This window comes from Paenibacillus paeoniae (genome assembly GCF_003388735.1).
Lineage (GTDB): Bacteria > Bacillota > Bacilli > Paenibacillales > Paenibacillaceae > Pristimantibacillus > Pristimantibacillus paeoniae.
On record NZ_QUBQ01000001.1, the window covers coordinates 2,593,040 to 2,650,710 of the forward strand.

51 protein-coding genes (1 of these 51 cut by a window edge) are annotated in these 57,671 nt (G+C 47.3%); 15 read left to right on the top strand and 36 right to left on the bottom strand.

Annotation, left to right across the window (positions count from 1 at the left end; all coding sequences use genetic code 11):
• Positions 1-621: 621 nt before the first annotated feature.
• The 8 genes from DX130_RS12015 to DX130_RS12050 form a co-directional block, all read right to left on the bottom strand.
• Complete coding sequence (locus DX130_RS12015) at positions 622-1,236, bottom strand: RNA polymerase sigma factor (protein ID WP_116045464.1); 615 nt, start codon at positions 1,234-1,236, stop codon at positions 622-624.
• Positions 1,237-1,251: 15 nt separating this feature from the next.
• Positions 1,252-2,109, bottom strand: a complete 858-nt coding sequence (locus DX130_RS12020) for an ABC transporter ATP-binding protein (protein WP_116045466.1) — start codon at positions 2,107-2,109, stop codon at positions 1,252-1,254.
• Positions 2,110-2,116: 7 nt separating this feature from the next.
• Positions 2,117-4,924, bottom strand: a complete 2,808-nt coding sequence (locus DX130_RS12025) for an ABC transporter permease (protein WP_116045468.1) — start codon at positions 4,922-4,924, stop codon at positions 2,117-2,119.
• Positions 4,921-5,961, bottom strand: a complete 1,041-nt coding sequence (locus tag DX130_RS12030) for an efflux RND transporter periplasmic adaptor subunit (protein WP_116045469.1) — start codon at positions 5,959-5,961, stop codon at positions 4,921-4,923. Before DX130_RS12030 ends, DX130_RS12025 begins: the two co-directional genes overlap by 4 nt.
• On the bottom strand, positions 5,927-6,676 hold the full coding sequence (locus DX130_RS12035; RefSeq protein ID WP_116045471.1) for an ABC transporter ATP-binding protein: 750 nt from the start codon (positions 6,674-6,676) through the stop codon (positions 5,927-5,929). Before DX130_RS12035 ends, DX130_RS12030 begins: the two co-directional genes overlap by 35 nt.
• A complete protein-coding gene (locus DX130_RS12040; RefSeq protein WP_116045473.1) occupies positions 6,639-8,087 on the bottom strand; it encodes an ABC transporter substrate-binding protein in 1,449 nt (482 codons plus the stop codon). Before DX130_RS12040 ends, DX130_RS12035 begins: the two co-directional genes overlap by 38 nt.
• Before the next feature lie 368 nt (positions 8,088-8,455).
• Positions 8,456-9,766 (bottom strand): sensor histidine kinase, encoded by a 1,311-nt coding sequence (locus DX130_RS12045; RefSeq protein ID WP_116045474.1) that lies wholly within the window; start codon positions 9,764-9,766, stop codon positions 8,456-8,458.
• On the bottom strand, positions 9,744-10,442 hold the full coding sequence (locus tag DX130_RS12050) for a response regulator transcription factor (protein WP_116045476.1): 699 nt from the start codon (positions 10,440-10,442) through the stop codon (positions 9,744-9,746). The genes DX130_RS12045 and DX130_RS12050 overlap by 23 nt, the downstream gene beginning before the upstream one ends.
• Before the next feature lie 211 nt (positions 10,443-10,653).
• Here DX130_RS12050 and DX130_RS12055 point away from each other — a divergent pair, with 211 nt between their 5' ends.
• Both DX130_RS12055 and DX130_RS12060 read left to right on the top strand, forming a co-directional pair.
• The gene (locus DX130_RS12055; protein WP_116045478.1) at positions 10,654-11,460 is read left to right on the top strand and encodes an alpha/beta fold hydrolase; all 807 of its coding nucleotides are present in this window, start codon (positions 10,654-10,656) and stop codon (positions 11,458-11,460) included.
• A 28-nt stretch (positions 11,461-11,488) separates the two neighbouring features.
• Positions 11,489-12,472: a sensor domain-containing diguanylate cyclase gene (locus DX130_RS12060; RefSeq protein WP_116045479.1), complete on the top strand. Its 984-nt coding sequence runs from the start codon at positions 11,489-11,491 to the stop codon at positions 12,470-12,472.
• A gap of 129 nt (positions 12,473-12,601) precedes the next feature.
• Here the strand turns inward: DX130_RS12060 and DX130_RS12065 are convergent, their stop codons facing one another.
• The 6 genes from DX130_RS12065 to DX130_RS12090 all read right to left on the bottom strand — a co-directional run bounded on the left by DX130_RS12065 (position 12,602) and on the right by DX130_RS12090 (position 21,786).
• On the bottom strand, positions 12,602-13,795 hold the full coding sequence (locus DX130_RS12065; RefSeq protein WP_116045481.1) for an MFS transporter: 1,194 nt from the start codon (positions 13,793-13,795) through the stop codon (positions 12,602-12,604).
• 24 nt (positions 13,796-13,819) lie between these two features.
• The gene (locus DX130_RS12070; RefSeq protein ID WP_116045929.1) at positions 13,820-14,365 is read right to left on the bottom strand and encodes an NADPH-dependent FMN reductase; all 546 of its coding nucleotides are present in this window, start codon (positions 14,363-14,365) and stop codon (positions 13,820-13,822) included.
• A 16-nt stretch (positions 14,366-14,381) separates the two neighbouring features.
• Complete coding sequence (locus DX130_RS12075) at positions 14,382-15,203, bottom strand: NmrA family NAD(P)-binding protein (protein WP_116045483.1); 822 nt, start codon at positions 15,201-15,203, stop codon at positions 14,382-14,384.
• A 149-nt stretch (positions 15,204-15,352) separates the two neighbouring features.
• Complete coding sequence (locus DX130_RS12080; RefSeq protein WP_116045484.1) at positions 15,353-15,994, bottom strand: response regulator; 642 nt, start codon at positions 15,992-15,994, stop codon at positions 15,353-15,355.
• Position 15,995: 1 nt separating this feature from the next.
• Complete coding sequence (locus DX130_RS12085) at positions 15,996-17,675, bottom strand: sensor histidine kinase (RefSeq protein ID WP_116045486.1); 1,680 nt, start codon at positions 17,673-17,675, stop codon at positions 15,996-15,998.
• Between the two features lie 205 nt (positions 17,676-17,880).
• On the bottom strand, positions 17,881-21,786 hold the full coding sequence (locus DX130_RS12090) for a cadherin-like beta sandwich domain-containing protein (RefSeq protein WP_165861238.1): 3,906 nt from the start codon (positions 21,784-21,786) through the stop codon (positions 17,881-17,883).
• 236 nt (positions 21,787-22,022) lie between these two features.
• On the opposite strand from DX130_RS12090, the gene DX130_RS12095 reads away from it, so the two are divergent.
• Both DX130_RS12095 and DX130_RS12100 read left to right on the top strand, forming a co-directional pair.
• Complete coding sequence (locus DX130_RS12095; protein WP_116045489.1) at positions 22,023-22,598, top strand: LysE family translocator; 576 nt, start codon at positions 22,023-22,025, stop codon at positions 22,596-22,598.
• 33 nt (positions 22,599-22,631) lie between these two features.
• A complete protein-coding gene (locus DX130_RS12100) occupies positions 22,632-23,405 on the top strand; it encodes an AraC family transcriptional regulator (protein WP_116045931.1) in 774 nt (257 codons plus the stop codon).
• 47 nt (positions 23,406-23,452) lie between these two features.
• On the opposite strand, the gene DX130_RS12105 is transcribed toward DX130_RS12100, so the two are convergent.
• From DX130_RS12105 to DX130_RS12130, 6 genes are all read right to left on the bottom strand, one after another.
• Complete coding sequence (locus tag DX130_RS12105) at positions 23,453-24,754, bottom strand: S-layer homology domain-containing protein (protein ID WP_116045491.1); 1,302 nt, start codon at positions 24,752-24,754, stop codon at positions 23,453-23,455.
• A gap of 203 nt (positions 24,755-24,957) precedes the next feature.
• Positions 24,958-25,362: a RidA family protein gene (locus tag DX130_RS12110; protein ID WP_116045492.1), complete on the bottom strand. Its 405-nt coding sequence runs from the start codon at positions 25,360-25,362 to the stop codon at positions 24,958-24,960.
• A gap of 320 nt (positions 25,363-25,682) precedes the next feature.
• Entirely contained in the window at positions 25,683-26,618 is a 936-nt protein-coding gene (locus DX130_RS12115) for an alpha/beta hydrolase (RefSeq protein WP_116045494.1), read from the bottom strand.
• A 142-nt stretch (positions 26,619-26,760) separates the two neighbouring features.
• On the bottom strand, positions 26,761-28,116 hold the full coding sequence (locus tag DX130_RS12120) for a sensor histidine kinase (protein WP_116045496.1): 1,356 nt from the start codon (positions 28,114-28,116) through the stop codon (positions 26,761-26,763).
• Positions 28,113-28,787 (bottom strand): response regulator transcription factor, encoded by a 675-nt coding sequence (locus DX130_RS12125; RefSeq protein WP_116045498.1) that lies wholly within the window; start codon positions 28,785-28,787, stop codon positions 28,113-28,115. Before DX130_RS12125 ends, DX130_RS12120 begins: the two co-directional genes overlap by 4 nt.
• 154 nt (positions 28,788-28,941) lie before the next feature.
• On the bottom strand, positions 28,942-29,169 hold the full coding sequence (locus DX130_RS12130; protein WP_116045500.1) for a helix-turn-helix domain-containing protein: 228 nt from the start codon (positions 29,167-29,169) through the stop codon (positions 28,942-28,944).
• Positions 29,170-29,287: 118 nt separating this feature from the next.
• Here DX130_RS12130 and DX130_RS12135 point away from each other — a divergent pair, with 118 nt between their 5' ends.
• Positions 29,288-29,542, top strand: coding sequence for a hypothetical protein (locus DX130_RS12135; RefSeq protein ID WP_116045502.1), 255 nt, complete (start codon positions 29,288-29,290; stop codon positions 29,540-29,542).
• A 104-nt stretch (positions 29,543-29,646) separates the two neighbouring features.
• Here the strand turns inward: DX130_RS12135 and DX130_RS12140 are convergent, their stop codons facing one another.
• Entirely contained in the window at positions 29,647-30,999 is a 1,353-nt protein-coding gene (locus DX130_RS12140) for an FAD-binding oxidoreductase (RefSeq protein ID WP_165861260.1), read from the bottom strand.
• Between the two features lie 228 nt (positions 31,000-31,227).
• Here DX130_RS12140 and DX130_RS12145 point away from each other — a divergent pair, with 228 nt between their 5' ends.
• Positions 31,228-33,216 carry an S-layer homology domain-containing protein gene (locus DX130_RS12145; RefSeq protein WP_116045505.1) on the top strand — a complete coding sequence of 663 codons (1,989 nt, stop codon included), beginning with the start codon at positions 31,228-31,230 and terminating at the stop codon, positions 33,214-33,216.
• 95 nt (positions 33,217-33,311) lie between these two features.
• Here DX130_RS12145 and DX130_RS12150 read toward each other — a convergent pair whose 3' ends face one another.
• The 7 genes from DX130_RS12150 to DX130_RS12180 form a co-directional block, all read right to left on the bottom strand.
• A complete protein-coding gene (locus tag DX130_RS12150; RefSeq protein WP_116045507.1) occupies positions 33,312-34,937 on the bottom strand; it encodes a helix-turn-helix domain-containing protein in 1,626 nt (541 codons plus the stop codon).
• 18 nt (positions 34,938-34,955) lie between these two features.
• Complete coding sequence (locus tag DX130_RS12155; protein ID WP_116045509.1) at positions 34,956-35,963, bottom strand: FecCD family ABC transporter permease; 1,008 nt, start codon at positions 35,961-35,963, stop codon at positions 34,956-34,958.
• On the bottom strand, positions 35,960-36,961 hold the full coding sequence (locus DX130_RS12160) for a FecCD family ABC transporter permease (protein ID WP_116045511.1): 1,002 nt from the start codon (positions 36,959-36,961) through the stop codon (positions 35,960-35,962). Before DX130_RS12160 ends, DX130_RS12155 begins: the two co-directional genes overlap by 4 nt.
• Before the next feature lie 87 nt (positions 36,962-37,048).
• Positions 37,049-38,053, bottom strand: coding sequence for an ABC transporter substrate-binding protein (locus DX130_RS12165; RefSeq protein ID WP_116045512.1), 1,005 nt, complete (start codon positions 38,051-38,053; stop codon positions 37,049-37,051).
• A 239-nt stretch (positions 38,054-38,292) separates the two neighbouring features.
• Positions 38,293-38,772 carry a nucleoside deaminase gene (locus tag DX130_RS12170; protein WP_116045514.1) on the bottom strand — a complete coding sequence of 160 codons (480 nt, stop codon included), beginning with the start codon at positions 38,770-38,772 and terminating at the stop codon, positions 38,293-38,295.
• A gap of 32 nt (positions 38,773-38,804) precedes the next feature.
• On the bottom strand, positions 38,805-40,028 hold the full coding sequence (locus tag DX130_RS12175) for an ABC transporter substrate-binding protein (protein WP_116045516.1): 1,224 nt from the start codon (positions 40,026-40,028) through the stop codon (positions 38,805-38,807).
• Positions 40,025-41,395, bottom strand: coding sequence for an ABC transporter substrate-binding protein (locus DX130_RS12180; RefSeq protein WP_165861239.1), 1,371 nt, complete (start codon positions 41,393-41,395; stop codon positions 40,025-40,027). Before DX130_RS12180 ends, DX130_RS12175 begins: the two co-directional genes overlap by 4 nt.
• Before the next feature lie 190 nt (positions 41,396-41,585).
• Here DX130_RS12180 and DX130_RS26200 point away from each other — a divergent pair, with 190 nt between their 5' ends.
• The 5 genes from DX130_RS26200 to DX130_RS12205 all read left to right on the top strand — a co-directional run bounded on the left by DX130_RS26200 (position 41,586) and on the right by DX130_RS12205 (position 46,542).
• Positions 41,586-42,059 carry a hypothetical protein gene (locus tag DX130_RS26200; RefSeq protein WP_133297920.1) on the top strand — a complete coding sequence of 158 codons (474 nt, stop codon included), beginning with the start codon at positions 41,586-41,588 and terminating at the stop codon, positions 42,057-42,059.
• Positions 42,049-43,860, top strand: coding sequence for an ATP-binding cassette domain-containing protein (locus DX130_RS12185; RefSeq protein WP_165861240.1), 1,812 nt, complete (start codon positions 42,049-42,051; stop codon positions 43,858-43,860). The genes DX130_RS26200 and DX130_RS12185 overlap by 11 nt, the downstream gene beginning before the upstream one ends.
• Positions 43,861-44,673: 813 nt before the next feature.
• On the top strand, positions 44,674-45,531 hold the full coding sequence (locus DX130_RS12195) for an ABC transporter ATP-binding protein (RefSeq protein ID WP_116045523.1): 858 nt from the start codon (positions 44,674-44,676) through the stop codon (positions 45,529-45,531).
• Entirely contained in the window at positions 45,524-46,177 is a 654-nt protein-coding gene (locus DX130_RS12200) for an ABC-2 transporter permease (RefSeq protein ID WP_116045524.1), read from the top strand. Before DX130_RS12195 ends, DX130_RS12200 begins: the two co-directional genes overlap by 8 nt.
• A complete protein-coding gene (locus DX130_RS12205; RefSeq protein WP_116045526.1) occupies positions 46,177-46,542 on the top strand; it encodes a GntR family transcriptional regulator in 366 nt (121 codons plus the stop codon). Before DX130_RS12200 ends, DX130_RS12205 begins: the two co-directional genes overlap by 1 nt.
• Positions 46,543-46,640: 98 nt before the next feature.
• On the opposite strand, the gene DX130_RS12210 is transcribed toward DX130_RS12205, so the two are convergent.
• Both DX130_RS12210 and DX130_RS12215 read right to left on the bottom strand, forming a co-directional pair.
• Positions 46,641-46,967 carry a hypothetical protein gene (locus DX130_RS12210; protein WP_116045528.1) on the bottom strand — a complete coding sequence of 109 codons (327 nt, stop codon included), beginning with the start codon at positions 46,965-46,967 and terminating at the stop codon, positions 46,641-46,643.
• Positions 46,960-47,196 carry a helix-turn-helix transcriptional regulator gene (locus DX130_RS12215; protein WP_420818520.1) on the bottom strand — a complete coding sequence of 79 codons (237 nt, stop codon included), beginning with the start codon at positions 47,194-47,196 and terminating at the stop codon, positions 46,960-46,962. Before DX130_RS12215 ends, DX130_RS12210 begins: the two co-directional genes overlap by 8 nt.
• Positions 47,197-47,864: 668 nt before the next feature.
• Here DX130_RS12215 and DX130_RS12220 point away from each other — a divergent pair.
• The 3 genes from DX130_RS12220 to DX130_RS12230 are packed head-to-tail and all read left to right on the top strand — an operon-like array spanning position 47,865 to position 50,836.
• On the top strand, positions 47,865-48,251 hold the full coding sequence (locus DX130_RS12220; RefSeq protein WP_240644447.1) for a MarR family winged helix-turn-helix transcriptional regulator: 387 nt from the start codon (positions 47,865-47,867) through the stop codon (positions 48,249-48,251).
• Positions 48,252-48,308: 57 nt separating this feature from the next.
• The gene (locus DX130_RS12225; protein ID WP_206098795.1) at positions 48,309-49,736 is read left to right on the top strand and encodes an MFS transporter; all 1,428 of its coding nucleotides are present in this window, start codon (positions 48,309-48,311) and stop codon (positions 49,734-49,736) included.
• Positions 49,733-50,836: a saccharopine dehydrogenase family protein gene (locus tag DX130_RS12230; RefSeq protein WP_116045532.1), complete on the top strand. Its 1,104-nt coding sequence runs from the start codon at positions 49,733-49,735 to the stop codon at positions 50,834-50,836. Before DX130_RS12225 ends, DX130_RS12230 begins: the two co-directional genes overlap by 4 nt.
• Before the next feature lie 191 nt (positions 50,837-51,027).
• Here DX130_RS12230 and DX130_RS12235 read toward each other — a convergent pair whose 3' ends face one another.
• Positions 51,028-51,645 (bottom strand): acetate uptake transporter, encoded by a 618-nt coding sequence (locus DX130_RS12235; RefSeq protein WP_116045533.1) that lies wholly within the window; start codon positions 51,643-51,645, stop codon positions 51,028-51,030.
• Between the two features lie 261 nt (positions 51,646-51,906).
• Here DX130_RS12235 and DX130_RS12240 point away from each other — a divergent pair, with 261 nt between their 5' ends.
• The gene (locus DX130_RS12240) at positions 51,907-52,383 is read left to right on the top strand and encodes a hypothetical protein (RefSeq protein ID WP_116045535.1); all 477 of its coding nucleotides are present in this window, start codon (positions 51,907-51,909) and stop codon (positions 52,381-52,383) included.
• Positions 52,384-52,548: 165 nt separating this feature from the next.
• On the opposite strand, the gene rbsK is transcribed toward DX130_RS12240, so the two are convergent.
• The 5 genes in view from rbsK to DX130_RS12265 are tightly spaced (at most 49 nt apart) and all read right to left on the bottom strand, a layout consistent with a single transcriptional unit that may run on beyond the window.
• Positions 52,549-53,466, bottom strand: coding sequence for a ribokinase (rbsK, locus tag DX130_RS12245; protein WP_116045537.1), 918 nt, complete (start codon positions 53,464-53,466; stop codon positions 52,549-52,551).
• 49 nt (positions 53,467-53,515) lie between these two features.
• Positions 53,516-54,466 (bottom strand): nucleoside hydrolase, encoded by a 951-nt coding sequence (locus DX130_RS12250; protein ID WP_116045539.1) that lies wholly within the window; start codon positions 54,464-54,466, stop codon positions 53,516-53,518.
• On the bottom strand, positions 54,467-55,375 hold the full coding sequence (locus tag DX130_RS12255; protein WP_116045541.1) for a carbohydrate kinase family protein: 909 nt from the start codon (positions 55,373-55,375) through the stop codon (positions 54,467-54,469).
• Between the two features lie 34 nt (positions 55,376-55,409).
• Positions 55,410-57,515: an ADP-ribosylglycohydrolase family protein gene (locus DX130_RS12260; RefSeq protein WP_116045543.1), complete on the bottom strand. Its 2,106-nt coding sequence runs from the start codon at positions 57,513-57,515 to the stop codon at positions 55,410-55,412.
• A 23-nt stretch (positions 57,516-57,538) separates the two neighbouring features.
• A protein-coding gene (locus DX130_RS12265) for an ADP-ribosylglycohydrolase family protein (RefSeq protein WP_116045545.1) crosses the window boundary here: on the bottom strand, positions 57,539-57,671 show its 3' portion. Its footprint extends 2,003 nt past the window's final position; only the last 133 of its 2,136 coding nucleotides appear in the window; its start codon lies beyond the right edge, outside the window — the gene reads right to left on this strand; its stop codon occupies positions 57,539-57,541.

Genomic DNA, 57,671 nt, shown 5'->3' on the forward strand with positions numbered 1-57,671 from the left:
ATATTTTACATTCTCCCAATGGTATCTTCCAAATTTACCTCATATAAAACAAAATAGCCAGGCGCCGATCCATGATCGACGACTGGCTGGACTAGATAAGCAAACTGAATGAATTCTCTCTCTGCGATGCGATCAGTCCTACTATGAGGACGGGTAGCTTACGAGTTGGAGCGCAGCTTGCGTCTCCTCTTATTCCCGAATTTGATCCATACCTCTTTATCATCATCCCTAAACAAGCGAATGCCAACATATTTAAAGGGCGTCCAGATTTCATTAAAAAAATAATTAGGCATGTATATCCTTCCTTTCTGAGCTAAACCAAAGAGGACTGTGAACCCGATTTCCTTCTACAAACATAGCACTCTTTCTATTTCTCTATACCTAATTATAAGACTATTTTCCCAAAAAGTAACCCCATATTCGATAATAAATAGGAAAATAGTATCTTTTTTATATTATTAACGTGTATACATATACCTAAATCTCTACTTGCATACAAAAGAAGCCGCCGAGCAATAGCCTCAGCAGCTTCCCATTCTATTAACCTATCATTCCGCTTTATCATCTTGCTGCACACTTACTTCCCATATCCTAACACTATTCCGTATGAATTGAATAGTCTTACTCTGGACGAACTCTCAATCCTCTGCTTGGCAGAAACAAAGGCTCGGGATTGTCTCGAATGACGCAATATACTAACTTCTCAATTGGAGGGGAGGACCCTTTCACTGTACGATTGTCTGATGCAAGGGCAGCATCTGGCTGAGCTGCATGACATTCACGCAGCCTTAATCTAGCACGGAACAAGACGGAGCGAACCGCTGACATGGTCGTGCGCAGACCGCTGGCAATTTCTTTCATGGTATAACCGAAATAATCAGCCAGCAGCCATACAATCATTTGGCGGAGCGGCATACAACGGGCCACCCACTCCATCCAGCCCTGTACCTCTGCATAATCAACATCCGCGACAGTACCCGCCTCTGTCGTATCCAACACCTGCCTCCCTCGTCCGCCTCGCCGGAATTCATCATGCCACCGATTTTTGGCTACGCGGTACAAGAACGGCTTTACCTCCTTGATCTCGCCTTTTCTTGAATAATAGCTGAATGACTTGACCAGCGTCTCCTGATACAGGTCCTCGCCATCCCATTGGGAGCCTGACAAGTAGCGGCAGTACCTGCGCAATTCCGGCAAATGCGATTGTACGAGCGATTCAAAATGGGAGGAGGACATAAACAAGTCTCCTTTCTACTTCGTATTTGGCACTTCCAGCATTAATTTGGCATGCTCAACGGACAGCTTCACTTTGTTCTGAATACCCAGCTTCTGCCTCAGCTCTTCAGGAATCTGCAGCCTCCCGAATCGGTCTACAACGGCATATTCCTCATGCTCCTCCTGCGTCCTCGCGGACTGTTCCGACTCCGATGCAGACCGCTTGATCATCTCCGAGCTAGTCATCCCATCCCGGATCGCAACGACCCGGTCAACCTTGCGCGCCAAGGACAGATCATGTGTGACGATGACAATCGTCGCTCCTGTCTCTTGGTTCAAGCTGCGGAAAATATTCATAATCTGATCGGAAGTCTGAACGTCTACGGAGCCTGTCGGCTCATCTGCAAGCAGCAGAGATGGGCGATTGGCAAGCGAGATGGCAATCGCGGTTCGCTGCTGCTCTCCACCGGACAGCTGAACCAGCTTATTGTGGATGCGATGAGACAAGCCCACCCACTCGATCAATTGCTTGGCGTATGCAGAATCCACTTTCCCGGCTACCATCATCGCCGTCTCCACGTTCTCCAGTACGGTCAAATAAGGAAGCAGATTGCGCGAATTGTTCTGCCATATAAACCCGACGGTATTCCGTTTGTAAGCGACCCGCTCCTTCTCATTGATCTGCAGCAAATCCCATTCTCCTACGATTGCTTTGCCTGCAGAAGGGCGATCCAGGCCGCCCAATATATTAAGCAGCGTCGACTTGCCGCTGCCGCTGTTGCCTATAATGGCAATCATCTCTTTATGCTCAACCTTCAAATTCAGCCCTTGCAGGGCAACGACTTCCACATCGTCCGACTTGTAGATCTTCACCAATCCTTCGCAGTCGATCATGCGATCCCTACCTTTCCTCTCCCAGCTTCACGGCCTGATGTACACGGAGACGCCATATCTGTACGGTCAGTACACAAGCTCCGATGGACAGCATGGCAAGCACAATGACAAGCAGCTGCACCGTGTCTCTGACCTCGAATATGATCGTGAACGGCGGCACCTGTGTCCCCCCGCTTGTCTGTAGTAGCGGCAAGAACAGCTTGCTGACCAAGCGGCCAATCCCAAGCCCAAGACCAATGGCGAGTCCCGTTGTAAGCAACTGCTCCAGCAACAGAATGAACGTGAGCTGATCGCGCGCCAAACCCGTAGCGCGCAATATACCCATCTGCACCGTTCTTCTCGCGAGACTGTAGATCCAGAAGAGCAAGTAACCAATGAAAGACACGGCAACGGAAACGATGAAGCCTAATGTCAGAATGCCGTAAGTCCCCTCCCTCGAAGGAAGCAGCTTCTGCAAAATCCGTTCATTCCGGGCATCCCGCAGGCTGGATGTCTCAATCCCATTCTCGCGCAAATGGCCCACGACCGGCATCACTTTAGCGCCATCCTCCATATCCAACCAGAGCGCATACGGAGTAAGCGGAATATGATCATATACATAATCGAGATTAGCGATGACAAATGGCTGCTGCGGAGACAGTGACGGCCAATATTCCGTTATGCCCACAACAACAAATTCAATCGGAACCTTCTGAACCGTCATCTGAATCAAGTCGCCTTGCTTCAAGCTGTTCCGCTCGGCAAAGGATTGCGATATAATAACCCCTTGTTCATAATCGCCAAGCCACCGCAGCAGTTGAAAGGCATGTGCCGACTTGTACAGATCATGCCGCCACCAGGCACTATTGGCAAAGTCGACATTGTCAATGCCCATCAGCTGACCTTTTCCAAGCGACTTGCCAGCTACAGCAATGTCCCCTTCAGTCTGGAGTACACGTACATGCGACTTCACCCCCGGCATCTCCTGGAATGGAGCGAGGGGAGGCTCGGTGTAGATCGTATCCCTGGGTTGATCTTCCGGAATATAGTTGCCGTCCTCGTCATACAGCTGGATTTTCCCTTCCCATACAGGCTGAAGCACAACATCGGTTCCATTGCTATACATGATTCTCTCGCCTTCATTCCTATCGATCGTTCGCGCCGCCGAAGCGTGATAGATGCCTAGTCCCATCGTCATGACAAGCAGTAGCATCAAGGGGAAATAGCTCTTTTGCGAACGGGACAATTGAACGAGCGCAAGATGAAACGTAATTGGAAGCCACCTTCGCAGCATACGGTGAAGCAGCTTAAGCAGCAGCGGGAATAATCGTAGACTGACAAGTCCAGCAGAGAAAACAGCGACAGCCGGAACAAAGAAAAACGCCGGATGAATCTGCAGGCTGCCGGACTGGGATTGCTGCCCTGCATTCAACTGGCCGCTTTGAAAGAGATACCAGCCCGCACCGGAAGCAAGCAACAATACAACATCGATGTACCATCGCTGCCACAATGGCTTCCGGTCAGCTCTTGCAAGCTCTTGCTTATGTCCGACGATCGACTGCTTGCCATAACCCGCAAGAGGCAGCAATCCGGCAAGAATAGCAATCGCAACGGCAGCCAGCCCATACAAGCCGGCAGCATTGCTCCACCCGATAGCCGAATCCTTGCCAAGCGCGAACTGCATGAATCCGTCTGTAGTCACCATCAGCCGCGCCATTCCTGCTGCGCCTAACATGCCAAGCAGCCATGCAGCCGTACCTAGCAATGCTCCCTCCAGCAGGAAGATGGCATAGATTAGCCGCATCTCGGCCCCGCGACTTCGCAGCACGGCAATATCATTGCGCTGCCGCTCAAGCGACTGTCTGGCATTGATATAGATGAAGTAGAAGCTTAGTGCAAGCATCGGTGCAGCCAGTGTAAATAATGTCATTTGCATCTGCTGGCTTTCCTTCTTGAACGTTCGAATCAGATCCAGAAAGCTCAGGTCGACACGGCTATTGCGCAGCATCTGGAACATCTCCGGCTCCAGCCTCTGAAGAAGCTTCTCCAGCCTGCTCAAATCATCGCTTTGAAGATTTTGCAGCTCGTAAAGCCCGTACCAATTCACCGTATTGACCGAAGCAGACAGATTTGACATGATTTCTTGCGCAAATACATCCGGGTTCATCATCAATACGCTGGAGAAGACGTCCAGCCCTTGATACCAATAAGCCGAATTCACATCTTTCGGCTGGAACACGCCTACAATTTTAATTCGTACAACCTTATTTCCTTTCGCTGTAGGCAGCGTGTATTGATACACGTCTCCGACCTCCAGATAGTTCCGGCCCCGCGCATTTTCCCAGACCATCGCTTCAATAATGCCATCGCTGTTAGGCGAATTCCCGTACATCGCTCCGCTGATAATCTCTATTTGTTCAGCTAATCCCGATTGGGACATAAGCGACATTTGCCTTCTGCGATTATCCGTCTTGCCATCCGCTGCATCTTGTCGAAGCTGCGATTGGGCAATGGAATAGGTGGCGATGGATTGCAGCTGCGGATAATCGATTTGCTCTGGCAGCTTGTTCATCATATAGTCGTGCAGCGCAGCAAGTCCCTCCGAATCGGTAGATTCGTTTCGCGTCGGTTGATACCTGGTCAGAATCGAACCCGGCGGCGCGCCCGGGCCCTCTTCATTGAGCGTGGTGGAGATAATTCTGGACAAGGCGTGATCTGTATAAAAGGGAATGCTGCTTGTAAATGAAACAGCCAGCAATAATCCGATAAAAGAACTGATCGTCAGCGGGCGGTTATTCCACATTTTACGCCGAAGAAATCGAAGCAACGGCTTCATTGCCCGATCACCCTCTGACCCGGTTCAAGACCCTTCAGGATCTCCACCTCGGTAGCCGTTGTCAGACCCACTTCAACATCCACTTCGCGCTTATTCCCGTCTTTATCCACAACCTGCACATAATTTCGACCAGAGGCTTTCTTCAGCGCAGACGGCGGAATCAATACCGCATCTTGCTTCCGTTCAATCACAACGGATGCGCTTAGCGGTGTACCAGCCTGTACCTTCTCCGGGAATTGATCCAGCTCGATCAGCACATACGAATCCAATGAATCGTCCTTGCCTCCGGATTCGGTGGAGAGCGGCATCCGTGAAACTTTGCCAGGATGGCTTCCTGCCGTATTAATATTCACGCTCGCCTCCATCCCGACTGCGATCTTCTCCAGATCAGAGGCAGAGAACTTAACAGCAACGGTTAAACTGCTCATGTCCGACAGCACGCCAACCGTCTCATAGGCCTTAATGGCATCGCCTATTTTCTTGTTGAAGGAAACAAGCGTGCCGCTGAAAGGCGCGGTCAGCCGTGCAGCATCCCGCTGCGCCTTCAGCTCCTCCAGTTCGCTTCTGATCAGCTCGAAGTTTAATTCGTCCACCTCGGTTCGCGTGTTGGCCCTGATCTTCTCGATCATATTGAGCTCGGCTTGCCTGATCTCGATTTCCTTGCGTTTAATTTGGTTCTCAAGCGTGCCAGTATCGATGACCGCAATCAGCTGCCCTTCCGTAACCTTTTCGCCGGGTTGAACCAGCACCTCGGCTATTTGCCCGCTATTGGAGAGGAAATGCAAGCTTTCCTGCCGCTTCGACATCAGCTTGCCCGTCGCATTCAGTTTAATCTCTATCGTGGCTTTTGCTACTTTGTATTCCGGCTTTTTGGAGATTTTGGGAGGCTCGATCAGTTGAATCAGCTCCGCTTCTTCCGACTGCGGCGAGAAGCTGCAGGCGGCCGTCGAAACGATTAATCCAGCGCAGCATACACTAAGCAAAATAGTGCGACTCTGACGCCTAACCCAGCCTTCCATCCACCATTTCGTAGACATGATCAGCCACCTCCAGCATCGTTTGGTCATGTGTCGTCATACATATCGTCATCCTCTCTTCCGAACGAAGCCTTTCGAACAGCAGCATAATCCTCTCTGACATGCGGGTATCCAGTTCGGCTGTCGGCTCATCCGCCAGCAGCAGCTTAGGCCCGGGGGCGATCGCCTTCGCGATCGCTACCCGTTGCTGTTCTCCTCCTGACAGCTCATAGGGACGATGCTGTGCCCTCTGCGTCATCCCAACCTGCTCCAAACAATAATGGATTCTATCCGTCCATTGCGGGGAAGGAACTCCGGATAACCGAAGTCCTAATTCAACATTTTCCCAAGCCGACAACAGGGGATGCAACGCAAAAGCTTGAAAGATAAATCCGATCTCACTTTTACGAACACGAGTGCGCTGCTTGTCTCCCATTTGATGAAAGTGATGTCCATTGACCTCAACATTGCCTTTGGTCGGCATATCCAGCCCGCCTATCACGTTCAACAACGTTGTTTTGCCTGAACCCGACCTTCCCTTCAACATGGCAAGCTGTCCGGGGTCCAAGCGGAGGTCAATTCCCTTTAACACCTGAATCTCTGTTGTACCGGTACGGAATGTCTTGTAAATACCAGATAAGCTGACAATCGGTTGCGATCTAGAACCAAGATCACCAGCTTGAGCATCCCGATTAAGACTATCTTGTGAACATGACGCTTGCTCCAAAACCGCCACCTCCGCCTTGCTCCTTCTCTCCGCTCAAGTTAGCTTCAGCCAGTGCGTCCGCCCCTCTGTTTACAATCGCTTCGAACGCTTCATCCACACTTTTGCTTCCGCTTGACGCCGCGCTGATCTCTTCATTCGTAATCGTTGCGAAGCTGCTCCGGAAGCCCTTAGGATACCAACTCGTTGTCTCCATCGGAAGTGGCTTAAGCTTATAGAACGGCTCCAGGTTTACACCATTGGAATTCGTCTCGTACCCAAGACGTGATTGCAGATCCATCGCTGTGTTCGATCGAATCTTGGCAGCTTCGTCCCCATGAACGTACTGGATAAAGGCCCACGCCATATCCGCTTGTGATGATGCGGCGTTGATCGAGAATATTTGCGATACGGTATAAGTGCTTGTCATATCCGGTGTGGCAGCGTCAACCGGGGCTGTTACTACTCCCATGTCCAATTCATCCGGCTTGCTGCTGGATGAATTGGAGCCGCCCGTTGAACTGAATGCACTAACAGCCATACGTCCGCCACCGAAATTAATCATGTTGGAGTTATCTACAACCATAGCCGCCCGTCCGTTGTTGAAGAGCATGCTGTCCATCGATAACATCATCCCCCCCTCTCCCTTCTGAGGTGCCGGCTGATGAATGGTCTTCGCTTGGTAGCCCTCTACAACTTCACGGAAGATCTCCTTCCATTCCGGCTCTGACATAGTCAACTCTGTCGCATCCGAGTTCAAATAGTTCAAGCCTTTGGCAGCCGCCATGTCCTTAATGAGCTGGAATGCGTCTTGGGCAAACATGGAGCTTGCAAGTCCGTAAATCCGTGTCTCGTCATCGCCATCAGTCGGGAATCGCGCTGCCAGCTTAAGCACTTCTTCCCAGGTCATGAAATCTGTTGGTTCTGGAATACCATATTTCGCAAATAAATCTTTGTTATAATACAGCGCATTCGTGTTGAAAGTTGGTGAAAGTCCGTAGAGCTTGCCTCCGCCTGCGTCACGCAGCAATTGAACGACACCCTCCACCATTTGCTCCAATTCGAATCCGCTTTGCGTAACCATCGAATCCAGTTCGTAAAGCCGTCCTTCTGCCGCCAGCGTTTCATATTGCGTCATCGTCAGCATGACGACATCCGGCTGGCTTTCATCGATCAGGTCAATCATCGCTTGCGTAGGATCTGCGCTCATAGCCGCATCCATGGTCGAGATGATCTCGAATTGCACATTGGGATACTTGGCACTAAATACATTGCCGTAGCTTTGGTAGAACATTTGCTCATTGATGAACGCAACCTTTAAGGTTACAGGTTTGTCCGGATCAATTGCACTTGGCTTGCTGCCTCCATTTTTCGAGCTGCAGCCAGCCAATATTATCACTAGCAACAAACTATAAATGATACCTCTTCCTAGCGTGTGCTTCATTCTCTTCTTTCCCCTTTCAAGCTTGTAATGAATATCTATAGGTCAGCATGAAGGAGTAATCTTTGAATTGTCTTAGAGAACTTTAAATGAACCTTAAAGAACAATGGCATTTCTGTGTGTCAGCCCCGCGTGGCTCGTCATAGATCGTCGCATGATTTGAATTTCAATATCCAGAAAAACAAAAAAGGCTCTGCCCTAAAAGGCAGAAACCTGTAAATAGTAGCGCAGGGCAACACAAATCGCTCGGGATCGCTCCAAAAGGTTAAAGGGAGGAAGCGAACGGAAGCTAGCATATCTACTTTTGGAAAAGCCCCCTTGAGGACTTACGATATAAACTCGAGCTGTGTTGGACGACTGTTGAATGAAAGCTATAACGCTGGCAGTGTAATAGTAATCTTCATCCCTTTATGTTGGATACTGGATGCTTCAATCTTTCCGCTATGGCGTAATACAATCCACTTGGCAATAGAAAGTCCAAGGCCTGCCCCACCTTCTGAGCGGGAACGACCCTTATCTCCCCGATAAAACCGGTCAAAAATATAGGGCAAATCCGCAGCAGCGACTCCAATTCCATTGTCTTTGACCGTCAAGGAGATATAACCCGAAGATACCTTGCACGACAGATGGACACTTCCGCTGCTAGGCGTGTATTTAATCGCATTGTCCAGCACAATCATAATTAGCTGCTGAAGACGTTCCTCATCACCGTTCACCATCATGTTGGGATTCACGTGCCACGAGAGATTAATATCCTTAAGAGAAGCAAGCGGCATCACTTTCTCTAGTACTTGCTCCGCTAACCGCCCCAACGAGACCGGCTTCATCTGAAGCTCAAGCTTGTCCGCATCGGTCTGCGACAGTGTCAGTAATCCGTTCACCAACTTCTTCATTCGCCGAACTTCATTCAATATGGTTGAGATTTCTCGGCTATCCTGTTCGATCGTATGGTCAGGATGGCGAAGCAACAGCTCCGTATGCGTCTGCAGCACGGCTAGCGGGGTTCGCAGCTCATGTGACGCGTCGGCTACAAATTGTTGCTGCTTTTCCCATGATGAACGAATGGGCACCAGCGCTCGATCAGCCAAATAGAGGCCTGCGAAGACCGACAAGCCGCCTCCGAACACGATCCCGATAATAATGAGCCCCAAGACAACATTCAACATGCCAATCTCCGTGCTAATATCGCTGATTAACTGTATGTATCCATCACTATCCTGTAGGGATATAAAATTCAGCCTTTTCGCATTATCTGTCGTAATCTTAATATTAACAATCCGATATACCTCCCCGTCATGCCGAACGTTGAACAACTCAGTCGCATCAATCGAGCCCTTCAGCTTCTCCAGAAGCTTAGGGGAAAACCTCTCCGGTATAAGGGTAGTTAAGGGGTTAAGCTCTTCATCCCATACAATCATATTTATTGCACGTTCAAAAGCACTAGTCGTCATGCTCAACGTACCGATGGATGCAATGCGTGCCGCTACTCCTTGGCTGAAATACACTCCCATCTGCGGTCTCTGCACCGTATATTCCGCTGCACGCGTCTGCATGGCATGATCGATTTGCCCTATAATAGCGGTGCGCAAGTACACATACATACTCGTCCCCAGCAGAGTGAGGATGAGGAACATGACGGATGCGTTCAGCAACGTCAGCCTAGTTTTCGTTTTTCGGAACATCGGCCGTCCCCTTTACCATATAGCCTATGCCGCGAACCGTTTGGATCAGATCAGAATAACCTTGTGCGGTCAGCTTCTTTCTTAAATAATGAATATACAGATCCACGATGCCAGCCGCTGAATCTGTATCAAATCCCCATATCCGATCCAAAATCTGCTCACGAGTCAGAATCTGATTCCGATTAATGAGCAGAAACTCGAACAACTCATATTCTTTGGCCGAGAGTCTTAGAGGAATATCGTTAACGAATCCTTCCTGAATTCTTGGCCGGAGAACCACTCTTCCCACTCTAATGTCCCCCGAATCGCCGAGCTTGCCGTGTCTGCGCAGTATCGCTCTTGAACGGGCCAGCAGTTCGGGGAAAGCAACGGGCTTGACCACGTAATCATCCGCCCCCGCATCCAGTCCCTGCACTCTGCGCTCAATAATGTCTACAGCAGAAAGCAGCAGAATCGGCGTCATGATACCTTGTGACCTTAAATGATGAATCAGCGCAATACCGCTCATCCCCGGCAGCATCACATCCAATATGATCAGATCATAAATGTCCTGCTCTGCCATGAACAAACCTTCATCACCGCATAACGATTCGTGCACAGTAAAGCCTTCCTCCCGAAATACGCTGGAGACCGCATGCATTAATGAAACATCGTCTTCAACTACCAGCACCTGCATATCCTTCAAACCTTCCCGACCTTAAGAATGCATTAAGTATAAGCGAAGAAGCTTAAAATTAAATTAGAACGTAATGGCATAACAAAGGCAAAATGACGATCGCCATGGCGAATTTTGTAATTTTTTGTCCTTCATTTCAATTCAATATTCGTTATAATAGGTATAAGCTTCTCCCCATCAATGACAATCTACTACTCGGAGGGGATCTCCTATGAATGTGAACGTCCTCGATCGCAATAATGTAAAGGTGTTGGGCTCGGGCAGCCAGACGATGGTGCTGGCGCATGGTTTCGGCTGCGACCAGGATATGTGGCGCTATATTGTACCTGGTTTTTCTGAAGACTACCGTATTGTATTATTTGATTATGTAGGCTCGGGAAACTCTCAACTGGATTATTATGATTCACGCAAATATAGCGATTTGCAGGGCTACGCTCAAGACGTTCTGGATATTATGGAGACGCTTGAAGTAAGAGACGCTATATTCGTCGGCCACTCTGTCAGCAGCATGATCGGCATGCTGGCATCTATTCGCGCGCCTCAATACTTCAGCCGCATTGTCATGCTGGGGCCTTCTCCTTGTTACGTGAACGATCTGCCGAGTTATTACGGCGGTTTCGAGCGGAACGATATTGACGAGCTTCTGCAAATGATGCAATTGAACTTTATCGGCTGGGCCAGCTACTTGGCGCCAATCGTTATGAATTCGGAACGGCGGGAGCTGACGGAGGAGCTTGAGCAGAGCTTCTGCTCCAGAGATCCGCGTATCGCCAGACAATTTGCCGAAGTTACCTTCTACTCCGATTGCCGCGTCGAATTGGAGGAAGCGACAATTCCGACATTAATATTGCAATGCTCAGAAGACAGCATTGCTCCTGTTGAAGTGGGCCATTACCTGCATGCCCATCTGAAAAACAGCACGCTGCGGCAAATGACCGCCAAGGGTCATTATCCTCACTTGAGCCATCCCGAGGAAACAACGGAGCTGATCAAACATTATTTGGCGGCAAGCGGCTAGCCATTAAGAGAAAGGCAGACGGTAGGAAATGGATATTCAATTAGATACAGCGCCATGCGGCTACTTCTCCATTTCAAACACAGGCCTCATACAGTCCGTTAATGGAACACTTCTGAACATGTTGGGCTATGAACGTGGGGAGTTGTTGGGAAAACATCTTGAATCCACAATGTCCGTGACGAACAAGCTGTTTTTCCACACGTATTTCTATCCCTATATTCAACTGCACGGACATGTGAACGAGATGTATGTCTCCTTCCGGACCAGCACTGGGCAGGATGTACCCGTCCTGCTGAACGGCATTCGCCAGCAGCGGGACGGCGAAACCTTCATCGATTGCGTCGTGCTTGCGATGCGCAAGCGCATCGAGCATGAGAAGGATGTGCTTCAGACCAAAGCAAAGCTGGAGGAGCTGTACCAGAAAACGAACGAAGCGAATCAGAAGCTGGAGCTGCTTCATGCGGAATATGAGACTAAGCAGCAAGAGCTGCTGCGAATCAATCATCAGTTGGAGGCGATGGCCTGGATAGATCCTCTCACCGGGCTTGGCAACAGGCGGTTCTTTCAAGAGAAGCTGCTTGCAACCCTCGCCTCCTACCGTGAGAATGAGGAGCTGTTCTCGTTGTTTATTATGGATATTGATCATTTCAAAAAAATTAACGACACGTACGGACATCCCGTTGGCGATCTGGTGCTGACCAACCTGGCACGCTTGCTCCAATCGATGTCCCGGGAGAATGATATTGTGGCTCGTTACGGTGGTGAAGAGTTTGTTGCGATCCTGCCAGATACGGATCAGGAGACAGCGATATCTATTGCGGAGAGGTACTGCGCCACTGCGGCTTCTACGCTCCTCGGAGAATATCAAATCACGATCAGCATCGGTGTTGCCACCGTATCAAGCGGGGATACCGATCAATCGCTGCTGCACCATGCCGATCTCGCATTATATGCCTCGAAGAGCAGCGGGAGAAATCGTGCCACACATGCGGCCAATCTCGTTAAAAACTAATCGGCCTCGAAGTTAACCAACTCAGGACCCTAAGTCCCTAAGTATCAAAGAGAAGAGCACCGGGATTCCCGGTGCTCTTCTTTATTAGGCCATATCAAGAGGTATTGCACCTCCATGCTTGCTGCCCTCTTAACGAGGGCTCCGTCTCGCGTAGACTAAATTGGCAACATAAAGAAGGAGAAGCACGACAAGGATACCGGCAGATAGGCCAAATATGGGAGCGTATTGGCCATTCATTACCCCTAGTCCAAGCAAGGCTGAGCCTGCCGCTATGCCGATGTCCATTCCGATCAGAAAAGTGCTATTGGCTGCACCGCGTCTTTCTGGCAACGCCCGTTGAATCGTCCATGCCAGCATATAAGGCTGAACGGCTCCGAACGACAAACCATAGACAAAGGCTGACAGCACGAATAGCGGGAAGCTTGTTGCTGCCGACAGCATAGATAAAGCAACAACGCCAAGCACGATGCCGGGCACAAGAACATACGCCGGCCCTCTCCTGTCGAATAGCTTTCCTGCGAGCGGTCTTACTAGAATCGAGGCGCCGCTAGACAGCAGGAAGAATATCCCACCATTCGTGATGCCAAGCTGCTGCCCGTATAATACAACATAAGTCAAAATGCCTCCATAGCAGCATGTGAATAACATAAGCAGCGCAGCTGGAAGCAATGCGGAGCGCTCAAACATGCTGCCCAGCAAAGCATGTAGGCGGCGTCCAGACGGAGTCATTACTTTCGAGGTGGCTGTCCCTTCATTCTGTCCGCTTAATGCTAGCACTAGCGGAAGCACGGCGACTGTAGAAGCCGCCAAGAACAACGCCAATGCACCGAATTGTCCGTATATCCATCCCCCCGCATACGGTCCGACCGCCATGCTGGCCAAGCCGAACAACATAAAGGTGCCGATGCCCGCTCCTTGTTGACCCGGTGGAATCAGATCGGACACAAGTGTTGCGTAAGAGGCTGTCAAGATGCCCCAACCTATGCCAATTCCGATACTGCATCCTATTATCCAGCCTATCGATGGCGATAGCATGTAAGCAAGAGAAGCGAACAGGAATGCCAACAATCCCGCGATAACGATTCGTTTGCGATTCCAGTGATCCAGCGCATATCCCGTCCAGAATCGGATGAGGACTGCTGCAACCGTAATAACGGCAACAACAAGTCCTACGGAAGTCCGTTCTACACCGGTGTCCATCAGATAGACAGGAAGCGTAGGCAGCAGCATTTGAAAGGACAAGAAGACAAGCATATTGCACATACAGACTCTAAGGTATGCGGCCGACCAATAACCGCCATTCCCATCACTATGCTTCATCATACTCTATCCCCTTGGCGCCCGGATTTATCGCAATCCTTTTAATGCCCCGCTCCAGGCTGTCACTTGATCCAACATATCATGAACGGTTTTCGTATGCAGCTCGGCAGGTTTAAAGGTATGGAATTGTTCAAAATCCGTGAAGATGGACAAGGTAGGATGAACGCGTACATCCGCTACCAGCAATTCACCTAATATCCCCCGCAAATGCTCGGCTGCACGGGCGCCTCCGGTTGAGCCATAGCTCACCATTCCGGCTGCTTTGTTGTTCCATTCTTGATAGGCTGTATCGAGCGCATTTTTCAAAGCCCCGGTTATGCTATGATTATATTCCGCAACGATGAATACATATCCATCCATCTCATCGATTTTTTGGGCCCAAGACTTCACGCCCGCATCTTCCGGATCGCCTTCTCCCATAAAGGGGAGCTTATATTCGGCTATATCAATAATCTCATAGTGTCCATCCCTGCGACCGTCGGCTATGCCTTTAATCCATTCGCCGACTTGCGGGCTCACCCTTCCTTGACGGGTACTCCCCAATATAATGCCGATCTTAAGCTGCTCGCTCATTTGCTTCATCTCCATTTTATATAAATTTCTCTCTATTTTCTGCTAGCCATTGTGCGAATGTCCGCGCGGGACGCCCTGTAATTTGTTCAACAGTCGGTAATAACAGATAGGATTCCTCGGGCGGATTAGCGTACCAGCCGACAACATATTCGATTACGTCTTCCTGAATGCCAGCTTGGCGCATCTTAGTTCGTTCTTCCTCTGCCGACAATTCGACGAATTGAATATCTCGGCCAATCTCGGCACTCAATAAGCGCAGCTTGTCGGGTATGGATAGCACTTCTGGCCCGGTCAACGTATAACTCTTGAAGGCGTGGCCATCCTCCATAAGCACCTTTGCAGCAACGCTGCCAATGTCTGCCTCATGAATCATGGCACTTAATACTTGACCGTTCAGATGCCTGATCACACCTTCCGATCGAATAGATTCCGCCCATTCCTTTGCATTGGACATAAATTCAACAGGCGGCTGGAGATGGGTCCATTCCAAATGGCTTGCTTCTACCGCCTCTTCTACCGGACCTCTCTCGCCGTTCCACAAAAGCGTTACTTTCCGTACACCAGCCTTTTCAGCCAACGCTACGATTTCAGCTCCGGTTTGCAGCGGAGCAGAGTCGGCACCGTTAAATGTAATCAAATGCATGGCAGTTACTCCATCCAGTGCCGGAACAAGGGTCTGCGGATCGGTTAACTCCCCGTATACGATCTCCACGGACTTTGGCAGGTTGGCAGTTGCAGGGTTGCGCGTAAGAGCCCTAACGCGAGCACCGGAACGGATAAGCTGATCAACGACATGCCGTCCTACATTCCCGGTTGCGCCTGTTACTAGAATAGTCAAAAGTATACAGCCTCCTCAGATTGCTTAATTGGAATTATGAATATCTCTAAATTTACATCAATCCCCACTTCATTACGTCCTGCGTACGTCTAATCAACACATAAGAAAAAGGTCTTACCCGAAGATAAGACCTTGGCTAAGACCTTCCATTAGCCGAACCATTTGTTTTTGGTCGCAAACAGTGCAGCTTGTGTTCGATCCTGCATCTCAAGCTTGGCTAAAATATGCGTAATATGGGTTTTGACTGTTTTCTCCGAAATATGAAGGTCTGCCGCAATTTCCTTGTTGCTCTGACCAAGCGTGATATGCTGCAAGACCACGCGTTCCTTCGGGGTGAGAACGTCAATTTGCTTCTCCTCTTCATTCTCCTTGACAACGTGGGACATCAGTTGATGAGTGGCTTCCGGGTGCAGTGTCTTTCTGCCATCCATCGCAGCCTGTATGGATTCGATCAACACTTCCGGTCTAACATCCTTTAATTGATAGCCGATGGCGCCTGCCTTGATCGCTTGCAGCACGGACTCCCGGTCTGAGTAGCTCGACAGAATAATCACTTTCACCTTCGGATACTGCTCTGTTATAATCCCTGTGGCCTCAATCCCGCTCATACCTGGCATCATTAAATCCATGAGCACAATATCGGGATCCAGTGCTTGGACCTGCTGAAGGGCCTCTTCCCCGTTCTGGGCCTGACCGACAATTTCAATAGCAGATTGGGTTTGCAAGAAAAATCGCAGTCCTCTGAGTACAACCAAATGATCGTCTACGATCAGTACTTTTATGGTCTTCATGTTAGTTCTCCCTTGAACGCGGCACCGTAACAATCACGATGGTTCCTTTGCCTTCTGTACTGTTGATTTTCAAGCTTCCATTGAGTTGCGCCGCTCTTTCATTCATGCTGCTGATGCCAAGCGTCACGAGCTTCGTCTCTGCTTGCTCCAGCAGAAACCCGCAGCCATGATCGATGATACTCATTTGAATCTGATCTTCAATAGACTGAATCTTGATCGCAGCACGATTCGTCCGGGCATGCTTGCTCACATTATTGATCGCTTCTTGGCCGATTCGCCACAGGTTTTTTTCTACCTTCTCGGTGAATTGCACATCATCCTTCATCTGCAAGGTGACATGAATGCCGATTTTTGAAGCATATTCCTTCAAAGAAGCAAGCATCCCCTTCTCGGCACTATACGGGCGAAGCTGCCAGATCAATGTGCGCATCTCGGATAATGTCTCTTGCGACAGCTTCTGAATATCGCTGATTCCGTCTACGACGAGCGGATTTTCCTCTTTCAGCAGCTCTTTGATGCCTTGCGCAGTCAGCGATAGGGAAAACAGCTTCTGATTGACAGAGTCGTGCAGATCAAGCGCGAGCCTGTTCCTCTCTTCCGATAACAGCAGATCCTGCCATTCGTCGTACAAGCGGATTCTTTCCATCGCCAATGAAATATGATCTGCCAGTGTCGTTAAGATTTTGATCTCCAGTTCGCTGAATATGGCCGACTCTCTTCCGATAAGAAGCACGCCAAGCGGCTCGTTTCTCATCAACGGCTCTTGCTTTTGCAGCGGTATTGCGATCGAAAACCTATTTTGGCTGGATTGAAGCGCAGCAAAAGAAAAAGGCGCATCCTTGCTCTGGCATACGCTTTGTTTATAGAAAGCTTGATGAATAATATCCGAATAATCTTCCTCTGCGTGGGGACTGGCTTCATTCAAGACTCTAGCATTCTCACTGTCATAGAGGGCGCGCAGCGTTAGCCGATTGCCATGATGAGCGGCGATCGCTACAGTCGGCCAGTCGAAATAAGTGCCGATATTCAACACAACGGTAAGCAGCAGCTCTCTTAAGTTATTGATGGTCCAGATATGCCGCGTTACTTCATTAGTACTGTTATAATAATCCACAATATAGCGCGCAATATTGTCAACGGCGAGTTTCTCTTTTTGCTCAAGGAGCTGAGTTCGCTCTACAGCTGTACCGATCTGATAGGCCACCCCTTCAAGAAGGGCAAGCTCTTCATCGCTGAAATGTTCCTTGCCAGGCGATCCCACATTCAGTAAGCCGAAGCGCTCTCCGCATATCGTCAGCGGTACCGTAGCGTGATGAGTGAGATTATTCGTATCGCCAAGCGACTGCGTGACCGAATTATGGAGGCGCTCGCATTCAATGATGTTCACTGCTTGATTAAGCGAATCTCTCCAATAGAGCTGGAGACAGAAGCAGATTTCGCACCGCATCGGCTCTTTGTCGTTCCGGGCAAGCGCTGGAGGCAGATTATGATCCGCTACATGATGATAGATTGGCTCATCATCCGCCAGAAAGATCCAGCCCGTCTTCAGCCCGGTTAGTTCCAGCAGCTTCTCCAGCGTGCTTTGAAGCATCGGCTTCATGTCATGGTTTTGGTTCAAGGTCTCTGCGATTGTTTTCAGAATAAGCAATTCCTTATAATGCAACGTCCGTTCCTCGTACATCCATTTCACCACCATCTCTTGCTATCCATCTGAATAGCTAGATCATACCTTATTTCTCCCATAGTATAAATATAATCATTAAGAAGCCTAACTAGGCTAAAACACAAATAACCCGCATGAGAGAACTTTTTTCAAAGTGTCCATCTTACGGGTCATGAGTTTGGATTTCTTTATATCATCGACAATGCATTGATTTGGCAGAGACTTACTTGTTGATCCAGCCTAATGATTGCAGCGCGCGAATCAGTACTGTCGCAGCTTGCGCTCGTGTAATATCATTTTTTGGGCTAAACAACTCCCCGCTGGTGCCGGTCATAATCTGAAGCTCCAACATCATACGCACATCCTGCAGCCTTTTGGAATCAATATCCCGCATGTCCCGATAACGGTCTAATGCTGCCGAAGCTCCGACAGAGCCGGATATTCCTTCAAGCTTCAGCGCTGCCGCAATCATACTCGCCATTTCTTCGCGGGTAATCGCTTGTCCCGGCTGGAATTGCTGCTTGTCCGAGAAATTAAGAAGACCTAACTTCTTCGCTTCGGCAACCGCTCTGTAGTACCAAGCATCAGTCTGTATATCTTGATAAGGTGTGACACTACTGTTCACAGTCGTGTTTCGTCCCAGCGCACGCACCAGCATAGCGGTAAATTCCGCTCGAGTGACAGCCTGATCGGGAGCGTAGCGTCCACCTCCAATGCCCTCCACAAGTCCTTTCGCAGCTGCCAAATCTACATACGCTTGGCTCCAATGGAATTGGGTATCGGCAAAGCTGACCTGATGCTTGCCTGCCACATATATCGTATTGGCATAGGAACGTATCTCCGCAAAATGCTTGCCGTCAATGGCAATGATCCGGGCAGGTGCATAAGCAAAGGTCTTGGTCGATTCCTCATAGTGGTATGCGCTCCAAAAAGTTGGCAATGTCGAGTTCTGGTTCGGTATAGGAAGGAGCTTGGTTATCGCTTGGCTGGTTGAATCAGCTTTCCCGATCGTTTGCCCCGTCCTGCTATTAACCATATCTAATTGAAAGTCCGTCATAGTATCCCATAGCTCAGCTTGCGGATATTGACTGGCTAATGCTTTGCGTATATTTGGATCCTCTGACTTGTCCGTCAACGTAATCTTAAAGCCGATATCGCCAGCATTCACAAGGCTTGAAGCTAACTGTTCGTTCAGCTCCGGCAATAGCGAAGCCAGTTGAACAGGCACATGAATACTGCCAAAAGAAGTTTTGATCTCGATCACCAAGCTGCGATTTTTATTCGAAAATCCTTCCAGCACGCTAGCGGGCAGAGTAACATAGATGCTGCTCTTATCGCCTGATTTCGATTCCAGTACCACTGAGGCTTTCGTTATATCCAGCGAATCCGGATCTACCCATGTACCGTTATTGTCAATCATCAGCTTGGAAAGGACATTTCCTGAGCCGCCGCTTGCCGCACGCGTCACCGTTACCGTGTACGTCTGCTCCACGCCGCTTGGCGCTGTTACTGTCACTTCTACTCGGTTACTCCCGACACTTAGAGGCAATGCCGGAGAGGCTGCACCGCTCGTCAAGTTTTCCGGACCATACGTGCGCGTTCCTCCGCTGTTATACACACTGACGCTCAAAGTCGCGTCGCTATCTGATTGTGTTGGCGTCACGGTCACACTGTTAATGCTATTGCGCACGCTCGACGCATAAGCCGTGGCAGCAGGAGTGAATGGCGACGGAGTTAGCGTTCCTTCGGACAATACGAGATCGCTTAAGTCCGCATTGCCGCTTGCCGCACGCGTCACCGTAACCGTGTACGTCTGCTCCGCGCCGCTTGGCGCTGTAACTGTCACTTCAACTCGGTTGCTCCCGACACTTAGAGGTAACGCCGGAGACGCTGCACCGCTCGTCAGGCTTTCCGGGCCAAAGGTACGCGTTTCTGCGCTGTTATACACACTGACGCTCAAAGTTGCGTCGCTATCTGATTGTGTTGGCGTCACGGTCACACTGTTAATGCTATTGCGCACGCTTGACGCATAAGCCGTGATAGCAGGAGTGAATGGCGAAGGAGCTAACGTTCCTTCGGACAATACGAGACCGCTTAAGTCTGCATTGCCGCTTGCCGCACGCGTCACCGTCACCGTGTACGTCTGCTCCGCGCCGCTTGGCGCTGTAACTGTCACTTCAACTCGGTTGCTCCCGACACTTAGAGGTAACTCCGGAGAGGCTGCACCGCTCGTCAGGCTTTCCGGGCCAAAGGTACGCGTTTCTGCGCTGTTATACACACTGACGCTCAAAGTTGCGTCGCTATCTGATTGTGTTGGCGTTACACTCACATTGCTAATGTTATGATCTACGCTAGCTGTATAACCGGTGGTCGCAGCCGCGAATGGCGAAGGAGTTAGCGTTCCTTCGGACAATACGAGACCGCTTAAGTCTGCATTGCCGCTTGCCGCACGCGTCACCGTCACCGTGTACGTCTGCTCCGCGCCGCTTGGTGCAGTCACCGTCACTTCAACTCGATTGCTCCCTACACTTAGAGGCAATGCCGGAGACGCTGCACCGCTCGTCAGGCTTTCCGGGCCAAAGGTACGCGTTTCTGCGCTGTTATACACACTGACGCTCAAAGTTGCGTCGCTATCTGATTGTGTTGGCGTTACACTCACATTGCTAATGTTATGATCTACGCTAGCTGTATAAGCGGTGGTCGCAGCCGCGAATGGCGACGGGGCTAACGTTCCTTCGGACAATGTCAGTCCGCTGAGGTCCGCATTGCTGCTCAGTGGCGTGACGCTCATCTCATTGGATGCCGCACTCTCCCCCCACGAATATACAGCCTTGACCGTATAATAGTAGGTTTCGCCATTCAATAAGCCCGTTACCGTATGTGAATTCTCCGTTCCACTTACAAATGCAATCTCTGTTCCCGCAGCTCCAGGAGTGAGACTTTGATAGATATGATAACCCGTCGCTCCATGAACAGGCTGCCAAGCTATCTGCGCCTGACTATCTCCCCCTGTAACCGCGCTGAGTGCTGGCACACTCGTCAATCGAATGACGTGATTTGCCGAAGCCGGGATGAACCATACGCTATGACCATCAAATAATGCATCATTAAAGCTCATCTTTCCGTCGAAGCCTGTAGGCCATGGGCCAACTCCTGTTATTTCTCCTGTTGCCGGATCAATCTTGAAAATACGCGCATCCTTGGATGGCTTCGTCCAAATATGCTCTCCGTCAAACGTGCCATTCGTAAACAGATTTTGGCTTTTATCAAATCCGCTGGGCCATTGATCGAATCCCGTCATTTCTCCTGTGGCCGGATCAAGCCTTACCATTTGATTGGCACTGTAAGGCAACATCCAAATAAACTGACCGTCGAATACGCTGTTGCCGAATGCATATCCTGTGTTGCTATATCCCTCAGGCCAATCACTGTACCCCGTCATTTCACCTGTTGCCGGATTAAGCTTGATGACTTGGTCAGCCCTTGAAGGAATAAGCCAAATCGATGTACCGTCGAACACACCATCCTTAAAAGCATAGTCTACCTTCTGGAAACTGGTTGGCCACTGATCGTAAACCTTCATCTCGCTTGTGACCGGATCTAGCCGAACAACCTGATTTGCATGAACCGGTATCAACCAAATATAGGTACCGTCGAATATTCCTTTGGAAAATTTTGGGTCTCTATTCTGAAAACCTGACGGCCAATCATTATAACCTGTCATGACACCTGTTGCCGGATCTAACTTAATCAATCGATCTGCCGCTGACGGTATCAGCCAAATATGCTGTCCATCAAATACACCTCCACTGAAAGCCCCGTGCCTCTTCGTAAATCCGCTGGGCCAGTTCGAATATCCCGTCATCTCACCTGTATCGGAACTTATCTTCACAACCTGATTCGTCTCCTGAGGAATCATCCAGATGTCCTGTCCGTCAAAGACACCACCGCCAAAGAGAGCAAAGCTCATGGCCATTCCGCTGGGCCATTCATTGTAACCCGTCATTTCATAACTGGGACCTACCGAATAAGACGAACTCGCACTTGCCCTCTGTACAGGAGATACGCTGAGTACAAGCAATAGCGCAAGAATGCCGCTCAGTATCCTCCTACTTTTCCTATGTTGCATGTGTAATTCCTCCAATGATAAAATGTACGCCGCCAGACCTACTCGTTCCGGCAACGACGCATAACACTCCGACATCGCAACCCATCCATCACCTGCGCATTTTGGCGCATACTGTTCTTTTCTGCGAATGAAACACGAAACCCTTTTTTTGTTAGCTATTTTACACCTGCAATAATATACTATAGCTTCTATTCCCAAAGATGTAGGATGTGAGAATACCAGAAAGAGGGGTTCTCATGAGTATTACATCATTTCTAATTTACTGTATAATTGCTACTATCACACCTGGACCTACGAATATCGTCATCTTGTCCACCGTTCATCGCTTTGGGACAAAAAAAGCTATGGAATATACGTACGGAGCGACGGTTGGCCTAGGCTTGTTGCTGATTATTTCCGCTATGTTGAATACGATTCTTCTGGCCTTTCTGCCGAAAATTATAGTTGTGATGCAGATGATTGGCAGCCTCTATATGCTCTATCTCGCTTATTTGATATATAAGATGGATGCATCCAAAGCCGTTGCGAGTCAAGCAGCCTCATTTGGGTCGGGCATTCTCATGCAATTTCTTAATCCAAAGGTAGTCCTGTATGCGTTGACTGTCATCCCGACTTTCATTCTGCCTCACTATAGTTCGAGCATGGCAAAAATATATGGCATTATGGCCATCACACTCATTGGATTTTTAGCCTTTTCGACATGGGTGCTCTTCGGAGCAATCTTCAAGACCTTTTTGCAAAAGCATAAAAAAGTTGTAAATCTATGTATGGCTTTATCGCTCGCCTATACAGCGATCATGATCTGGCTGTAGGCAAGTTTGGGAAGAGGTGTAGAGATGAATGGAATGAACCGATTTATCTATAAAAAATCTATCGGAATTACCGCCCTGACTGCCAGCATGACGGATTTTACTTATAAAAAGCACGCTCATCAGGAGTATGCCGTTGGCGTTACGCTGCGCGGGATTCAAAAGTATAGCCTAGATGGCAGCATGCAGTTGTCCTACCAGAATGGCGTCATGTTGTTTAATCCAGAGCAGGCGCATGATGGGATGGCGTATGACAGTTCGGGACTGGATTACGTCATGCTTTATCTTGAGCCCCAATTGCTGCTTGAGGCTACAGGAAATACAGTTGCTCCGCGCTTCTCCACCCCTATTGTGTATGATGCACAACTCGAACGGCGCATCTTAAATCTCTCCGACGCTATCTTGAGAGGAAGTGACGAGGCTCTGTGCAGTGAATTGTTTCTGTCCCTGGCAGATCATCTTGTTCAAACGAAGCTGTCGACGGACGATAGGAAGGAGCATGCACTTATACGGCGGGTAAAGGAGATGCTCCATGCGAATCTGGATCATGTCCTGAAGCTGGACGAAATCAGTAGCGAGCTTCAATTATCCAAGTTTCAATTAATCCGATTGTTCAAATCGCATACCGGAATTTCCCCTTACCAATACTTTCTTAACAGCAAAATCGAACATGCGAAACAGTTAATAGAAAAGAACCGAGATGTATACTCGGCGGTAGCGGATTGCGGTTTTGTTGATTTGGCCCATTTGAACAAGCATTTTAAAAGCATATATGGCACAACTGCGTTTGAATATTTGTCGCATATTTAATAAATAGGGGTTGTCTCAATGACTTTGAGACAACCCCTTATTTCACCCTACATAAAACCTAGCGATTGCAGCATACGGGACAGCATAGCAGCCATCTCCGCACGAGTCGCGGCAGCTTGCGGCCTGAAGCTGCCGACGGCATCGCCTTTAATGATTCCAAGATCAAACGATTGTATAGCAGCTTCCAGCGCCCATGGGGATATGCGATCCGCATCAGACAGATGCTGATTGCCTGTCGCCTTATTCTGAGCTGCTCCTGTATATGCGATAGCTCTCGCAATCATAACTGCCAGTTCTTCACGCGTTACCTTCTCATTCGGCCGGAAGGTGCCGTCGCTGTAGCCCGTAATCAGTCCCGCTTTCTGAGCGGCAACGACAGCTGTCTCGTACCCTTTATCCTCTATATCCGAAAAGCTCGAGCCTGCATCTGAAGGGACAATGCCGAGCGCCCTGATCAGCATCGCAGCCGTCTCCGCCCGAGTGAGCGAACCGCTTGGATCAAATTGCTCTGCGCTGCGTCCTTGAATGATTCCTTTTGCTGCCAGCCGCTCTACATCTTGCCGTCCCCAGTGCCCCGCCATATCCGTGAAGCTGATCGGATCATCGACGATCAGATACAGTCCGTCTCCTCTGCTATTTACGACCGCAACCGTGTTGACGCCTTCGTTCTGAAATCGCGCTGGCACATAACGAAGCTCATTCCGTTTTTCATCCCACCATAATACCGTTGCAGCATCCGTTATTTTGCTGAGTCCGAGGTTGATGCGTCGCTCCACATAGCGAGAGAACGTACCGTCCCCTTCTTGCTGGCCCAGATCTGATACCTCAAAGCGGATTGGACCAGCCTTCACGCCGGATTCCAAACCTGCCAACACCTCAGCCAGCTTGGATGAAGCTTCCTCGCGACCAACCTGTACGGTCACATCAGCATCAATGCGCAGCTCGCTTAAAGGTATAGCTATCGTTTCAGACGCTGTTGCGAAAACAATCGTCATATCGGGAGAGAGCTTTTTCAATTTCATCAAAACTTCGTTGGATAGAGTGAATTGAGCAGTTGCTTGATCAGTCGCAACTCGTACCATACCTGAAGCAATCTCATCCTTTGAAAACTCCAATCTGGCATTGCCGGACGGTGTTACGATATCCGTATAGAAATCGGGTAGAGTAGACTCGGAGGCACTGAATTCCGTCGTCGATTGTTCAGCCGGAACGGCAAAGGCTGCCTCATTACCACTTGGCAATGTGAACAGCGTAATAGCAATGGCCAGGCACAACAGCAGCCCATGGCCTCTTGTGCGTTCATCGTCTATCTTCCCAGCAGCACTATAAGACCTTAATTTCACATCCATTCCCCGCTCTCCAAGTATGATCAAGCCGAAGTCTCATTATTTCTGACAGAGTAAACATGATAATCTCGCATTTAACTGTATTCATTATACACAGGACAACAGCAGCTTGGATTAATGTTGGCAAAATAATGTTTTCTACTAAAAACACCCTGTCCTATAGAAGGACAGAGTGCTCATTCATTAATATGATCATCGATTCTGCTCTAACCAGCAGCCCACATGTCGAGCTCAATTTTCAGCTCAGGCAAGCCAAGCGCTTGCACATAAGCAACCGTCATCGATGGAGGTGTAGCACCGAACGTCGCTCCCCACACTTGGTAGAAGTGATCCCAGTCAATTGGTACCGTGGCCCAGATATTCACTTTGACAACATGATCAGGCGTTAATTGCTGAGAAGCAAGAACCTTCACAATATTATCGAGGGTATTGGTAGCTTGCTGGTTGAAGTCGTCAGGGATGTTCCCCGCTTGATCGGTTCCGATTTGACCGGAAAATACATACCATTCGGCATTCGGGCTAATCTTCGTAACATGGCTATATTGACCGACCGGCTGCGCGATCGTGTCCGGATTTGATCGTTGAACTACAAATGTATTGGCATTTTCCATTGTACATTCTCCTCTTTAATTAGGTAGGCTATTTTTCTTATGACCATAAATGGACAGACGTATCCCGTCTGTGGTCATTCTAGAAGAAAACAGCTGTAGAATATCCAATGCCAATAGACAAATTGCGCAAAGCTCTCTTTTTCATTGAATATCCCCTCCCCATCAAAAAGTTTAGTACAACTACAATATCTTATCACAGTTCCCACTGCGTTATCAAATCAAACTAACCTTCGAAAGTCGAATACTAAAAACAGGGTGCATAGACGGCATATTGGCCATCCATGCACCCAATCAGGCAGTTTACAATTCCTTGAACAGACTTACTTTATGTCTGCCATGAACTGTCTGGAGTTCTCCACAATTTCCTTGAATTTCGTGTGATGTACATAATGGGACGCATCGAAGATAACAATTTTCCCATTCTCTACGCTAGCCGCTTGCTCCTCATGAATCGGAACCCATTGGTCGGAAATATTTTGCTTACCGACAAGAAGCAACAGAGGAAGGTCAACCGGGAACTTCATATGCGTAGCCTCTTTAAAGTTCGAGGAGATATGCTCCATCTCATTCAAGATAGAAGGGTTGAACATGTTCTGGAGCTGGATCAACCTGATTTGTTCTCTGGTTTCATCATCATAAGGCAGTCCTTCATAAGGATCGGGATTAAATTTCATCATCAATCGGGCAAAGCCTGAGCTTTTGAGCAGCTTAAATTTTCCGATCGGGAACTCTACGTCCATGCCGCCTTGCGTTGGAATACTGGTATCGATTCCGATAAATGCAGTCACTTCATCCCTGTACTTGCTTACATAATCAACGCCGTATAGACCAGTAATCGAGTGTCCCATTAGGATATAGCGGTCAATATTAAGGCTTTGCAGCGCCTCATGGATTTCTTTAACGATATTTTCGGTCGTACGGTCCTTGTCGGTAGTGTCACTTAATCCATAACCAAAAGGCTCGATAGCGACAACTTTGTAATAAGGAGACAGCTCATCGATGAGCGGCTTGAAATCAAGCACAGGCGACGCTGTGCCATAGCCAGGCAGAAGCACAATTGTATCCTCGCCTTCTCCTTGAATGAGCACATTCATATTTTTGCCGTCAACGGGAACGAGCTGTCCATATGCTTGGATCTTGCTCTTCTCTGACTTGGTGCTAACCACATTCACGATATATACAATCGCGATAAAAGCTACAATCAATATTAGGATTACTGCTAATGATTTGAGTAGAATCCTCAGCCACTTTTTCATAATATCTACACCTTTCTTCACCAGATAATTCAGCTGCCTTAGCAAGCCGGTATAGAAAGCTTAACTGATGAAGATGTACAGACAATGACGCGAATATGAACTGAATATGAACAGGGGCTAAAAAAATAAAACAATACTCTAATTACTCGATTGGAGCCGAAATAGGCAAGATGACAATAAATGTTGTGCCTTGTCCAAGCTCGCTCTCCACTCGAATATGGCCCTGATGCAACGATACGATTCCTTTAGCGATGGCCAGCCCCATGCCGCTTCCGTCATACTTGCGGCTATGTGAACGATCGGCCTTGAAGAAGCGCTCGAAAATCCGCTTCTGATCCTCCTGAGAGATGCCAATACCCGTGTCGGTTATGCGGACGATCACGTTTTTAGTATCTTGTTTTACGCTGACATTAATCGTACCGCCATCCTGGGAAAATTTGATGCTATTTCCGAGAATGTTGGTCCATACCTGATTAAGCTGGTCATGATCTGCCGCTAGGGTAACAGCTCTCATATTCAGCTCGAAATCAATGTTGCGTGCCGACCACTGCGGCTGAATGGCCACAATCACTCGTCTGATCTGCTCATCAAGTCTAAGTGAGGTCATCTGCAGCTGTTGTGAGTTTGATTCCAGCATACTTAGCTTCAGCAGGCTATCACTCATCTTGGACATCCGTTTCGCTTCGGAAATAATAATATCGAGATAGCGGCCTCGCTCACTCTCTGTAATGCCTGTTTGCTTCAGCGCTATGGCGTAGCCGGATATCGAGGTGAGTGGAGACTGAACCTCATGGGACACATTCGATACGAACTCCCTGCGCATCTGCTCCAATTGCTTCAGGTCACGCGTCATTTCTTCGAAGCTGCGAGCCAGCGTACCCAGTTCACCCTTTTGCTTAATGTTCAGTTTAACGTTAAAGTCTCCCGCTGCGATAAGCCTGGTTGCTTCTGTCAGCTTCTTAATGGGCTTAACTAGGAATACGGCGGCAACTAGAATGAGCAAGCTTCCTGCAATTAAGCAGTTGGTTAAAAATTTAATCAGGAGCGATACGGAAGACGCGGCAAGCGGCTCCGCAAACATCGCTTTCGTTCCCGTCTCGGTCTGGATCGGGATGCCCAGCAACACAGGTACAAATCCCTTCGAATTGACCTGCAGCGTTTCTCCGCTCAGTACTTGATTGATTTGTTCCAGTGTTACTTCAGAAACGCGTTGACCGTTCAGCTCCCCATAAGATTGAACCTGGCCGCCTTGGTCATATATTCTAATATGGTAGGAATGGAGCTGCTTCATTCCGCTTACATAGGAATCAGCCTCCGCTGACGGCATGGCATCGTAGATTCGAGCAACGTCCTGTCCGAAGTGGAGTACGTTTAACAGCAAATTATCATTCAACTTTTCTTGATACAACCACGATGTAACAAAAGAAGCGATGACCGTGCCCCCGATGACAGCTGCCAGAAAGGTCAAAACCACGCGTGTGTATAAGGAGCTGATCATGGCGTTGCCTCAAGCCGGTACCCAAGTCCGCGCACCGTATCGATTCGGAAGTCAGGCGTCTCGGCGAATCTCTCGCGCAGCCGCTTGATATGAACGTCGACCGTCCGTTCATCTCCCTCATAATCCATGCCCCAGATCTGATCGATCAGTTGTTCACGCGTGTAGATTTGTCCAGGCTTTCCAGCGAGCTTATATAGTAATTCAAATTCCTTCAACGGAAGTGCGAGCGATTCAATACCTTTCGTCACCTTATAGGTCTGCCTGTCCAGCATAACGTTGCCGATTTGAATGGTCTGCATCGAGCCAACACCGTATCGCTTGAGCAATGCTCTCACACGAACGGTCAATTCCAGCGGGTCAAACGGCTTTGTCAAATAATCATCCGTTCCGAGCTGAAATCCCTTCACTTTCTCCCATGTCTCGCCTCTAGCCGTAAGCATAAGCAAGGGAAGATCGGAATTTCGTCTGCGAAGCTCTTTACATAGCTCCCAACCATCCATCAGCGGCATCATAATATCAAGCACAACAAGATCAACCTGTGTCGAAGCATAGACGGCCAGCGCTTCCTTGCCATCCGAGGCCTCCACGGTTTCGAATCCGTCATTGCGCAGAAATAAACAAACGAGTTCGCGAATGTTCACATCATCATCAGCAACCAGTATCGTAGGCATTCGTTCCCTCTTTTCCTGTTTTACATTTCTCATCAGTATACTATAAAGCAGCAACGTTGCCTAAATTCAAGAAGGGTCGAGTAATAATGAACGGATTAATTTGCGCTGTGTAAATAGGGATTAAAAAAACAACTGTCAATTCAGACAGTTGCTTTTACGATTTCTCAGAATGCTCTACCAGATCAATAATTTTCTTAATATCCGTAATATTAAGCGCTTCTGCAATTCGTTCAATATGATTAAAGTTTATGTTTTCCCTTTTTCCGCTGGATAGTTCACTGAGCGCAGCATGTCGGACATCGGAAAGGCGAGACAATTCCCTTAAAGAGATATTGTGCTCTTTTATAAGCTCAGAGATTTTGACAACAACCTTCTTCGGCATTCCATCACCAACTCTAGTTGAATTCGACCATTGACTATACGCAATAGCGTATCATATAATATGGACAATTCCGGTACGTATATACGTACCAATCATTGATTATGGAGCTGGTACAAGTATGGTCGAACTGATCGCGGTATATGAACGGCTGGTGGAGGAAGAGGATGAGCTGCTGAACAAGATTGAAATCTGCGAGGGCTGCATCGCCGGTATCTTTGAGTATCTGGTGTCTAAGAAGGATACGCACATTGGCGAGTCCATTCTGACCGCTGTACATACGATTGTGAAGGATTTGCAAACGGAGTTGCTTCATTTGAGGCTGGAGAAGAGTCTGTTAGCCGATCGGATTAAGCTGGCCAAGAATAGTGGATAGCACCGTCTCATCATGTAAACATACGTATGATATGTAAGCTTCTCCGTCATGTTCAAAGCTGCAACAGAGAAGTTCTAGAGGTTTCTGCACTAAGTTTTATCTAATTAAGGATATCTTTTCCCCGCTGGTTTGATGCTTTGAGGATTGCGGAACACATTTTGAGGGTCATATTTTGCTTTTACTCGTCGCAGTCTTGGATAGTTCGCTCCATAGTAGACCGGTCCCGAGTTTTTGATCCCTTGGTCAGGAACATTGATATAGGATCCTACGATATACGGCTGCAGGTTCCGGCGGGTCTGGCGGACGATGGCGATATTTCTAGGAGCATCGGATTGCTTTAGCCAAGAGCTGTTCCATTCGACATAGAACTTAGGCTTGCGCCAGTAAAAAGCTGTGGAAGCAGGTGACTTGCGACTGACTGCCCCGCCCCAGTTCAGGAAGAAGAATCCGGCATCCTTCCCCTCTACATTTTCTAGAAATTGACGCATCGACCGTATCGCTTTATCCGGGAACGGGCGTCTGCCAAAGCCGGAGGAGAACTGGTTGCTGTACCTTTGAGTCAATACCGGATCGGGGTCCAATAGGAAGCCCACGACTTCCGGATACGGTACCTCCCGAATAACCTTGCTGGTTGGCGTTCCGACGCTTGTCATCGGCTTCAACAACTTGAGGGCTTCCTGCCGAGAGCCTAGATACAGTCCTTCCATCGACACGTTGCCGCCTTTTTTCGGTCCGATCGAAAATTCACTGCCCAGCTTCGTATTTACGGAAGGCGCCCATCTCTGCCATACCTTAAGCAGCTTCTCGAATTGATTCCACGGCCAGGTAATCCGATATACGGTCGCTGTGGCTGGAGCGCGCAATACTTTGAGCTTATACCGGGTATATACGCCAAAATTACCCCCGCCTCCGCCGCGAGAAGCCCATAGAAGGTCGGCATTGCGATATTTGTTCGCACGGATGACTTTGCCATTCGCGTCGACCATCTCAAGCTCAATCAGATTGTCGCTGATGAGACCTGTCGTCCGCATAAGCGGCCCGATGCCGCCCCCAGCCGTAATACCGCCGATCCCGACCGTCGCACTGTCGCCGAAAGGTACGATATAGCCCTGCCGCGCAAGCGCATGTGCGATTCTGCCCACTCGATTGCCCGTTTCTACGATAGCCGTCTCGTTCTTTCTGTTCAACTTGATCTTCTTCATATCGCTGACATCAATGACAAGTCCTCCGTTAACCTGCGAAAGATTCACCTCCAGCGAATGTCTGCCGCTCCTGGGACGAATCGGTATGTTATGCTTCCGCGCCCATTTGATAGCGTTCGCTACATCCTGTGTTCTTTGGGCGAAAACAAATACTTTAGGGTATCTGTCCGTATGGGGGTCCCAATTTTTGCGCGCCGCTTCATAACCCGGATCTCCTCGAAAAATCACTCGACCGGTAAGCCCCGTTCTTGATATCACTCTGCCCACTCCCTTGGAGAAAATGATTACACGTTAATCCAATTCAGGAACTCTATATCGTATGAAGGACATTTGTCCAGGGAATGGGCCAATTAACCGATAGTGAAATATACCTAAATTTAATGAAACTACTAATCCATTCCTTTATAGCAAATTAAGGACTTTAGTAGTATACTAGCGAGAATATTGTCATTTTCATCCATACTACTATTGTTGGGGGTTCCAATGATGAAAAAAACATGGCTGCTTCTCGTAATCATGGCTTCACTTCTAGTGCCAAATACGATGTTTGCCAAAGCTGAGGATTACGGAACGATTATTTGGGAAGGGGTACTGGCTAATACCAGCTACGGCGGCGATCCAGACAAAATTAGAATTACCATCAAGGGCGCAGTCGGCAAGCAAACGAGCAAAGGAAAAGTCAATACGCATGTGAGATCGCTGCCTGGCGGCTCCGAAAGACTGCCGTCACATATTATCTCTGTCGTGGACGGCGGTTCGATCAAGGTAGAGTATTTGGGAGATGAGCCTAAACGCACTTATCAAAATGCCGATGGCCTGCTTGGTTTAACCGAAATTAAGGAACTCGAACAGTGGGAAGAATGGCAGCTGACAGACGGTCGTCCGGCAGAATACATCGGATACGGCAGCGGTTATATCGATCCTTCCAAGTTCTTTGTTAACAAAAATTTTAGCCATACAGTAGGAGCGGATCGAAAAGTCGACAGCTCCGATCTAAGCTACAAACATGTGAAGGACCAAAATTATATCGCAAAAATTTATTTGCCGATGACCGTTGGCATGAGTGATGTATACATACAAGTTGTCAGCAACGAGCGTGCGGTGGAGCTGATGGATGAAATCAAAGATGGCCATCCGACCGTCCTGCTGGGCAAAACCTTTGGGGAGGATACATCCAAACAGCCCAATGACATCTGGGAAGCCAAGCTTCCGCCATTGAAAAAATCGGATCTGGAAACGCGATACGGCATTAAGATCCATGTGGAGAAAGGGTTTTTCACTGAGCAGGAAGCTCTTCATATGTTGAATCAAGGATTTTCTGCATTTCCTAAAGGCCTCATCAAAGAAATTACGTCTTACTATAAAAATAAAGGCCGCCAGACACAAATTAAGTTTGTCTATAAGCAAACCATCTTGAGCGGCAGCTTTAATGATGAGGGCAAAGATAATGTGCTGAGTTACTATCCGGGCACATCAGGCGATTTCAGCCATTGGGTTATCGGACATGAAATGGGCCACTATGTCCACAAATATTTAAACGACCGTTTTGGGTATGAGAAACTCAGGCAGCAGTGGGTCAGCCTGAACGATGGCCTGGATTACAAAGGCAAATGGTCCGATAAGCATAGCAGCTATTTTGTTAGAGACTATAGCTTGTCTGGTTATTCGGAAGATGTAGCCACCATTTTCGAGCTGCTGACAAACGTCAACAATGCCGAGCTGAGAAAGCGATATTCAGCAGAGGACGAAGCGCCTATTTTGAAAAAAATAGACTTGTTAAACAAGGTGCTCCTGGAAGCATCGTCTAGTGTCAAAGATCTCAACCAGATCTGGGGTAGCATGTATCCGCAATCGCCAAGCTCTTATGCCGTCTATCCTATTGAAGAAGCGAGAGAGTCGGGCATTGTTCCAGCGGATGACCGCTTCCAAGCCATCTACCAGTCGAATATTACGCGCGAAGAGTTTTCTTTGTTAGCAGTAAACTTAATTGAAAAGGCGACCGGCAAGTCGATAGCCGCTTATGCAAAGGCACAAGGAGTCAAGAAGGAATGGTACTTTTACGGCAGCCTTGCCAGCGGCAGTGAAGACGACGGTCAGTTAATCTATCGTATCCGATCGAACTTTCCCTTCTCTGATATATCGAACGAAGCCATCTATGACTTGCATTCGCTTGGTGTCATTAACGGAGTGGGCGACAAGCTATTTGATCCCAACGGCCATTTGACCCGGGAGCAAGCGGCGGTCATTATGCACAATATGGCCAAGGCGCTTAAACAGGATACGAAATCCGTCAAAACAAGCTATGCCGACTCACGTTCAACCAGCAGTTGGGCGCAAGAAGGCATTCAGTACGTATCGGCAAAAGAAATTATGGTCGGTACGGGCCAAAATCGATTCTCTCCTAAGACGGTATTAACGTTCGAGCAAGCTTTTATTATGCTTAATCGTTTGTTAGACACAGTTTCAAAGTAATAGCCGCAACGCTGATCAGTTGGAATTATGAGGAGCCGGGGGAATATTCCCTCGGCTCTTCGTGTGTTATGTAGTCTTTGCAAAGCTCATATCATCTAGTCGTCAAAGGCGGCAAGCAGTTCATTCACAATACGCAGTCGGCCAAGCGGCGTCCAGCTCATCAAGAACCAGTTCGGAATCGTATGAAGCCTTCCATTCCTAACTGCTGAAATTTGACCCCATGCCTCCGTCTGGACCAGCCGCTCATACATTCGGTCGCTTCCCGCAAGCACATGATGATGATGCGTGAACAGATGCTCTGTCTCAAGGATCGGCATCGACTCCGGCTGCAACTGCCAGCGCCATAGCTCCGGCGGAACCTGACCGCATCCGCGCAGAGCAAGCTCTCCATACACCAGCTCATTCAAGGGATGATGCTCCCTTCCCTGTATGCCGATCGCCAGATGACTCACTTGCATCATTGTGACTCGCTCTGCACCCAGCTTCTTCCGCAGCTTTCCTCCGGCTGCCTCTATCTGAACGTACAGCCGCGCCAGTGTCTCGGACGCCTCCCGTTCACGCTTGACTAGCTCCGCAATTCTCTCGAAGTTACGCTTCCAATCCCAGATTGAAAAATCCATAAAGACGGGCGCTGCCGTCCGCTTGAACTTGTCTTTGAACTCGGTGTGATAATGGTCGCAAATGATAAGATCCGGATTGGATAGCTCCAATTCCTTAAGCTGGCGGCCTAGCTGATCAGCGTACAACTCATGGCTGATATGCGGATAATGAAAGAGATCAACCTCGCAAATCGGCTCTATGCCAACCGCTCGCAGATGATCCCCGAAGCGAAGCGAGGATGCCACCGCCACCTTCAGCATGCCGCGCTTCATATACATCGTCGGCGATACACCCACCATTCGCTGAAACATCCGGCTAAAATAGAAGGGACTGCGGAAGCCAACCGCCTCTGCCACTTCCTTCACCCGGCTATTCTTCTCACTTAACATTTGCTTGGCCCTCTTCATACGCATGTTGTTCAAGTATTCCACCGGAGGAAGACCCGTTTCATTGCGGAACAACAGTGAATAAGCAACGGACGACATGCCGCCCGCTGCCAATGCCAACTGTTCGATGCTTACTTTCTTCTGATAGTGCTGCTCCATATATCGAATGCTTCGTTCCACCCGTTCATCCTGCGTAGTCGCTGGCTGTTCGGATTCATTTTGCAAAATTTGATGAATGAATTGCTCCAATTGAATGCGAAGACCGAGGGAATCACCATTCCCGCCTCGTCTTCTCCTGTTGTGCTGATACAACTGTATGATCTGTTGACAGACCCATTGCGGATCACGGACGGATATGAAGCCAGGCGACAAGCCAGCCGGTAACGCCGATGAAGCCGCCACCTCATAGCTTCCCTTCGATCTAACCAGCCTGACGGGCTCGAATCGTATGCCATAATAGTGAATTGTACCAGCCTGTTCGAGAAACTCTACCATCATGCCCGGAACGAGCAAATAGAGCTGGAAGGGCCGAATTCTATGGACAGCTCCGCCCAGCACAGCAACGCCTTCTCCTTCCGTTACGAAGCATAGCAAGTAAGCAGATATTCGAATTCTTCTGGCAAGCAACGCACCTGTGATGTTCCTCTTATGTGCTGTTGAAAGAAAATAGACTAGGGCAGAATCATTTCCATTCGCAAATGTAGGCATAAGCAGTTCCTCCAGCCCTTCTCTCATTCTAGCGATCCTATTTTATTATATGGCTCTTCGCCGCATTAACAAATAGATCATATAAGGAACACCGATTATAGCGGTTATTAATCCAGCCGGAATCTCATAAGGCGCGAACACGACTCGTCCCGCAAGATCGGACAATAGAACGATCAAGCTGCCAATTAATGCTGCTGCCGGAAGCTTGACTATGCTGCGCGCACCTGCCAGATGCCCCGCCATGTGAGGCGCCATCAATCCGACAAAGCCAATCGTTCCAGCCATCGCGACCGCCGCCCCTGCCAAGCCGACGCTGGTTAGAATGAAGAGGAACCTTGTCAGCTCTACCCGAAGTCCGAGTCCTGCTGCCGATTGCGCATCAAGCAGGAACAGATCCAGCCTTCTTGACATTGTCAGCACCATTGCGAACAGGATAAGTATCCACGGGAGCAGCGGCCAGAAGTGATCCCACGTTCGACCATACAAGCTGCCTGCCATCCAGATCGAAGCTTGCGATACACGAAAAATATGGCCTACCGTCAGCAAATAAGTAATAAGCGCACTGGCCATAGCGGATATGCCGACGCCAATGAGCAGCATGCGTACAGGAGAGCCCGCCGTTCCTCTCCTCCAAGACAAGCTATACATAACAGCAGCTGCGAGAAATGCACCGCCGAACGCAACCCACGGCATCATTCGCATGGGAAACGCCGGAACGAGCACCATAACCCCCACGACGGCTGCCGCTGCGCCCGAATTAAGACCAATAACGCCCGGCGAAGCAAGCGGATTGCCCGTAATCGCCTGCAAAACCGTTCCCGCCAGTGCCAGCCCGCAGCCGACCAGCAAGCCAGTAAGCACTCTAGGCAACCGAAGCTCATGAATGGTAAAGCGGTATTCCTCCCCGCCGGTGCCAAATAAAGTTCTGAACACGTCCATCCAAGGAATCGAACGTTCTCCCAGCATCAAATGAAGCGTTATTGCTCCGATATTCAATACGATCAGAATGCCGATAATCGCAAGTGCGCGCAGCTTCGCAGAAGATGACATCATCGCGAGTTCTCCTTTCGCGCTGCCAAATAGATCAGCATCGGAGCGCCGAAAAATGCCGTGACGACGCCAACAGGAATCTCTTGACCGGGCAGTACGAAGCGCGCTCCAATGTCAGCCGCCAGCAGAAGCAACGCCCCAAGTACAGCGGAGTAGGGGACGATCCAGCGATAATTACCGCCAACGAGCAGACGTGCGATATGGGGAACGGCCAAACCTACGAATCCGATTGGTCCAGCTAGTGCAACCGCACTCCCTGCCAGCAGCACGACGGCCATAATGCTTGCCGTTCGAATCGCGGCCATTCGCTGCCCGAGCCCTTGGGCAACTTCTTCGCCTAAGCCGAATATATTCAACTGGCTGCTTACGACAAATGCGATCGCTGCTCCCACACCCATATACGGCATGACCTGAATGAATAAGTCGATGTCTCTGCCCGTAAGTGAACCCGCTAGCCAATAACGCATCGTATCAAGCGACTGCTCGTTCAGAATAAGAATGCCTTGTGTGAGTGAGGCGAACAACAAATTCAGTGAGGCTCCAGCAAGGACAAGCCTGACCGAAGATATCGAACGCCCGCTCCTGTAGCTAAGGAAAAAGACCGATACGCCTGCAACCGCTGCCCCAATTAGTGCAGACCATGCTAACAATGACAAAGAACTGCTTCCCAGCCAAAACGAAGCAGCAACCGCAGCAAACGCCGCGCCGTTGCTGACACCGAACAGCTCCGGACCCGCCAGCGCATTGCGGCTTATCGCCTGCATCAGACATCCGGCAACGGCCAGGGAGCCGCCGATTACAACGGCTATGAGCGCCCTTGGCAGTCTGACCGAGCGAATGATTAAATGCTCCCGTGATCCGTCGAATGATAGGAATGCATCCATAACAGCACGGAAAGGAATCTGCACAATGCCAAGCATGATGCTGCCCAGAAAGGCAAGCAGCGTCACCGCTACAAATGCCAACAAACCGATTATTCTCACCTTTATATTTCCGTTCATATCGTTCTGCCTCCGCTGCGTGCCGTACATAAGCAGAACATTGGACCGTCGCAAGAGACGATCCAATGTTCATGGGTAGATCCATTATTACCCTTTGACCAAAAAGGCGTTCAAGTCATCCACCACTTTGTTAACGGCCTGAATACCAAGTCCGCTCAGCCAGTATTCCCATTCAACCGGATGGACGGCATTGTTCTGAGCGCCCTTCAGCGTCGCCCATAGGGCGCTTTGTTCCAGCTTGGCGAAAGCATCAGGCTCGCGGTTGAACCACAGAATAACGTCGCCATCCAGATCAGCAATCTGCTCTTCTGTCACATCTTTGGAGAAGCCGGCATCAGACTGCGATGCAGGGCGTACAATGCCCGCGTCTTCCATAATCGTACCTACGAACGTTTCTTTCAAGTATACTTGAATTTTATCCGCTCGCGGACGGAACAGCGATACTTCTATAGCGTCCTTGCCCCTCAAAGCTGTCTTGAGTTCCTCTATCCGCTTTCCGTAAGCGTCTAGCAGCTTTTGTCCTTCATCAGCCTTGTTCACTGCATCCGCATAAAGCTGCAAGTTTTTCTTCCAAGTAACACCGAGTGTCTCAACAAAAACAGTAGGTGCGATTTGGCTTAATTGAGCGTGAATGCCGTCATGCGTATCTTGGTTCCCGATAATCAGATCCGGCTTAAGCGCATCAATCGCTTCCAGATTCGGTTCATTCACCGTTCCGATGTTCGTAATTCCTTCCGTCCCCTTCAAATAAGACGGGTAAGGATCGCCAGCCGTCAGAATGGACGGCGCTCCGATCGGCTTAACGCCAAGCTCCAGCAAATTGTCGAGCGCTCCGATATCCAGCACGACGATTTTGCTTGGACTTCCCGGAACCTCAACATCACCGTAAGCGTCTTTAATCGTACGCGTTTCTGTACCGCCAGCTGTATTGCCCTGTTGAGTCGCCTCAGGCGTTGCTGATGCACCTGCTCCAGTGTTCGACCCTTTCGTTTCGCCCTTCCCGCAAGCCGCCAGCAGCAGCACCAAGATCATTGCCATCACGATCATCGTCACCGATTTGTTGCCGCTTAACCCATTTCTCTGTACTTGCATACCCTCTCATCTCCCAAGTCTATTTAATAATGATAATCATTATTAATTATAGGAACGACAATTGGGAATGTCCATGCAGTATCCTTATAATGTCATGCACTATTCTTAAGAGCGATGCAAGAAATACCATTTTTTATTCAAATTACGATTACATTGAATTCAATAGCTGATCATCAGCCGCTATAGCATCAAAAAACGCAACCTGCATCAGGTTGCGTCTTATTCTTTATCTGCGTGATTTAGTTTTTGCCGTGGAGCCTTAAATGAAGCTGCCGCACTTCCTCCGCAAGCTCAGGTACCGGACCTTCCACGACGGCATCCCGAATGACCTCCCCAATCGACAGGTTACGGACGCGCGATGGAGCAACTCCCAGCTCATCCAGCCATCTTGCCAATTGCTTCGATGAGCTCGCATATACAATTCGTCCCAAACCCGCCCATCCGTGGGCGGCAGCACACATCGGGCAATGTTCGCCCGACGTATAGACGGTCGCCCTCTCTCGTTCTTCGATCGTCATATTCTGCGCCGCCCAACGCGCCAGCGCAAATTCCGGATGCTGGGTATGGTCGCCGCCAGCTACATGGTTATGATCTTCCATCAGTACTTCCCCAGAGGAGGAGACCAATACCGAACCAAATGGCTCATCGCCCGCTTCCAGGGCAGTCTTGGCCAGCTCCACGCAGCGCCGCAAAAACCTCATATCCGTATCATCAATCATCATAATACTCCCGTCCGTCTATTCGTATAAAATCATGGCAAAGTTTCTAGTAATAATTGTCCTTCTGATTTCAATTCCTGAATAACTTCTTCCACCGGCCGATTATTTTCAATGATTTGAAGGAAGGCTTGGCGAACGAATTGGGAAAACTTCTGAGTAAAATCAGAAGTAACCTGGCTCTGAGCATTTACAAATGCGATATTGTTCAACACTTGCTCCACATCTACGCCCCCGACTTGCCCAATGTACTTCGTACGGGTTGAGATATATCCATCTGCATTCTGTTTTTGTGCAGCCCATTCCTCGCCAGTAATATACTTGATGATTTCCCACGCAAGTTCAATATTTGGGGAATTAGCATTAATGCCAAAAATATCAACAAAAGCGACATCATTATAATTGTTGCTGCCCGCCACAGCAGGCAAAGGTATCGCTCCCCATCCGTTCTCGATTTGTCTTAATGAACCAATTGTATCTCTACTCATGGCGATTTTAGATTGCTCCTTTTGTGCAGGAGCAGCATCTAATCTTAGAATGCCGTTTTGATACGCTGTTGCCGCTACCTGAAACACATCCATCCAAGATGGAGAATCAATAGTCAATTGTTTGCCATCATTGCTGATCCATTGTAATCCCGCTTTCTCGCCCAAATATCTCACAAATGCAAATGGATCGTTCTCCTCAAGCACTTCAAGCCCAATGATATCATCTTCTTGTGGAAATAAGCTTGCTGTTACTAATAACTCATTCCATGTGATGCTCTCCGACGGTAATGTTATCTGATATTTCTGGAACAACTCTGTATTGTAAATGATGCCTTCAAGTTTAAAATAAGGTGAAACTCCCATTAATGCAGTCCCATCTTTCCATAGAGGCAACAATTGAGGATGAAAGTCTGCTGGATCAAAATCACCCTTTGTTAAAGACTGGAGATTAGTTAATAACTGTTGTTCCATAAAATACGTGAAGGTTTGATAATTGTAGGCAACCAAAATATCCGGCTGATAGGTATTAACGAATGTATTCAGCTCAGTCGGATTACGATAAGCCTCAAATGGAATTTCAACAATCTCTATATCTACATTTGGGAATTTTCCTTTTAGAAGATTCCCATATTGCGGCATGAAGCCATTTTGATAAAGATAGGCCACCTTTAAACTCCCAGATTGCTTCTCAAAATGATCCCCTTTAGAGGAGCAAGACGTTAATAAAATGACCAGGACAACGGATATAGTTAACCACTTTCGAAACCTCATTTCCCTGACGCTCCTTCCGCTAACAAGGCCGCATCCAACGCTTCTTGCCACCGCTGTTGCATATTCACCACAGACTGTTCAACGGTTTGATCGCCACTTGCAGCTAGTTCAACCTCTTCTTCACCAATCTTCATAAAAGGATCCAAAAATGCTGCTGGCCACTTAATAGACTTGCCACTATTGATGGCTTCCGTAGCTTGATAAAAGGCGCTAATGTTTTTATCCCCGATCTTTCTCGCAGCAGCTGGTCTGGAAGATAAATAACCATACCCAAGATCATGTTGGTTATTTAGGCGTAACATAGTAGACCCACTATGCATAAAGGACAATAACTCCCATGCATCCTGAACGTTCTTGCTGTATGTAGTCATAGCAAAAATTTTGTTCATATCTGGAATAAAAGCACCATTAGGCTTATTTCCATTGGGAATATAGGCAACAAGATCCCATTCAAATTCAGGTTTATTGGGTGAAGTACTGTTCTGAATAAGCTCCAATTGTTCTGCCATACTATAGTCTGCTACAACCATAGCGGCCTTACCAGCGGCAAATGCATTGTTTTTGAGCCAAAGTTCAGTATATTGATCCTCAGAGAAACTTGGAGGGAATAGCTCTGCAATAACTTCTACCATTGCTCCAGACTGAAAACTCTCAATCCCCTTAGTCCACATATTTTTCCATGATTCCGTATCAACGGTTACTTTTTTTCCTGTTGAATCAATTACCCTCAAGCCATTTTGAAAGCCGATGTATCTGACATAGTTAAATTTATTCGTATATGGCTTGTTAATGTATGTGCCAGAATACCCCTCGCCTGACGGAAAAAGCTTTGCCAGATCAATCATCTGCTCCCATGTAACTGCACTAGAAGGAACTGGTATATGATTCAAATCAAATAAGGTTTTATTATAATATAACGCAGTACCTGGAAAATACGGGGTTAGCCCATACAATCTTCCTTCACCTTCTAGGCGTAATGCCTCAATTACCGGAGCATACATATGATCAATATCAAATGAGGAGCTTTGGATATAGCTATCCAACTCTATCAATTGTCCTTTTTCAACTAATTCAACCAAATGGCTGCTGTATAGCTCAACGATATCGGGCTGAACATCATTCATAACTTTAATAAGATCATTGATTGTTTTATAGGCTTCATGCTGGGTGTAATTAATGACTCGCAAAGTGACATGCGGGTACTTCTGTCTAAACATATCTCCATATGCCTTATCGAATTCTGTCGTGCCAGATCCATATAATACGGTCAATGTAACCGGATCCTTGACCAATTCTTTGGTTGAACACGCACTTCCCATTAACGCCACAACTAACATACATAGTAGGACTGTAAACCAACGCTTCATATGCAACCCCCTATCAACGGATAGAAAAAAGACCTCTATCATCTATAATTTACTTTATCACCCATAAAGATCAAAATCAAATTTTCATATTCCAACAGGACCCAATTAACTCTTGATTTATGTGAAAATGAATGATAGAATCCACTTAAACAATAATAATGTATGATAATGGATTTATTAGGAGGTTATCATGGTTAATAGTACTTTTTCCCATTCGTCTAACGAAATGAAAAAGCTCCCAGTCAACTCCGAGATACCCGACATCACACTAATAGAATCAGATCCACCGCAATCCCTCCATCCGCTCGTCACTGATCATCTCCTACTCATGTTAATAAGTACAAGCTGCGAGATTTGTGCAGATGCGCTTGAAGCACTGGATGAGTACACCGGTCACTATCCCACACTTAACGTCGTCATTTTAATAGACAGCACAGAGGAGAATATTCAGGTTATTAAACAAGCTTTTGAAGGTCGTGCACGCGTATTCAAGTATTCCATTCAAGATATGGTAAAGCATCTGCAGTCTAATTCCGTTCCATGGGGATATGCAGTGGATGCATCCAGACGTATTGTTTCCAGCCAAAATATAGGCTCCCATCAATTGCTAAGAGAAACTTGTCAACCGATCCTCCCGTGTTTCAATGGTGTTCATGAATCTTAACAGCATTATTCGCAGGGTCTTATCAGGCTCATACTGGACAATTGCCATACTAAGCTTGTTATCAGTCATTCTAATTGGGACTGCCGCTTATACCATTAAATTGACTGAACAGTTTTTCGATGCATTCACAAATAGCCATAATAATTACAAATTCATTGTTCAATTAATTGTTATCATGCTTCTACTCAAGCTAACTCAGCTTTGTATGGAGCAATTTCGCCAGTACCTAGAACAAAAAATGACCATCCAAATGAACCGACTTCTGGAGTATCAGTTAATTGATTTGATTCATTTAAAAACGGTAACAAAGTTAGAAACGCCTCAGTACCAAAATGATTTCAACTTTCTTCGAAGCACTTTTTTTTCAATATCCAACTTAATTATTACTTTCATCCAATTTGCTCATCAAATTATATTATTTCTGACTTATAGCATTATACTAATCAACTATATATGGTATTTACCAATTATTGTGACCCTTTACTGTCTGCCTCATTTCTTAAATGAAATCAAAATATCGAAATTAAATCATTCATATACAGAGAACACAAGCCAATTGTCTAGAGAGAAGCTAATGTTGTTCGAGACATTAGTACGACCCCTAGCCCAAAAGGAGCTCTTAATCTTTCAAAGCAAATCGTTTTTCTTACGAAAGTGGGATAACATTTCTCTAAAATCAATTAAATGGGAAATTAATCATCAGAAAAAAATTTATATGAAACGACTTCTCTTTGCAATCATCGAACCTCTGGGTTTTGTCGTTATCCAGATTCTTTTAGTACGAAGTGTTATCGCTGCCGAGTTAACAATAGGTCAATACATAGCTATTACTACCGCAGTTGCCATGCTTCAATCCACATTATTTGCTATTGGACAATATTTTGGAAGAGTCAAACAAACCTACCTGACAAGTCTCCAGCTTCAACAGTTTATTACAAAATACTTTCCGTCTACCTTCACATTACACGCTCATGATATTAAGTTGGCTTCTCCCATTGAAGAAATTGTAATAAAAGATCTCACATTTCAATATCCAACGACGGATAAATCCGTTATTAAAAATATAAATCTAAATATTAAAGCAGGTAATTGCATAGCAATTGTAGGAGAAAACGGCTCTGGAAAGTCTACTTTAGGCAAAATTTTAATTGGGTTATATGATGTAACGCCTGGGGCCCTCTATATCAATAACACTGACATAAACGATATCAATCACCTTAGTCTCATTCACCAGATGACTATGGTCTCACAGGATTTTGTCCGATATCCAATCTCGTTGGAGGAAAATGTTATTTTGGATTCTCCATCGAAAGAATCTGAAAAAAAGTTAATTGAGCTTTCGGAAAAATACCCTGAGCTATTCCCTGATGAAGTTTCAAAAGAAACGATACTTGGCTTGGAATTCATTGGATCTCGACAGCTATCTGGAGGCCAATGGCAGAAGATTGCAATTGCCAGAGCCCTATACAAGGATTCACCTCTTCTATTGTTAGATGAAGCTACCTCTGCGCTAGATCCAGAAACCGAACAATCGATTATGAATTCCGTTATTAGAAATCGAAAATGGAATAGGCAGACTACTCTTTTCATCACACATCGAATGCCTATCTGTCAGATGGCTGACCAAATCATTGTCTTGCACAATGGAGAAATCGCAGAGATCGGAACACATCAAGAGCTTATTCTAGCTGAAGGAAGATATTATCGGATGTTCATGACTACACACGAAAACAATGAGGTGAATACTAATGGGGACAATCAACTTCAAGGAACTGTTCCAACGCAATACGCTGCTCGATAACGAGTATAAAATTGGTGATTTTTTACCAGAATCAATCACGTTGCTACATCCCAATAGTGATAACCCGGTTCTGCTAGCCTATATCTCGTTGACCTGTAAGTCCTGTGTTGATATGCTGCCAACTCTAATTCCAGCATTCAATACGTATCCAGGCTATGTTCAATTATTTACGGATGGAAACCAGGAAGAAAACAGAGAACTATCCCATCACTTCCAGCCAAATTTTCCGATCCTTTCTTTGTCCCCGGATGAACAAAGAAATGTTCATAAGGTTTTTGCTACCCCCTTCCTATACAGGTTGAACAATAATAGAGTCATTCAAGATTGCGGTATTATTCATTCCATCCATGATTTAAATCGGATCATAAATCAGAGCTGATACGTTCACGACGAGTTGACATGAAAGGAGGTGAAAACTATGGCTTGTCAGGATACACATACAAACTGCTACGGCAGCTGGGAATGTCAAACTTCCAGCACTTGTACGTCGTCTCAAAGAATCTCTTATCGTAATGTTTTCAGACGTTGTGTGGATACTTCTAGCGGCACTTATACTTGTGTATACACACACACCGAATATGGAAATTGCTGTGGAAATTAATTCCAAACCATTTTCCGACAGTATGTAATGAAATGAACAAAACCCGTAAGCTCCTCACTTCTTGTGAGAGCCTTACGGGTTTTTACTATCCTTATTAAGACTATATTGAAGAACAGGAAAAATATCTTTTTGAACAGGAATTGACAGCCAATCTCCTTCGGTGGTATATTGTGCATACACAACATACACAATTTTGGAGCGGAGGGAACCACATGCTGGCTTTAGATATTCGTAACTTAAGTAAGAAATATGAGCATTTCCATCTCAAAAACGTTTCTTTCCAATTGGAAAAGGGTTATATCATGGGATTCATCGGAGCCAACGGCGCAGGAAAAACAACGACCATCAAGGCTATTCTGAATTTAATCCGGATGGATAGCGGAGAAATTCATATGATGGGCAAAAACATGATTCAGCACGAGGTTGAATTGAAGCAGGAGATTGGCTCTGCCTTTGGAGATATCAACTTCTATACCCGCAACAAGGTCAAGACGTTAACGAATGTAATCAAGCGGTTCTACAAAAATTGGGATGACGACACCTACTATAAGTACTTGAAGAAGTTCAACCTGATCGAGGACAAAAAAATCTCCGAGTTATCAACCGGTATGAAGGTCAAATACAGCTTGGCCATTGCTCTGTCGCATGGCGCGAAGCTACTTATTCTGGATGAACCAACTAGCGGACTCGATCCTGTCGCCCGGGACAATCTGCTGGATATTTTCCGAGAGCTGGTGCAGGACGGCGAGATCAGTATCCTCTTCTCCACCCATATCACATCCGATCTGGAGAAATGTGCAGATTACATCACCTTCATTCATAACGGAGAAATCATCAAGAGTGCGGAGAAAGAAGAATTTGTAGATTCGTATCGTTTGCTTAATGGCAAGAAGGAGCAGCTGGATCTGGTCAAGGATCAGCTCATTTCCTACAAAACCAATTCATTCGGTTTCACCGGATTGATTCATACGAAGGACTTTGATCCGTCTATGAATGTGAAGTCAGCGATACCGAATCTGGAGGAGATTATGATTTATTGCTCTAGGAAGGAGGGTCTGCAAGATGTATAACTTGTTAATGAAAGAATTCAAGATTGGCGTAAGTCCTTTCTTCTACGTACTGCCGTTTTTGACTGGCGCGTTGATGCTTATTCCGGGGTGGCTATATTTCCTGGTCATCCTCTACTTCTGTTTCATTACGATTCCGAATATGTTCGGAGGGTATAAGAGCCAGAACGATCTGATCTTCACTAGCATCATGCCGGTTACAAAAAGAGATATGGTGAAAGCAAGAGTCTCCTTTATCGTCATTCTGGAGCTGCTGCATATCGTTGTTGCCATGATCTATGGCGTGTTCACGCTGCGTTTGTATCCAGATATGGTGTACCTTTTTTTCAAGCCTTCCTTTGGCTTCTGGGGACTATGCTTCATCATGCTGGCGATCTTCAACCTGATTTTCATCTCCATGTATTATAAGACGTCGTATAAATACGGTGCGGCGGCATTTGCAGCGAATACAGGTGCAATCTTGTTTGCTGGAAGCGCCGAATGGCTTGCTTTGCAAAACTCGTATGTGTTTGATCTGTTCAAAGGCGCTGGTACCGAAAACACGGGTGTTCACCTGTTAATCTTGCTTGCAGGCATCGTCATATTTGCGCTATTTACGTTTATCGCTTATCATATTGCCAACAAACGGTTTGAGAAAGTGGAAATGTAATGAATATCGCAATTTCGAATACATCGGAAAAACCGATTTATCAGCAGCTTTTCGAGCAAATCAGCGCTCAAATATTGAAGGGTGAGCTGGAGAGCGGGTACAGCCTACCGCCGATACGGCAAGCGGCCACAGAGCTTCGCGTCAGTATCATTACGGTAAAGAAAGCGTGGGAAGAGCTGGAACGGCTGAAGTTGATCTATACAGTGACGGGCAAAGGCTGTTTTGTTGCCGAGCTCTCCCCTGATGAGATGCTTCAAAAGCGCAATGAAATGATTTTAAAGCAAATGGCTATTGATATTGATTATTACAAATCCTATGGCCTGACGATCGAGGAAGTATTCCAGCTTATGAAAAACATTTATTGAGAACATGCTATTGCGTGCATCACGGTCATTGGTAAAAGGTCGAGCTTCCTTGAATGGAGGCTCGACCTTTGCTGTTGCTTCCTATCAGCCTTTCCACTTTAACTTTTAAAGTCCCTGTAATAGTAATAACCTGATGATAATGCTCCCACCAGCATCGTTAAAACGCCGCAAGAATAAATAAGTTGTTTGAAATACACTGCCGATCCATCCGGAAAGGTGGCCGCTACTAGTAAAACGAGGAGTGCTATAAACATCTTATTAGTCACATTAAGCCGGATCTGCAGACTATATTCATCCTTCTTGCCAATCTTGTTCAGAAAAATGGTGTACATAATCGCGCTTCCAAAGCCAATAACACAAAGAATTCCGATAAACAAATTAAAATTGTCCGAAACGGCCAGCCATTGATCCACATGTTTATACATCTTTATTTCCTCCCTTTGTGTATGTAAAAATTCCATCGATACTTACCTCAAAAAAATTCGCAATCCGATAAGCCAGCAACAGTGATGGAATATAGTTATTTTTCTCCATAACAAATATAGTTTGTTTCGATACGCCAACAACATCTGCCAGCTCGCTCTGAGACATTTTTTTAAGTACCCTGTACTCATAAACTTTGTTCATAATGCAATCGGTACTTTTCTTCAAAATTTGTCATCTCCTTCCAACATTATTTTAAAGTATAGTTTTAAAAAAGTAAAGTTTACTTATACTTTTATTTTATCGATCTTGCCGTACAGTCAAAAAAAAACGCAGACCCAGACCTTACGGTTCTGAATCTACGCTTTTAATTGGCTGAAATGCACTGCCGTAAAGCAATTATTTGGTGCGACCATAGAAATAGCTGTACCTATCTGACTTGCCGAGTTGGACAATCTCTGTTGCGTCAATCAGCTTAACAGCTTTCATCCTATCGCCGCCCCCACAAATCCCGATGACTCTCCATCCAGGTAGAAGTGGCCTGAGAAGAGTCTTTGAAGTCAGGCAGCCTGAAATGTCCCCCTGTACTCCCTTCTACAATCAATGCATCCCATTATACGGATGAACGATGCCCTTCATCTCCGGTTCATTAATGTTTATGAAGGCTTGAATATTCAGAGCAGTCTACTGACTCAAAACTTACTCGCTGGCCACATTTTATTCAACGAATATATTTCACTTATCCATAATAGGAAGGAAATGGTCGGATTTGTTGACCTCGACTGATACGGCTGATTGACGAAATAAAGTTTATATACTAAACTATCCTCATGACAAACGAATCGAATTACCCAAACCAGGAAATAAACCAAGGGAGCAAAAACTTAGGGCGATTGATCATGCAGCTTAAACGGCTGGAGCGTCAACCGCATACATTCGGCAGCGCGGGCAACTTGACGCCTAGCGAGATCCATACCATAGATGCCATCGGTTACGATGGGGCCGTACTCATGAGTGAGCTCGCAGCCCGACTTGGCGTGACGAAGGGTGCGATTACACAGCTTGTTGATCGTCTAGAAGCCAAGCAGCTAGTGATGCGCTCGCCACATCCGCATGATTCAAGAAGCTCCATCCTATCGCTCACTGAAATCGGAAAGGAGGCTTATAAAGCGCACGAAGCCGTGCACTTCTCATTCTACGATCAGCTAAGATCGCAGCTCAGCGAACAAGAGATCAAAATATTCGAAAAGAGCATTAGCATTTTAAACGACATGTTGAGCAAATAAATTTTTTTGACCATTTAGTTTAGTAAATAAACTAAATAGGTGTGAAAGGAGCTTTGTATGATCCCCACTGAGCAATCCAAGTTAAAAGTGACAGAGAAACAGGCCTTTTGGTTTTTAATTACGATTTGCCTGGGAGCCTTTATGTCTCATTTTACAGCTGGCATAGTGAATGTATCGCTGCCTTATTTGGAGACGATTTTCCAAAGTCCATTGAACAGTATTCAATGGATTACGACTTCATACTTGCTTGTGATCACAGCACTTCTGCCTATTATGGGGAAGCTGGGAGATCGTTATGGGCATGGCCTTATTCATAATTTAGGATATTTGTTTTTTACATTAAGCACGATCCTGATCGCTGTATCTCCCAACGTATATGTCCTAATGTTCTTTCGAATTCTCCAAGCGATTGGTGCGGCTATGTTTCAAGCGACGAATATCGCATTGCTCAGCTTCTATTATGGGAAAGAACAAAGAGGTAGAGCCCTCGGCATCATGAGTTCTGTCGTCGCTATGGGCGCGATGACCGGTCCGATTGCTGGCGGACTTATTGCAGAGTGGTTAAGCTGGCAATGGCTCTTTCTCATCCATCTGCCCGTTGCGGTCGCAGCAGTTGGGCTAGCCTATCGGTTCATCCCTATACAGCGTCTCAATTACGCCCCGAAATCGATAGATCCAGTCGGCGCATTGTTATTTTTCATTGTTATTGCAGCTATGATTTATGGTTTATCCAGCGTAAATACTCATGGTTGGCTTTCCATCAACATCATTTTGGCTTTTATTACGGGAGGCATCGCGCTTGCACTTTTCCTGCTGAGGGAGTCGCGTCAAGCCAATCCTTTTTTACCCATTCAAGTTTTAAGTATCCCTTCCGTTTCCGTTGGTTTAATAACAAGTTTTATTACCTTTTTTCTCATTAACACGGTTTTAGTTGTCATGCCATTTTATTTATCCCATATGACCTCATACACTCCCTTGTATGTTGGATTGATCATCACGGCTTATCCCCTGTTATTTGCTGTGACTAGCCCGGTTGCAGGATATCTATCGGATCGATTCAACCTCAAACTATTTCTGTTCATCGGGTTAAGTTGTATCGTGACGGGGCTCACCATCTTTACTTATTTCCTCGTTGACCTGTCGACCTTTAGTTTGGTTACCGTACTCGCCTTGATCGGGATAGGCATGGGTTGCTTGGCTGCTCCCAACAACAGTTACATCATGCGGGAAGTGCCCCTTACGCATGCCGGTTCGATTGGAGGCTTGATTGCATTAACACGCAATGGGGGCATGTTTTTGGGCGCTGTATTAGGTCTCGGTATGTTAAGCGGGCGTACGGGACAACCCCCGTCTTACACTGACTTCGGATCGATTTTTAAAGTTAGCGTCATAATGGGCTTATTGTGTTTTGCAGTACTGGGATATGGTGTCTTTTCAGAACGTCAAAAAAAACAAAATGACTTACAGTTGGAGGAATCATCATGAAAAGAGATAAAATTGTAGTTATAGGCGGGTACGGACATGTGGGACAAATCATCTGCAAAGAGCTCGCCCTTAGCTATCCAGGCAAGGTGTTTGCCGCAGGAAAAACGCTAGCGCGTGCGGAGGCATTTAGCCGTTCTACGGATGGTCGAGTTCAACCGATGGAAATCGATATTCGTGAAGCCCCTGACTCTGAGCTGTTATCTAGTATTAATCTTGTCATCATGTGTCTGGATCAACAAAACACGGCATTTGTTCAAGCCTGTCTACAGCAAGGCATTCGATACATTGATGTCTCCGCTGATTATCGATTCCTGTCTCAAGTGGAGCGGCTTCATCCCTTAGCTGTCTCGAACGGTGCAACTGCAGTCCTTAGTGTTGGTCTTGCACCTGGACTAACTAACCTTCTGTCGCTTCAAGCCTCAAGGCTCCTGGATTCGACGGAGGAAGTTCACATATCCCTCATGCTGGGGCTAGGAGATTCTCATGGCAAAGCAGCGATCGAATGGACCATTGACAACCTGCGGCGCAACTTCAGCACGATGAAGCAAGGTAAAGAAATACATCATTCAAGCTTCACTGATGGTCGTAAAACCAACTTTGGCGACACGTTGGGTTTCCATACCGCGTATCGATTCAATTTTGCAGACCAGCATATATTGCCGCGAACCCTGCAAGTTCCAGACGTTTCAACACGACTTTGCTTTGATCAAGCCTCAATGACCCGACTAATGGCTCTTCTAAAAAGGTTTGGCTGTCTTAAAATGCTGAACATACCCTTCATACGAGATTTAGCCGTCAAGCTATTCGGATCGATGAAGATAGGAGAGCCCATGTATGCATTGAAGGTAGATGCTCTCGGCAAAAAACAGAATCAGCCTGCACATGCTGAATGCTTCCTGCAGGGTTCCCATGAATCCGAGGTAACTGCCAAAGTAGCTGCAGCCTTGGCCAAGCAGCTCTACACTTCCACCGAACTCTCGCACGGCGTCTATCATATTGAAGAGTTGTTCCAATATGAGTTTTTCGAAGAGGCATTGCACGGTATAGCCCGCATGTCCTCTCGCGTCAATGTTGGAAATTCATCGATAAGACTACAGTAACTGGCAGATTACTGGCTCACTTACTAAAGAAACGGTTTGAAGGGATTGCTGAAGTTGATGGTACTCATTTGTTCCATTCGCTCTCATCAAGATATCTATTCAAACCCATATTAAATTCAAACACATAGAAAGACCCGTAGAAAGGCACTTCTTTAAAAGTGTCTATTCTACGGGTCACCGTTCGTTTACTATTATTTCTTAAAGATTCTGAAGGGAGCGCCCACAGGTAGAAAAACACGTCCAAAGTGTGTGTTCAACACGGCAGCTCCGCATCCGTAGAAGGACACAATAGCGATGGCCAGCTCAGAGTAAGCCGCCAAGGAGTGGAAAGCGCCGTTCCCTACACCAAATGAATCCAGGATCAAACCAATAAACAAGAAATCAATTAATACAAAGATGGTGAACAACACTTTATTGGTTTCCATGGCGCCAATGGTCATAAAGAGCGTGAAGATCAGATAACCAAGAAAGACGAAGCCTAGCTGCTTCACATCGAGTCCAGATGCAAGCTCCGGACCAAAAACACCTAATTTAATGAACCAGCTTGATGCCATTCCAAACCAGAAGAAGGCATAAGCTCCGAACGCTGTCATTCCAAATGTGTTGTTGTGCTTGGCATCTTGAATACAGGCGAAGAGCTGAGCGAATGCACCGAGAAAAATAGCCCAAGGTATAACATAACCCAATCCAGAAGTGATACCCAGCTTTTGCGATGAAGCAACGAGCGTGACGATGGCCAGACCGAATAATCCAATTGCACTAGGGTCTGCTGTTACCATTTTTACATTTTGATGCGACTGTGATGTCATAAACTAAGAAGCCTCCGATATAAAAATAACAAATGAACGACCTATTTTATCACATATCAAACAAACTGAATATATCCGTATCTATATTGTCACATTTGATGCCCAAATACTGGTTTTGCAACTCCCATGCACAGTTCTCCCGTCGGCTGCGCTAGGTATTTACTAACGGACGGGGTTGTCTAAATGGATAAATTTTAACTATGCAACTTTTCTTATGAACTTACGTCGATAAATGTGAAATCCGAGTTTGGAGGGAATACATTGAAAAAACGAACTTGTATCGGTTTCATTTTGGCGGGATTGTTAGTAGTCATGGGCTGTAGCCATAAACAGGAGGTCCAATTAGAACAGAACCAAGAGATTACATCTGCTAAAGAGGAGCCGGAGGCAACTTATATCAATGAAGAAGAATATACAGGAGATGAGCTTGAGATTGTTAGGTTGCTCAATAAATTAGTAACTGCATATATGGATAATGATCAAGAAACGTACCATTCATTGTTGCTAGCTGATGATCTTCATGGACTAAAAAGTAGAATGGATAGCCCAAGGGTAATTATCGGTTTTTATGAGTTAGAATTTATTGGCACCGAGTCGGGGGGAATGACAGTTTCAGTAAAGGAAATATCTAGAGTATCCAGATCCTATTTGCTGAGAATCGAAGAGTATAATGTATTTTACCATTTCAAAAGAGAAGATAAAGAGTGGAAATTAGCCTTTACAACGGATTGGATCTAACGGGTGCACGAATATCCCCACGAATCGATTTCTCTTGTTGCCCATACAAAAACACCCACAAGATTATCCCCATATCTTACAGCATGGTTCAATCTCTTGAAGGTGCTTATTTACTGCATTTTTCCTGCATCCGCTAGAGGCTGCTGCCCTCTATTCCCTCTACTTCTACACCAGAGCATCAACCTCGTGGCGTTCAGGTATCGAGGTCTGCGCTCCTGCTCTCGTTACGGCGATTGAAGACACTTTTGTGGCGAAATGGATGGACTCACGTACGCTCTTGCCCTCGGATAAGCCTACGGCAAAGGCTCCAACAAAGGTGTCGCCCGCAGCCGTTGTATCTACAGCCTTGACCGCTCGAGCCGGGACATGAACCGCTTCACTTGCATTCACCAGCAAAGCTCCGTTGCCGCCAAGCGTTACAATGACATGTCTGACCCCTTTGGCAAGCAATTCCCGTGCCGCAGCTTCCGCCTCAGCGACAGTATTAACAGGCAACCCGCTCAGCTTCATCAGCTCAGTCTCATTTGGGATCAGATAATCCAATTGGGCAAGCACATGATCGGGAATTGAATCTGGTGCGGGCGCCGGATTTAAGATAACGGTCTTCTGATGTTTTTTCGCCAAATCAACAGCTTCATATACTGCTTTATGGGGAATCTCCATCTGCAAAATAACCATTTCTGCTTCCTTAATCTGATCCTCATAGGATAAAATGAAATTTTTATTGCAAAGTTCATTGGCACCCGCCAGCACCACAATACTATTGTCTCCCTCATCATTCACTTGAATAACGGCTAGGCCCGAAGATGCTCCAGCTACAAGGTTGATCCCTTCCGTTCGGACACCGGCCTGATTCAAATTTGTGATGAGTTGGGCTCCGAATTCATCCCCGCCAACTTTGCCCAGCATAGTCACATTCGCCCCTAGCTTCGCAGCGGCAACGGCTTGATTCGCTCCCTTGCCACCGGGCACTCGTTCCATGGATCTGCCGAGCAAAGTCTCGCCGACCTGTGGAATATAGGGAACACGAAGCACCAGATCCATATTCAAACTGCCGATGATTAAAATATTACCTGCTCCCATAGGTTACTCTCCTTTATGGCCAGCTCTACTATACAAAGCTAAACCCAGGCTAGCCTAATATTCGATCCAATACTAACTCATTAAATCGGGCATATTCAGCTTCTGCCGCAATATTGATTTCAGGAAGATCGCTCCAGACATGATGATGTCTCGTATCCAGTACCGTCATGCCCAGCGTCAAATGTCCCTTCGTCTCCACACCCACTCTGCCACGAATTGTGCGTATTAATGTTTCATCGATTGCAGCTGCAACCGCCATCGAATCAATGAGCACGCAATACGATTCAAAACCGCGATTTGCAACAAAGTTAATCATGTTGAGTAAGAAAGCCGCCTCTGCCTTGTCGGATTGACGCAATCTCTCCAAATCTACTTCCGTGAAATTCACATCAAAATGAGTTGCTACATCAAGTCCAATCGCCGTCATTGGAATGCCGGAGCTGAACACCATTTCCGCGGCCTCGGGATCGACGTACACGTTCCACTCGCTTTGCGGATTGTCCCCCGTGGCGTTCGCAGTTGCATATTTATTTAAACCAAAGGCGCCGGCAATGGCGTATATCCCTTTGACCATGTCTTTTATTTCCGGACATTTGATAAGCGCCAGCGCAATATTGGACAAGGGGCCGAGCGCTAGCAGATAGAGCTCACCGGGATAAGCTTTGATCGTTTCAATGATCAAATCAACTGCATGACTATCATCCAGTTGCTTAGAAGGCGCCGGCAAAAAAGCTTCAGCCTGGCCGTCGCTTCCATGGGTGAACGGATCGGAAGCCAGCGCGCGTACCAAAGGCTTAGCAAGCCCCCTTGCCACGGGAATATCTTCCCTGCCAATAAGCTCCAGCGTTTTCAACGCATTGACGCTCGTTACGTCTACATGATAGTTGCCGGAGACAGTCGTAATCGCTTTAACATCGAGCTCCGGACTTTTGCAAGCCAGGATTAGTGCCAATGAATCGTCCATTCCGGGATCGCAGTCGATCAACACTTTTTTAGTCATTTAGTTTTCCTCCCTCATTTTATTCAACAGCTCTATAGCGTCCTGCCGCAACCCTTCATTCAGCCTTAGCGGCACTCCCTCTTGACGCAGACAAATCGATGCCGAAATACTGCCGATTATACCCGCCTCATAAGGCGAATACCCTTCGCAAATTCCGAATAGAACACCTGCGGAGGAGCTGTTCCCCCCGCCAGTCGCATCAATCACATCCAAGTCTGGCACTACAGGCGCATGAACAACCTCTTCCCCGCTGATCATAAAAGCCCCTCTGGCGCCATCCCTCAAAAAGACAAGCGGTGTATCCCAAGCCGCAAACTCCGCAATGATTTCTTCTACATTATCTTTGCGCAGCAGTGATTGCGCTTCCGTCCTATTAATTGAGAACATATCGACTCGTTCAGCAATCTGTCTTACCGTAGAGATCAAAGCATAATCCGCCGAATCGGCATTGATTTCCCACATCAGCTTAAAGCCGAACTTTTGCTTCAAGGCATCGATCTCATCCCAAAACGCCAACTCCGCTTCTTTGAAAATGTAGATACCCTTCACACCCGGCCGCAGCGCCTCTCCAATGTCGGCAGCGGAAGCCTCCATACTGCGATAATGCTCGGCCCCATAGGCCGGCGTCTCTTGCCGTTCTCCATCCTCGAAGTACTTGACCAACGTTTTCGGGGTATGCTCGTCCTTCACGATGAGATGCTGTGTGTGGAGACGGTTCGTCTCAAACCAGGCTCCGTGAGTTTCTACAAAATCTGCTCCTACCCCGGTTACAAGCGCAACGTCATCCGTCCAAATCTTCGCCCCAACGAGCCCATAGGTGCCCGCTCCGCCAAGGCTGACCGTTGGCGCAGTCGTCCCGTACTGATAGGTTTCATCCGTTACTGCCGTTGAGACGATTACGTATTTCATCGCAATTGCTCCTAACTTTAATGAAAATCACACGTTACACCCGATCAATGATAAATCCGTCCGCGACCATCGTACCCGCTTCCATCAGAAAACCTGCAGAACCGCCAGCATACAGCCTCTTCTCATCCCTTGCCGCTGCAAGCTGCTGCCCGTCTACCTCCAGAGTCAAATGGTTGTCGCGAACGGTAAACTTCGCATTATACATTCTGTCCTCTTCATATGGGAACGGTACGGAGGCCAATACTTGTATATCGTCATCCCTCCGCGCGATAATGGAGACACGATTGCCGCTCTCGAATACGGCTGCGTAATATCTTCTATGGCCATTGCTTCGAGCCACCAAACCTGCCTTGTCATGCAGGCTGAACGACAGTCTGGAAGCCACGGAATAATGATCCCAGTCCCTAGAGCCGATAGTGACCAATCCGTTCTTCTCATGATGCGAAATGCAGAATGTGTATTTGAAATCTGCCGCAAAATGCTTGGCTGAGCTTGTCCAGGTTTGCAGCCAGAACGGATGGGTATGCCAGATTGAAGTCATCATCATTCCTTTTTGATAAAACCGGCTAGGCGCTCCATTCCAATCGACATCTTGAATGACGATGCTTCCATTAAAGCGCTGATCTGTACTCCATTCATAACCCAATCTAAAGATCGGCATCCCTCTTGTATCTGGAATCTCCCATTCCAGAATCGATTCGCCCTGTTCTAACACTCGTTCATCCGCATAGACGGTTTTTATGGAATCGTCGATATCATAATAAAGAGCGTATTGCCTTACACATATAGCTGCTCCGCTGCCATTAACAAGTGTCGAATAGACCGTTTGGCCGGAATAAAGCGTTGGACTAGCTACCGTCGAGAAGTTTTTGGCCAGCTTGTCAAAGTCAATAAAGGTCGGTGTGGATACACGCGCGACCGTTCCTTTAGCCAAATCAGCGAACGTTACGAGTAGCCCATTATCTGCGGCAGTTTCATTCCGATTGGATAACCGGACAACATCCACTTTATGTCCGTATTGCGGGCATGGCTCGAAGCCTTGTGTGGATCCTTTAAAGGAGAAGTCATATTTCTTATGCACCTTGTCGTAGCTTAGTCCCTTCAGACGATAGCTGGCCTCCACAATCTTGAGAGCTTCCTTCACTGCATCTGTCACAACCGAGCCGCCATCCGCAGTCACAACATACATCAAATCGGAGACAGGTTTCCTGAAATTCGCCCCTTGATTTATGCCTGCCAAGCCTAGACGGATGCCATTCAGACAGCCCACATTGCCGGCATTGCAATCGGTATCCCACCCGGCGGAGGACGCAATCATAATCGACTTCTGAAAATCATCCCCGCCCAGCAATAGTGACGCAATGACCATCAAGTGGTTGGGTATGATATGGCAGCAGCCCGGATACACCTCATAGCCGTATTTGGGATTCATATATTCCCTTACCTTGCGCCAATCGCTCACACGTGAGCAAACATACCTCACATCCTGAATGGCTGAAATCAAGTGTTCGCTGGTCAAATAAGCCATGCCCTTGTCGAGCAGCACATCCAGGTTTTTCTCCGAGAAGGCCATCGCCTGCATCGCGCCAAGGAAACAGGCTGCTTCTACCGCCATGCCGTCATGGCTTACGCTTGCCGATTCCTTAATAAGCTTAACGGCGAGATCAGGATCATCCGGACAAGCCATAGCGATGGCATCGATGAAAATTTGCGCGCCGATTTGTTCAGCGAGTGTCGTTCCATTGCTGGCGATTGAGCCGCTCATCGGCGCCTCCACTCCATTTTTCAAACGTAGAAACGCCGTATGCTCCGTGGATCGCCCGAGACCTCCCCACCAAAGAACGGTTTTGTCCTCAATAATATAGTTGAGCCATGTTTGGCCGAAGTTCTTGGACGTTAAATTTTGATAATCGTAATCATGAAGGGTCTTAAAGAAGCCGAATGTGCCGGAAATATCATCATCCGCAACAACCAAAGGAACGCCGCATTCTTCATGCACATAATAATGAAGCTCGCCAAACTCCTGCTGAATTTTTTCATAAGCCCAGCCTTCAACCGGCCTCCCGAGATAGACTCCAATGATCTTCCCCAACACGCCGGCATAGATCGCTTCCGAATAATCCTTAACTGCCTCCGTCATCCGCTCTCCTCCTCCGATTCTCATCAGCACAAAGCTTCTATCTTAAAACCATTTGCCAGAATCGCACCTGACTGTACGATGAAACCCGCGCCGCCAGCCCTGTACTCATCATCTTCAGCAGAAAGAACGACCTTCTCGTTCACCGCTACTTGGAGC

What these genes read in the sequence shown, in the direction of transcription:
- DX130_RS12015 (WP_116045464.1), bottom strand. Translation starts at nt 1,236, where the DNA reads ATGTCCTCCTCCCATTTTGAATCGCTCGTACAATCGCATTTGCCGGAA.
- DX130_RS12020 (WP_116045466.1), bottom strand. Translation starts at nt 2,109, where the DNA reads ATGATCGACTGCGAAGGATTGGTGAAGATCTACAAGTCGGACGATGTG.
- DX130_RS12025 (WP_116045468.1), bottom strand. Translation starts at nt 4,924, where the DNA reads ATGAAGCCGTTGCTTCGATTTCTTCGGCGTAAAATGTGGAATAACCGC.
- DX130_RS12030 (WP_116045469.1), bottom strand. Translation starts at nt 5,961, where the DNA reads ATGTCTACGAAATGGTGGATGGAAGGCTGGGTTAGGCGTCAGAGTCGC.
- DX130_RS12040 (WP_116045473.1), bottom strand. Translation starts at nt 8,087, where the DNA reads ATGAAGCACACGCTAGGAAGAGGTATCATTTATAGTTTGTTGCTAGTG.
- DX130_RS12045 (WP_116045474.1), bottom strand. Translation starts at nt 9,766, where the DNA reads ATGTTCCGAAAAACGAAAACTAGGCTGACGTTGCTGAACGCATCCGTC.
- DX130_RS12050 (WP_116045476.1), bottom strand. Translation starts at nt 10,442, where the DNA reads ATGCAGGTGCTGGTAGTTGAAGACGATGTTTCATTAATGCATGCGGTC.
- DX130_RS12055 (WP_116045478.1), top strand. Translation starts at nt 10,654, where the DNA reads ATGAATGTGAACGTCCTCGATCGCAATAATGTAAAGGTGTTGGGCTCG.
- DX130_RS12060 (WP_116045479.1), top strand. Translation starts at nt 11,489, where the DNA reads ATGGATATTCAATTAGATACAGCGCCATGCGGCTACTTCTCCATTTCA.
- DX130_RS12065 (WP_116045481.1), bottom strand. Translation starts at nt 13,795, where the DNA reads ATGATGAAGCATAGTGATGGGAATGGCGGTTATTGGTCGGCCGCATAC.
- DX130_RS12070 (WP_116045929.1), bottom strand. Translation starts at nt 14,365, where the DNA reads ATGAGCGAGCAGCTTAAGATCGGCATTATATTGGGGAGTACCCGTCAA.
- DX130_RS12080 (WP_116045484.1), bottom strand. Translation starts at nt 15,994, where the DNA reads ATGAAGACCATAAAAGTACTGATCGTAGACGATCATTTGGTTGTACTC.
- DX130_RS12085 (WP_116045486.1), bottom strand. Translation starts at nt 17,675, where the DNA reads ATGTACGAGGAACGGACGTTGCATTATAAGGAATTGCTTATTCTGAAA.
- DX130_RS12090 (WP_165861238.1), bottom strand. Translation starts at nt 21,786, where the DNA reads ATGCAACATAGGAAAAGTAGGAGGATACTGAGCGGCATTCTTGCGCTA.
- DX130_RS12095 (WP_116045489.1), top strand. Translation starts at nt 22,023, where the DNA reads ATGAGTATTACATCATTTCTAATTTACTGTATAATTGCTACTATCACA.
- DX130_RS12100 (WP_116045931.1), top strand. Translation starts at nt 22,632, where the DNA reads ATGAACCGATTTATCTATAAAAAATCTATCGGAATTACCGCCCTGACT.
- DX130_RS12105 (WP_116045491.1), bottom strand. Translation starts at nt 24,754, where the DNA reads ATGGATGTGAAATTAAGGTCTTATAGTGCTGCTGGGAAGATAGACGAT.
- DX130_RS12110 (WP_116045492.1), bottom strand. Translation starts at nt 25,362, where the DNA reads ATGGAAAATGCCAATACATTTGTAGTTCAACGATCAAATCCGGACACG.
- DX130_RS12115 (WP_116045494.1), bottom strand. Translation starts at nt 26,618, where the DNA reads ATGAAAAAGTGGCTGAGGATTCTACTCAAATCATTAGCAGTAATCCTA.
- DX130_RS12120 (WP_116045496.1), bottom strand. Translation starts at nt 28,116, where the DNA reads ATGATCAGCTCCTTATACACACGCGTGGTTTTGACCTTTCTGGCAGCT.
- DX130_RS12125 (WP_116045498.1), bottom strand. Translation starts at nt 28,787, where the DNA reads ATGCCTACGATACTGGTTGCTGATGATGATGTGAACATTCGCGAACTC.
- DX130_RS12130 (WP_116045500.1), bottom strand. Translation starts at nt 29,169, where the DNA reads ATGCCGAAGAAGGTTGTTGTCAAAATCTCTGAGCTTATAAAAGAGCAC.
- DX130_RS12135 (WP_116045502.1), top strand. Translation starts at nt 29,288, where the DNA reads ATGGTCGAACTGATCGCGGTATATGAACGGCTGGTGGAGGAAGAGGAT.
- DX130_RS12145 (WP_116045505.1), top strand. Translation starts at nt 31,228, where the DNA reads ATGATGAAAAAAACATGGCTGCTTCTCGTAATCATGGCTTCACTTCTA.
- DX130_RS12150 (WP_116045507.1), bottom strand. Translation starts at nt 34,937, where the DNA reads ATGAGAGAAGGGCTGGAGGAACTGCTTATGCCTACATTTGCGAATGGA.
- DX130_RS12155 (WP_116045509.1), bottom strand. Translation starts at nt 35,963, where the DNA reads ATGATGTCATCTTCTGCGAAGCTGCGCGCACTTGCGATTATCGGCATT.
- DX130_RS12160 (WP_116045511.1), bottom strand. Translation starts at nt 36,961, where the DNA reads ATGAACGGAAATATAAAGGTGAGAATAATCGGTTTGTTGGCATTTGTA.
- DX130_RS12165 (WP_116045512.1), bottom strand. Translation starts at nt 38,053, where the DNA reads ATGCAAGTACAGAGAAATGGGTTAAGCGGCAACAAATCGGTGACGATG.
- DX130_RS12170 (WP_116045514.1), bottom strand. Translation starts at nt 38,772, where the DNA reads ATGATTGATGATACGGATATGAGGTTTTTGCGGCGCTGCGTGGAGCTG.
- DX130_RS12175 (WP_116045516.1), bottom strand. Translation starts at nt 40,028, where the DNA reads ATGAGGTTTCGAAAGTGGTTAACTATATCCGTTGTCCTGGTCATTTTA.
- DX130_RS12180 (WP_165861239.1), bottom strand. Translation starts at nt 41,395, where the DNA reads ATGAAGCGTTGGTTTACAGTCCTACTATGTATGTTAGTTGTGGCGTTA.
- DX130_RS26200 (WP_133297920.1), top strand. Translation starts at nt 41,586, where the DNA reads ATGGTTAATAGTACTTTTTCCCATTCGTCTAACGAAATGAAAAAGCTC.
- DX130_RS12185 (WP_165861240.1), top strand. Translation starts at nt 42,049, where the DNA reads ATGAATCTTAACAGCATTATTCGCAGGGTCTTATCAGGCTCATACTGG.
- DX130_RS12195 (WP_116045523.1), top strand. Translation starts at nt 44,674, where the DNA reads ATGCTGGCTTTAGATATTCGTAACTTAAGTAAGAAATATGAGCATTTC.
- DX130_RS12200 (WP_116045524.1), top strand. Translation starts at nt 45,524, where the DNA reads ATGTATAACTTGTTAATGAAAGAATTCAAGATTGGCGTAAGTCCTTTC.
- DX130_RS12205 (WP_116045526.1), top strand. Translation starts at nt 46,177, where the DNA reads ATGAATATCGCAATTTCGAATACATCGGAAAAACCGATTTATCAGCAG.
- DX130_RS12210 (WP_116045528.1), bottom strand. Translation starts at nt 46,967, where the DNA reads ATGTATAAACATGTGGATCAATGGCTGGCCGTTTCGGACAATTTTAAT.
- DX130_RS12220 (WP_240644447.1), top strand. Translation starts at nt 47,865, where the DNA reads ATGCAGCTTAAACGGCTGGAGCGTCAACCGCATACATTCGGCAGCGCG.
- DX130_RS12225 (WP_206098795.1), top strand. Translation starts at nt 48,309, where the DNA reads ATGATCCCCACTGAGCAATCCAAGTTAAAAGTGACAGAGAAACAGGCC.
- DX130_RS12230 (WP_116045532.1), top strand. Translation starts at nt 49,733, where the DNA reads ATGAAAAGAGATAAAATTGTAGTTATAGGCGGGTACGGACATGTGGGA.
- DX130_RS12235 (WP_116045533.1), bottom strand. Translation starts at nt 51,645, where the DNA reads ATGACATCACAGTCGCATCAAAATGTAAAAATGGTAACAGCAGACCCT.
- rbsK (WP_116045537.1), bottom strand. Translation starts at nt 53,466, where the DNA reads ATGGGAGCAGGTAATATTTTAATCATCGGCAGTTTGAATATGGATCTG.
- DX130_RS12250 (WP_116045539.1), bottom strand. Translation starts at nt 54,466, where the DNA reads ATGACTAAAAAAGTGTTGATCGACTGCGATCCCGGAATGGACGATTCA.
- DX130_RS12255 (WP_116045541.1), bottom strand. Translation starts at nt 55,375, where the DNA reads ATGAAATACGTAATCGTCTCAACGGCAGTAACGGATGAAACCTATCAG.
- DX130_RS12260 (WP_116045543.1), bottom strand. Translation starts at nt 57,515, where the DNA reads ATGACGGAGGCAGTTAAGGATTATTCGGAAGCGATCTATGCCGGCGTG.